Below are 57671 nucleotides of genomic sequence, written 5' to 3' on the forward strand. Positions count from 1 at the left end.
GGCCAGTCGTCATCGTCCAACTGACCAGAGCGCACCTTGGTCTGGTCGATGCGGCCCAGGGACGAGAGCATACGCATGATCAGCGATTCACCTGGCATCTCGAGGGAGAACACCAACACCGCCTTGTCGGTACGCAACACGGCGTTTTCAACCAGGTTCATGGCGAAGGTGGTCTTACCCATCGAAGGACGGCCGGCCACGATGACCAGGTCGGCAGGCTGCAGGCCGCTGGTTTTCTCGTCCAGGTCGGTGAAACCTGTGGAAACACCGGTGATATCGCTGTCGGAGTTGAACAGCGTGTCGATCCGGTCGATAGCCAGGGTCAACAGTTCGTTTACCCCAACCGGGCCGCCGGTTTTGGGGCGTGCCTCGGCGATCTGGAAGATCTGCCGTTCGGCATCGTCGAGGATTTCGGCGGCATTGCGCCCTTGCGGGTTGAAGGCGTTGTCGGCAATGTCGGTGCTGATGCTGATCAGCTGGCGCAACGTTGCCCGCTCGCGAATGATCGCGGCGTAGGCCTTGATGTTGGCAACCGACGGGGTGTTCTTGGCAAGCTCTGCCAGGTACGCCAGGCCGCCAACCTGGGTCGACAAGCCTTCCTTGTCCAGTTGCTCGTGCAGGGTAACGACGTCGAACGGCTGGTTGGCGTCGGCCAGCTTGTGCACGGCACGGAAGATCAGGCGGTGGTCATGCCGATAGAAATCGCCATCCGACACCTGATCCAGCACCCGCTCCCAGGCGTTGTTGTCCAGCATCAGGCCACCGAGCACGGCCTGTTCGGCCTCGATGGAATGCGGCGGCACCTTGAGGGCAGCGGTTTGCAGGTCTAGCTGTTCGGGATTGGTGATCTCGTTCATGGCCACGAAAAAATTCTGGAGGATGAAAAAGACAAAGGGCACGGCCTGTTCAGAAACAGGACGTGCCCGATGTTAACCGGGCAGCCCGCAAGGAGCTACCCAGTCAGCGCAGCTTAGGCTGCTACGACGACCACACGTACAGTGGCTTCAACGTCGCTGTGCAGGTGCACGGCTACGTCGTATTCGCCAACCTGACGGATGGTGCCGTTCGGCAGACGAACTTCAGCTTTGGCCACTTCAACGCCGGAGGCGGTCAGGGCGTCAGCGATGTCGTGGGTGCCGATCGAACCGAACAGCTTGCCTTCGTCGCCAGCGGTGGCAGTGATGGTCACTTCCAGCTCAGCCAGTTGGGCAGCGCGGCTTTCAGCCGACGATTTACGGTCAGCAGCTGCTTTTTCCAGCTCGGCGCGACGCTCTTCGAACGCAGCCAGGTTGGCGGCGTTGGCAACGGTGGCCTTGCCGAATGGCAGCAGGAAGTTACGGCCGTAACCAGCCTTAACCTTAACTTTGTCGCCCAGGTTGCCCAGGTTAGCGACTTTTTCCAGCAGGATCAGTTCCATTTGGTAAAACCTCTTAACTTTTAACCTTCACCGTTCGCGGAGTCATTTCCCTCAGGGGACTTGCGACCGCGAAAATCAATCAGGCTGTCGACAATGGCCAAAACCACGAGCAACGGATAAATCAGCTGCATTATCAGCGGCAGCGTCACATACATGCCGACCAGCCAGAAACCGGCCAGTCGACCCTGTGCCACCAGCCCATGCATCAAGGCGATGCCGGCCAGGACGAGCACCAGGCTGGACGCGGAAGCCAGGACGATGAACTGCGGGCCGATGAACGGACCCAACACCATCGCGGCAACCAGAGCCAGCATGACTGCCCGCGGCAACTTCAGGGCGCGAAACTCGCGACCGAAGCCTCCAGGGTTGTACAACGCTGCTTGCCAATAACGCGCCAGCATCAAAGCCAGCACACTGAACAACTGCAACATCACCGCTGTGGAAGCGACCAGCACAGGGCCGATCAGCTCACCGGGAATGACTGGCTTGCCTTCGACTTGCGGCAGCGCTTCGGAAAGCGCCTTGGCCAACACCTCGAAGGTTTCGCGCAGTACCGCGTCCAGGATGAGGCTGTAGACCAACCCCAACACAACACTGGACAACAACACCCGGCTCCAGGAATGCCCGGCACGCAACAATGCGGCCAGCCCCAGTGTTCCCACCAGCACCAGCAAGGTGCTTGGATCACCGAAGGCCCATATGGCCACCGCCGGCAAAAGGCCGAAAGCGATGACCGTTGAAGCGTCCTTGAACCCGCGCCGCAGCAGCACAAGGCTCCCGGCAGCGGCACTCAACCAGAACAGCAGCGGTAATACCGCACTCACGACCACCACCAAGGTGGCCTGCACACGACCGCGCATGATGAAATCAGCCAACGCTCGCATGCTTATCCCTTACTACTTGTCGACGACCCGGTCTCAGCGGCCGTGGCTGTCGGTGTAGGGCAGCAGGGCCAGGAAGCGGGCGCGCTTGATAGCGGTAGCCAGCTGACGCTGATAACGAGCTTTGGTACCGGTGATACGGCTTGGAACGATTTTGCCGGTTTCGGATACGTAAGCTTTCAGGGTGTTGAGATCTTTGAAGTCGATCTCTTTCACGTCTTCAGCAGTGAAGCGGCAGAATTTACGACGACGGAAGAAACGTGCCATGTAATAGGCTCCTCAAAAGGTCCGTGGATTACTCGTCAGCGTTATCGCTGGAGTCGCTGTCATTGCTGTCGTCGCCTTCGGCGGAGTCAGCATGCTCAGGACGCTCACGACGCTCACGGCGCTCGCTGCGGTTCTCTTCGGCCTTCAGCATCTCGGACTGACCGGTTACGGCTTCGTCGCGACGGATGACCAGGTTACGGATCACGGCATCGTTGTAGCGGAAGTTGTCTTCCAGCTCGGCCAGGGCCTTGCCGGTGCACTCAACGTTCAGCATCACGTAGTGAGCCTTGTGAACATTGTTGATTGCGTAGGCCAGTTGACGACGGCCCCAATCTTCCAGGCGGTGGATCTTGCCACCATCTTCTTCGATCAGCTTGGTGTAACGCTCAACCATGCCGCCGACTTGCTCGCTCTGGTCCGGGTGAACCAGGAAGATGATTTCGTAATGACGCATGAATGCTCCTTACGGGTTAGTAGTCTGCCAGCGTATCTGGTCAGACAAGGAGTGAATGACACTGTATGTCTTGCCATGGAGGGGAGGCACATGCGCACCTGCCAGCTCGGCAAGGGGCGCAATTGTAGAGAAGGCGGTGCGCACAAGCAAGGTGATTGGCGATTATTTGAACAGCCGGAAACACTTTAGACCTACACGCCCTTCATCGCCGGCCAGCCGGCTTCCACAGGGATCGCGCCAGCTATTAGACGTTGAGCACGACAGTTGCTGCCACCGGACCACCACAGGCATCGAACCTATGGCAGTACCCGTGGAGTGCCGGCTTGGCGGTGATGGCGCCTTACAGGCGCAAGATCAGCGTTTGGCCTGACGCTGGCGCACTGCCTCGAACAGGCAAACGCCCGTAGCCACCGAGACGTTCAGGCTGCTGACGCTGCCCGACATTGGCAACTTGACCAGAAAATCGCAGTGCTCACGGGTCAGGCGGCGCATGCCCTTGCCTTCGGCGCCCATGATCATCACCAGCGGGCCGGTCAGGTCCTGCTGATAGATCTCTTGCTCGGCCTCACCGGCCGTACCCACCACCCACAGGCCACGCTGCTGAAGTTTCTCCAGGGTGCGCGCCAGGTTGGTCACGGCCACCAGCGGAATCACTTCCGCTGCGCCGCAGGCCACTTTGCGCACCACCGGCGTCAGCGTCGCAGATTTGTCCTTGGGCACCACCACTGCCGTAGCCCCGGCAGCATCGGCGGTGCGCAGGCAGGCGCCAAGGTTGTGCGGATCGGTGACACCGTCCAGCACCAGGATCAGCGGTGGCGTTTCGGTGCGCTCGAGCAACTCCTCGAGCATCAACTCGCCCCACACCTGGCTTGGGCTGACCTCGGCAACCACGCCCTGGTGGACACCCTCGACCCAGGCATCCAGCTCACGGCGCTCGGCCTGGCCGACTTGCACACGGTTTTCTGCGGCCAATGCCAGCAACGCCTGGATGCGAGGCTCACTGCGCCCTTCCGACAGCCAGATCTGCTTGACCCGCTTCGGGTGGTGCTGCAGCAGCGCTTGCACGGCATGCACGCCGTAGATTTTTTCCAGCTGACTCATGACTTGTTCTTGCTCTTGCGCGGCGCACCGGACTTCGGTGGGCCTTTACGGTGCTTGGTGGGCTTGCCGGAGGGCTTGCCGCCTTTGTCCGACTTGCTGCCAGCGTGGCCGCCAGTGCGCGCGTCGGTCATCAGCGCCTTCTTCATTTCGCGGCTTTTGCGCACTTCGGCGTTACGCTGCACGGCGTCTTTCGGGAAATAAGCCTCGGCGGCCTCGCTCTTGCGGCTGCGCGGTTTCGGGGTAGCCCGGGCCTCCACCGCCGGCTGCTGCTCGGCTTTTTCTGCAGCGCCTGCAACCGGTGCAGCACCACGGTTCTTGCGGCCAATCGGCGCGGCGAGCTGCTGCTCGGACACTTCGAAGTCGATCTTGCGCTCATCAAGATCAACGCGCATGACCTTGACCTCGATGGTGTCGCCCAGACGGAAGCTGCGCCCGGTACGTTCACCCGACAAGCGGTGATGCACGGGGTCGAAGTGGTAGTAGTCACCCGGCAGCGCACTGACGTGCACCAGGCCTTCGACGTAGATATCGGTCAGTTCGACAAACAGCCCGAAACCGGTAACCGCGGTGATCACGCCTGGGAAGGTCTCGCCCACGCGGTCCTTCATGAATTCGCACTTGAGCCAGTTGACCACGTCACGGGTGGCTTCGTCGGCACGGCGCTCGGTCATGGAGCACTGCTCGCCGAGCTGGTCGAGCGTGTTCACGTCGTACGGATAGATACGCGCCTTGGGAATGCTCATGGCGCCGGCACGCTTGACGTGCGGAGTATCGACCTTGGAACGGATGACGCTGCGGATGGCGCGGTGCACCAGCAGGTCCGGGTAGCGACGGATCGGCGAGGTAAAGTGCGTGTACGCCTCGTAGTTCAACCCGAAGTGGCCGTTGTTGTCGGTGCTGTACACCGCCTGGCTCAGCGAACGCAGCATCACCGTCTGGATCAGGTGGAAATCCGGGCGCCCGGCGATGCTTGCAAGCAGTGCCTGGTAGTCCTTGGGCGAAGGGTCTTTGCCTTTGTGCAGGCTAAGGCCCAGCTCGCCCAGGAAGGCACGCAGCTTTTCAAGGCGCTCCGGTGGCGGGCCATCGTGCACGCGGTACAGCGCCGGCACGCCATGCTTGTTGAGGAACTCGGCCGTGGCGACGTTGGCCGCCAGCATGCATTCTTCGATCAGCTTGTGGGCATCGTTGCGCACGGTCGGGCGGATTTCCGCGATCTTGCGCTCCTCACCGAAGATGATGCGGGTTTCCTGAGTTTCGAAATCAATGGCGCCGCGGGCGTGACGGGCATCCAGCAGCACCTTGTACAGGTTGTACAGGTTCTTCAGGTCTGGCAGGACTTCCTTGTACTCCTCGCGCAGCGCCTTGCCCTCACGGGTGCGGGCATGCTCGAGCATGCTGCTGACCTTGTTGTAGGTCAGGCGGGCATGGGAGTGGATCACCCCTTCGTAGAACTGGTAGTCGACCATCTGGCCGGCCTTGTTCATGGTCATTTCGCAGACCATGGCCAGACGATCGACGTGCGGGTTCAGCGAGCACAATCCGTTGGACAGCTCCTCGGGAAGCATCGGTACAACGCGCTCAGGGAAGTACACCGAGTTGCCACGCTGCTGCGCCTCGACATCCAGGGCAGAGCCCAGACGCACGTAGCTGGACACGTCAGCGATGGCCACATAGAGGCGCCAGCCACCGGAGAACAGCCGCAGCTTGCCAAGCGGCTCACAATAAACAGCGTCGTCGAAGTCGCGGGCATCCTCGCCGTCGATGGTGACGAAGGGCAAGTGGCGCAGGTCGATGCGCTTTTCCTTGTCCTTCTCTTCGACTTCGGAGCGGAACTTGCGCGCCTCTTTGATCACATCCTGGGGCCAGACGTGCGGGATGTCATAGCTGCGCAGGGCGACATCGATTTCCATGCCCGGCGCCATGTAGTTGCCGATCACTTCGACCACATCGCCTTGGGGCTGGAACCGCGGGGTTGGCCAGTGGGTGATCTTGATTTCGACGAACTGGCCGATCTTGGCACCACCGTTACGGCCCGCGGTCACCAGCACTTCCTGCTGGATCTTGGGGTTGTCCGGCGTCACATAGCCGATACCGCCTTCTTCGAAATAGCGGCCGACCACGCTTTCGTGGCCGCGGGAAATGACCTCTACCAGCACACCTTCACGCCGACCACGACGGTCGAGCCCCGAGACACGCGCCAAGGCACGGTCGCCATCGAATACCAGGCGCATTTGCGACGGGCTGAGGAACAGGTCGTCGCTGCCATCGTCAGGGATGAGGAAACCGAAACCATCGCGGTGGCCGGAGATCCGGCCGCAGATCAGGTCCAGTTTGTCGACCGGGGCGTAGGTGCCGCGCCGGGTATAGATAAGTTGGCCGTCACGCTCCATGGCGCGCAGGCGGCGGCGCAGGGCTTCGATCTGGTCTTCTTCGTAAAGACCGAACTCGGCCGCCAGCTCCTCGCGCGCGGCCGGTTCGCCACGGTCGGCAAGGCGCTGCAGGATCAGCTCACGGCTGGGGATAGGGTTGTCGTATTTTTCCGCTTCGCGAGCGGCCTCGGGATCGAGGGATTGCCAATCGGCCATCAGAAGGGGTTCACCTTGGGGTATATAGATATGAATTCTGGCATAGGCCTATTGAAACCGGAAATGTCGGGCTTGGACAGCCCCAGCAGCATGTCCGCAGTGCGGCAATAGGCGTGTGGAATCAACAGGTTGAATTTTTGAAATTTTTTTTGATCAGGGGCTTTACAGCCCTTGGGAGCGTCCGTATAGTGCGCACCACAACGACGGACAACCCCGAAGTTGTAGTAGAGATGAACGGCGCTGTAAAGCATCTTTTTTATCTCGAATGTGTGCCCAGGTGGCGGAATTGGTAGACGCGCTGGTTTCAGGTATCAGTGACCGCAAGGTCGTGGAAGTTCGAGTCTTCTCCTGGGCACCAAGTATTTCAAGTAACAGATGACCAAGGATCTGTTACTACTGTGTGAAGCGAACGATAGTCGCCTTCATCAGATGATGTAAAGCTTTGCCCAGGTGGCGGAATTGGTAGACGCGCTGGTTTCAGGTATCAGTGACTTAACGGTCGTGGAAGTTCGAGTCTTCTCCTGGGCACCATACAAAAACCCACTAGCTTGCTAGTGGGTTTTTTCTTGCCTGCGATTTTGTTTCAGCCCTCCCCTGCATGGCGAACCATCCGACGATGGGCTGACCATGAATTTCTCGTCACACGGCCACTTGAGAAACGATTTCGTTTACCATTGTTTCCAAATATGTAGCCGTAAGCGAGGAAGTACCCGCATGACGATCCGTCCGCAACCGCTGATGCGCACCTTGGCCGCCGCTGTTCTTAGCCTGGTGGTGGGCGCCCCGGCCGCCATGGCAGACGAGCCGGTCACACTGACCATGTACAACGGTCAGCACAAGGAAATCGGCGAAGCTATCGCCAAGGCCTATGAGGCCAAGACCGGCATCCATATCAATATTCGCAAAGGCAGCAGCAACCAGCTCGCCAGCCAGATCATCGAGGAAGGCGACCGCTCGCCGGCCGACATCATCTATACCGAAGAATCGCCGCCGCTGAACAACCTGGGCGAGCTGGGTTTGCTGGCGAAGATCGATGACGCCACGCTGAACATGCTGCCCAAAGAATACGTTGCCGCCAACGGTTCCTGGATGGGCGTGACCGCGCGTACCCGCGTGGTGGTGTTCAACCCGAAGAAGATCGACGAGAAAGACCTGCCGACCACGGTAATGGATTTTGCCAACCCCGAGTGGGACGGCAAGGTCGGTTTCGTACCGACCAGCGGTGCCTTCCAGGAACAGGCTGTTGCCATCCTCAAGATGCACGGCCGTGAAGCCACCGAAGAATGGCTTACCGGCCTGAAAGCCTTCGGCAAGACCTACACCAACAATATGGTCGCCCTGAAAGCCGTGGAAAAAGGCGAAGTCGCCGCCGTGCTGGTGAACAACTACTACTGGTACGCCCTGGAGCGTGAGCGCGGCAAACTGGACTCCAAGCTGTACTACCTGGCCGACGGTGACGCCGGCAACCTGGTGACTATCTCCGGCGCCGCTGCGGTCAAGGCCAGCAAGCACCCGAAGGAAGCCCAGGCGCTGCTCAACTGGATGGCCAGCGAAGAAGGTCAGCGCGTGATCACTCAGACCACTGCTGAATACCCGCTGCACAAAGGCATGGTGTCCGACCGTGGCCTGAAGCCGTTCGAAGACCTGCGCCCGCCGAAAATCTCGCCGGCCGACCTGGGCAATGCCGAGGAAGCGCTGGAGCTTGAACGTGAGGTCGGCCTGCTCTGATGACCGCCGCCCTGTCCGAGCCGGTGCCGGTACGCTTCGTACCGCGCCGCAAGCGCCCCTCCATCTGGGTGGTGCTGCCTGTACTGTTTCTGGTTGCAATGAGCTTGCTGCCATTGCTGTACGTCGCGATGAAAGCCTGGGAAGCCGGCTGGCGCGAAGCCTTGCACCTGCTCTGGCGCCCATTCGTCTGGGGCCTGATGCGCAACACCCTGATGCTGATGGTCGGGGTGACGGTGGCGTGCATGGTGGTTGGCCTGGCGCTGGCGTGGCTGCTCGAACGCAGCAATCTGCCAGGCCGTCGCCTGTGGGGCGTAGTGCTGTGCCTGCCATTCGCCGTACCATCGTTCGTCAGCAGCTTTACCTGGGTGTCGCTGAGCTCGGACTTCGAGGGGCTGGGCGGGGCCATTCTGGTCATGGCCCTGTCCAAGTACCCACTTATATTCCTGCCGGTGGCTGCCACACTGCGCAACCTCGACACTTCGCTTGAAGAGTCGGCGCGCACGCTGGGCTGCAGCCGCTGGGGCGTGTTCACCAAGGTCACCCTGCCGCTGCTGTGGCCGTCGATGCTCGGCGGCGCATTGCTGATTGCCCTGCACATGCTGGTGGAGTTCGGCGCCTTGTCGATCCTGGGCCTGCAGACCTTCACCACGGCGATCTATCAACAGTTCGAACTGGAGTTCAGCAACGCAAACGCCGCCATGCTCTCGGCAGTGCTGCTGGCGCTGTGCCTGGCGATGCTCTGGCTGGAGCTGAAAGTGCGCGGCAAGGCGCGCCACGTGCGCATCGGCCAAGGTGTGGCACGCCGTGCGCAGCCGATGCGCCTGGGCCGATGGATGCCCCTGGCGCAGCTGTTCTGCGTGGCGCTGGCGATACTGGGTAGCGGGATTCCGCTGGCCATGCTCGGCTACTGGCTGAGCGTGGGTTCGTCGGCGGCGTTCCCGGTCGCGGCGATCAGCAAGGCGCTGCTCACCTCACTGTCAGTATCGCTGGGTGGCGCAGGTTTCTGTGTGCTGCTGGCGCTGCCGGTGAGTTTCCTGGTGGTGCGCTACAAAGGCCGCCTGGCGATCTGGGCTGAGCGTCTGCCCTACCTGCTGCACGCCCTGCCCGGCCTGGTGATTGCACTGACGCTGGTGGTGTTCGCCCTGCACTACGTGCCGGCGCTGTACCAGACCACTGCGCTTTTGCTGCTGGCTTATGCGTTGCTGTTCCTGCCACTGGCCCAAGCGCCGGTGCGCACCGCCCTGAACAAAGCCTCACCGACACTCGAAGAGGCGGCCCGCACCTTGGGTGCAAGCAGCTTCGCGGCGTTTTGCCGGGTGACCTTGCCGATCATCTTCCCAGCCTTGGCGGCCGCCTTCGCACTGGTATTCCTCGATGCCATGAAGGAACTGACCGCCACCCTGCTGCTCAGCCCCACTGGCATGACCACCCTGGCCACCGAGGTCTGGGCGCATACTGCCAACGTCGAGTTCGCGGCGGCGGCACCCTATGCGGCGCTGTTGATCTTGGTTTCGGGATTGCCGGTATATCTGCTCACGACGCGGATGTATTTGAACAAGGCGTGAGAACCTGTCCAGGCTGCCAAGCAGCCTGGACCGTGACTAGGCGCTGTACAAAAGAAGCTGTCATCAAGACAAGCGGCAAACGCTCACCGCGGCCTGCGCAAGTCACCTTCTGAACTCGCAGCGAACATGCTGGAAACGAAAGTATCAAAGGCCTAATCAGTACTCACTCATACAGACAAAAATTAAAAATGAGATGAGCATAAGATTCCATAGCACAACCAATATACACCGCATCGCCACCGGAAACCTATCTACCTCCCTTGAGTCAACCAGCCCTCTATTAATGAATATCTTTGGCATAGTCAGCACTATCGAGACCGTGCAGATCCGCATGACACGCCCGATCAAGCCCGCCCGCGAATACAGGTTTTTATTCCCCATCACAAAACTAGAGTTGGAAAGCATAGACTCTATAAACTCTAGATAACGATACGATAAATACACCAACACCAAGAGGGATAGTACCGCTAAAACAAAACAGCTCAATACAACTAGATCCACCACAGTGATTGCCATGGATTTACACTACGCCAAAATATGTCAGCAAAATATTCCCCGCCTTGTCCATCTTTGTCTCCACCAATCCTGGCACCTACAGTCCCACCCAATACAGCAAAGCTTATGCATTGCTCCCTCCAGTAGAAATACCCAAGACCGGCGTACACACCACTATAGCAATAGCACCTCCAAAGGCTCCCCCTACGGTGCTGCCGCCAATGCCATGCGCGACAGGTCGCGCAGGCTGGCGGCCAGTCCGTCCCGCCTTAGCGCGGCAGTTGCGTCGGGGTCGGCACCGGCATCACGCAGGGCCATGGCGCCGATTTCGACTCAGGTCCGCTGCGCCACTTCGCCCGCCTCATGGACACTGCCCTGCACTAGGTGTCAGCGCTCTAAAAAACTACCGCGCTGCTAATGCGGGCCTCCGCTGCTGTTCTTACCACTGGCTCAGGCGCCTGTGCGTACCGCACTAAACAAGGCCTCCCCGACCCTCGAAGAAGCAGCCCGTACCTTGGGCGCCAGCGGTTTCGCGACGTTCTGCCGAGTGACCTTGCCGACCATCGGCCAGACTCTAACGACGGCGTTCGCCAAGGTGTTTCTTGATGCCATGAAATAGCTTACCGCCACCCTGCTACTTAGCCCGACTGGCATGACCACCCTGGCCACCGAGCTCTGGGCGCATACCGCCAACGTCGAATTAGCGGCGGCGGCACCCTATGCGGCATTGCTGATTTTGGTTTCGGGCTTGCCGGTTTATCTGCTGACTACGCGATGTATTTGAATAAGGCTTCAGAACGACTCCAGGCTGGCGAGCAGCCTTGGTTTTCGAACGACACACAGGAGCCTCCCTAGTACTCTATCCAAACAAAAAACAGAACAATCAGTGCAATCAGCAATATTTGCATATTCCACAAGAGCACTAACAGCCTGTGCAAATCGACGGGAACCTTACTAACGTCATCGCTATCTAATAAACTCTTTCGGACGCTAAAATATTTCATAGATAGCATTGCAGAAATCGAACCTAACCGCATGACTTTCCCGAGCAACCCAGCATGAGAATAAATTTTTCTATTCACAGCCACCATTCGACTATTTGATAAGATTGATTCGATACGATCCAAATATCGATACACTAAAAAAACCCACACACCAAACATCAAAAACGGAGAAATGATCACAGCCACACCGAGCACCGCCAGGTGCAAGTTACTCATCGCACTGCCTCATACAACCCCCCTCCTCTTCTCCAGCGATATTTGCAATATTACGCATGCGGAATTTGCCATTCCATCGGTGGGAATACCTACAGCAACAAATGCTATTGCCTCCATACGCCCCGACATATCGACCAATCGCCCACTCCCAAGCCCGCAACTAGCGAACTCCTCTCGACGCACTCAGCCTTTCTACCAAGCGATTTGGGAAAACAGCCTGAGCACTTGAGGCTACATCATTGGCTCACGTCAAAACGCTTATTATCCAATTGAAAGCAAAGAACAAGATCGTCGACAATACGAGCCCCAGCCACGATGGTAGTAGGATTTTTTTAATAGGCTTTGGGAAGCTCTCTACATCCGAAACGTCTGCCATACCTTTTCGAATGAACAACCCCGGAATCATAAGCATGTTTGCCGCCAGGCAGGTCCGCATCACCTTGCCAACAAGTCCGGCCGATGAAAAGTTGTCCTTATTACTCTGAATATAACTGCATTTAGACAAGGCCGCTTCAATATCCTTTACATAACGACAAGCCAAATAAACCATCATGCACACGCTGCCCCCCATACAAGCTATTAGGATAGACGCGATCACTGTCATTGCTACGGAACTCACTCTCGCACACTCTCATAAATCACCTCCCCCAGACCGCCCATCCATTCACCACCGTAATCCCCTCCATACTTCCCACCCACGGCCGCCCCAATTACGACGCATGTTACCCCTCCAAATCCTGCTGAGGGAATTCCACCCCCCACACAGAGCTTAGCAACGCGCCTCCCACGAGCCCACCACCGGCACTACCAGAAATCCTACCGGCCAGGGCGCTGGTCTCGACATATCTGGCTTAATGAGCCACCACCCAAGTGGGACTCTATGCAGCTGATCAACCTCCACTAGCGTCTTTTTGACGGACTCCGGGTGTTTGCTCCGCAGGCTTGAGGAACTGCGCGGTCGCGGTGGGAGCCGGCTTGCCGGCGATGGGCTGCGCAGCAGCCCCCATAGCCGAGCTGTGATAGCCCGAGCGCGCTCGACGGGGCCAGCGAGCATCTGCGGCCGCTTTGCGGCCCATCGCCGGCAAGCCGGCTCCCACTTGGATTGCGGCAACTTTTAGAAGTTGAGCCAGACAGTTGCTCCCAGGGGGCGCACAGCCTTTCGAATTTTGAGCAAGACAGCTTCTCCTCAAGCCTTGATTCGCATGATCAGGCGCGGAATTGCCCCAGGCTCGCACGCAACTGCGCCGCCAAGTCATCCAGCACCTTGCTGCTCGCTGTGGTTTGCATCACCACTTCTGCCGAACGTTCTGCCTGAGCATGGATATTCTCAACCCGCCCACGCACCGCCTGCGCACCATGCGCTTGCTGCTCAGCGGCCCGCGTGGCCAGCCCGATTGCGGCATGCACCTGCTCCACTGCCGCCTGCACCGACTGCTGCCGGCGCTCGTTCTCGCGCAGCACCGACAGGCCTTCACTGGCCTTCAGACCTGCCTGGCCGATGGTTGCCACCGCCTCCTTGGCGCCCTTCTGCAGCGCTGCGATATGGGCCTGAATATCACCGGTCGAGCTTTGCGTCTTGCTCGCCAGTGCCCGCACCTCGTCGGCCACCACGGCGAAGCCGCGCCCGGTTTCGCCGGCACGCGCGGCCTCGATGGCGGCGTTGAGCGCCAAAAGGTTGGTCTGTTCGGCGATACCGTGAATCACGGTCAGCACCACCTCGATTTGCTCGCTCTGCCTGGCCAGCCGTTCGATCACCTGCGAGCCGGTTTCGACTTGGCCTGCCAGGTTCTCGATCATGCCGGCCAATTGGGTTGACGCGCGGCTGTTCTCATCGGTCGCTTGCCGGATGTCGACCACCTGCTGCAGCGCCGCCTGCATGGCGTGGCTTTCAGCCTGGGCCTCATCGGCCATGCTCGACAGGTCGCGCAGGCTGGCGGCCACTTCGTCGCGTTGCAGTGCTGCGGCAGCATCGGCGCCAGCATTGCGCTGGGTCATGCTGCCGATCTCGACCCCCGTACGCTGTGCCACCTCGCCGGCCTCGCGGACAATCGGCTGCAACTTGTCGACGAAGCGGTTGACCGCTGAGGCCATGTCACCAATCTCGTCGCGACTGTCGAGGTTGACGCGCTTGGTCAGGTCACCTTCACCTGCAGCCAAATCGTTGAGTGCGGTGATCAGCAGGCGCAGCTTGCTGAGCACCCGACGGCCTAGCACCAAGGCCACTACCAGCAAAACACCCACCCCTACCACCACAAGACCCAGCCCGATGCGCCAACGCAGCTCTGCGGCAGCGTGGCGCACGGTTTGTGCGGTATTGGCCTGCATCGCCGTAGCACTGCCCTGTGCGGTTTCCAGGCGCTCGCGCAGGGCCTTGCCGCTGTCCGCTGCGGCGGCACCGAGGCTGTCACCCACCAACTGCTCTCCACTGGTGATCAAGGCAGCGAAGCGCTGGTCCAGGGCTTTGAGCTCCTGATCGACACCGGCAGTGGATACCCCCATCAGTACCTTGCCGATTTCCGCGCCGTTGGGGCTGATCGAGGCTTCGACGAAGTACACCGAAGGGTCGCGGCGAGCGGCATCCAGTACCTTGTCCAAGGCCCGCTCACCCTGGCCCTTTTCCATCAAGGCCTGGTTGATCGGGTTCTGTCGATTCAGGTAGCGGGTCAGGTGCTGACCCTGGGCGTCGTCATAAATCACGAACAGGACGTTGGGGTTGCGCTGGGCCCGACGCGCGAAGTCTGAAAGCACCGGCACATCGTTGTCCCAGATAGCCCGCGGGGCGACCGATGCCAGCAGTTGGGCCATGTCGTTGGCCGAGTCCTTGAGGTTTTTTTCCAGTGTTGCGCGCAGTTGCTGCTGCTCGGTTTGCAGCCGCTCGGACAGCCCGGCACTCAGGCGCTGTCGCGTACTGCTGGAAAGGCTGTCGAGGCCGGCGCGTACGTCCTGCCCAGCTTGCTCAAGCTCGCTGGCAAGCTTACGGCTATCGCTGCCCAGGCGCTCGCCCAAGTCGGCCTCAAGGGCAGTGACAGTGCTTCGGGTCAGCGCAACGGCGACCAGCACCTGCACCAAAAGGGCGATACCAAGGGCAACAAACACAGGCCGCAAGAGGCGGCTTCGTAACAGTGAGAGGATGGCAGACACGGTAAAACCCTCGTGCTTTCTGGCGCCATTATTTTGATGGCATCTACAGCAACTTCTTACAGCAAGGGTTGTGCCGGGCACAGCAGGGATAAACGCCAAGGTTGAGCAGCGGTGCTATTAGCACCAAGCAGATGCAAAAACGCCGCGCTCTCTTTCAAGAGCGCGGCGTCAGATCAGCCTGTGGCAGATCAGGCGAACGGATGACGCAGCACGATGGTCTCGTTGCGGTCCGGGCCGGTGGAGATGATATCGATCGGCGCGCCAACCAGCTCCTCGATGCGCTTGATGTAAGCGCGAGCAGCTTCTGGCAGGGCTTCCAGAGACTTGGCGCCCACGGTCGACTCGCTCCAGCCTGGCATCGTTTCATACACCGGCTCCAGGCCGATGTAGCTGTCAGCGTCGGACGGGGCATCGTTAACGGCGCCGTTTGCGTCCTTGTAGCCAACACAGATGTTGATGGTTTCCATGCCGTCCAGTACGTCCAGCTTGGTCAGGCAGATACCCGAGATGCTGTTGACGTCGATGGCGCGACGCAGGATGACGGCATCGAACCAGCCGCAACGACGGGCACGGCCAGTGGTCGAGCCAAACTCGTGACCACGCTTGGCCAGGCCGGCACCGGTTTCGTCGAACAGTTCGGTCGGGAACGGACCGGAACCCACGCGCGTGGTGTAGGCCTTGGTGATACCCAGGATGTAGTCCAGGTACATCGGGCCAACGCCGGAACCGGTGGAGATACCGCCAGCAGTGGTGTTGGAGCTGGTGACGTACGGGTAGGTACCGTGGTCGATGTCCAGCAGCGAACCCTGGGCGCCTTCGAACATGATGTCCTTGCCGGCACGACGCAGGTTGTGCAGCTCGGCGGTCACGTCGAGCATCATCGGCTTGAGCAGCTCGGCGTATTCCATGCACTCGTCCAGCGTCTGCTGGAAGTCGATGGCCGGCTCTTTGTAGTAATTGACCAGCTGGAAGTTGTGGTAGTCCAGCAGCTCACCGAGCTTTGCAGCAAAACGCTCACGGTGGAACAGGTCGCCGACGCGCAGGCCGCGACGGGCGACCTTGTCTTCATAGGCTGGGCCGATACCGCGGCCGGTAGTGCCGATCTTGGCTTCGCCACGGGCTTTCTCGCGGGCCTGGTCCAAGGCTACGTGGTACGACAGGATCAGCGGAGCAGCCGGGCTGATGCGCAGGCGCTCACGCACCGGTACGCCCTTCTCTTCCAGCTTGGTGATTTCACGCATCAGGGCATCGGGCGCGACGACCACGCCGTTGCCGATCAGGCACTGCACGCCTTCGCGCAGGATGCCGGACGGGATCAGGTGCAGAACGGTTTTTTCACCGTTGATCACCAGCGTGTGGCCAGCGTTGTGGCCACCCTGGTAGCGCACTACGGCGGCAGCATGTTCGGTCAGCAGATCGACGATCTTGCCTTTGCCCTCATCACCCCACTGGGTGCCCAGGACGACGACATTCTTACCCATTACATTGGTCCTCATTCACGCAAACTTGGTTGCCGGCCTACTGCCGACGCAGAAACTCAATGGGTCAGCGGCAGAACCTGCCAGCGCCCGTCTTGCTGAATCAATTGCCGATCACAATCCGCCTCGAGAGCAGCACTCAACGGCTGGCCAGGCAGAGCCTGAACCACACGCTGGCCCTCGTTGCGCAACTGGCAGACCTGCTGCCAGAGGGCCGCGTCACCACTGTCGGGCATCCAGATGCCGCCAGTTGGCAATACGACCTCCGCTCGCCCCAGTGTGACCAGGGTCTTCAAATCCGTGGAGAAACCAGTGGCCGGGCGGGCCCGGCCGAAATCTGCGCCGATGTCGTCGTAGCGCCCGCCCTGGGCGATCGATTGACCTTCGCCAGGCACGAACACGGCGAACACCACACCGGTGTGGTAGTTGTAGCCACGCAGCTCGCCAAGATCGAAATACAGCGGCAGGTCCGGGTAGCGCGCGGCCAGGCGATCAGCTATCGCCAGCAGGTCATCCAGCGCCGCCAGCACGCTGGCTGGGGCGCGGCCCAGGCGCACACGGGCTTCGGCCAGCACTTCGCGGCCACCGCACAGCTCGACCAGCGCGCGCAGCATGTTGCTCAGGTCTTTCGGCAAGTCGGCAGTCAGTGCCTGCACTTCATCGACCGACTTGCGCTGCAGGGCATCGAACAGCTGCTGTTCGACTGCACCGGACAACCCGGCGGCGCGCGCCAGGCCACGGTAGATGCCGACATGGCCGAGATCCATGTGCACATCCGCGACGTCGGTCAGTTGCAGCGTGGCGAGCATCAGGCTGATGACTTCGACATCACTGGTAGGGCTGGCGTCGCCGTACAACTCGGCACCCAGCTGGATCGGGCTGCGCGAGGTGGACAGGGCACGCGGCTGGGCGTGCAGCACACTGCCGGCATAGCACAGCCGGCTCGGGCCTTCGCGGCGCAGGGTGTGGGCGTCGATGCGCGCCACCTGCGGGGTAAAGTCGGCACGGAAACCCATCAGGCGACCGGACTGCGGGTCGACCACCTTGAAGGTGCGCTGATCCAGGTCCTGGCCGGCGCCGGTAAGCAGCGACTCCAGGTACTCGATATGCGGGGTGACGACCAGTTCGTAGCCCCAACTCTGGAACAGGTCCAACACCTGACGACGCGCGATCTCGATACGCGCAGCCTCAGGTGGCAGTACTTCCTCGATGCCATCTGGCAGTAGCCAGCGGTCTACCGTTGCCATTACGCCATTTCCCCTCTGGTCCGGGCGGCTTGCCTGCAGGCGAGCCGTCAGTAAAGCAGGCATTGGCGCACAGCAGCAGGCAGCACTGATCCCAGCGCCGCCACCGTACCCAATACCCTCGAATTGCCTTGCGAACTGACCAAACCGTCAACTGGCGCTTTGCCAATCAACCTTGCAGACGCAAAAAAGCCGGGAAATTTCCCGGCTGCCTCATCATACACCCCTTTTTAATCAGGATGCACCCCGCCTGGTGTTTTAGCTGCCAGGCGGGGCACTTCCCGATCAGAGCATCAGGGCTTGCTCTTGTCCAGGAAGCGGAAGAACTCGTTCTTCGGATCCAGGACCAGCACATCGCTCTTGCTGGAGAAGCTGTCGCGGTATGCCTGAAGGCTACGGTAGAACGCATAGAAATCGGCGTCCTGGGTGTAGGCCTTGGCATAGATGGCGGCCGACTGGGCATCACCATCACCACGGGTTTCTTCCGCCTCACGATAGGCTTCGGCCAGCAGCACGCGGCGCTGACGGTCGGCATCGGCACGGATACCCTCTGCCAGCTCGTTACCCTTGGCACGATGCTCGCGGGCTTCCCGCTCACGCTCGGTGCTCATACGGTCGAACACGCTGCGGTTGACTTCCTTCGGCAGGTCGATGGCCTTGACGCGCACATCGACCACCTCGATACCCAGCTCCTTGCTGGCCATGCGGTTCAGCGATGCGGTGATATCAGCCATCAGCGCATCGCGCTCACCGGACACCACTTCGTGCAGGGTACGTTTACCGAACTGGTCACGCAGGCCGCTTTCCAGACGACGAGACAGACGCTCATCGGCGATCTGCTTGAGACCGGAAGTCGCGGTATAGAAACGCTCGGCATCCTGAACACGCCACTTGGCGTAGGCGTCGACCATCACCGCTTTCTTCTCCAGGGTCAGGAACCGCTGGGTCGGGGCGTCGAGGGTCATCAGGCGGGCGTCGAACCTGCGCACCTGGTTCACATAAGGAATCTTCACATGCAAGCCAGGCTGGACATCCGCCTGGACCACACGGCCGAATTGCAGCAGTACCGCACGTTCGGTCTGGGCCACGATGTAGAAGCTGTTCCAGGCCACGACAGCCAGCACCACAGCTGCGATCAGGGCGATCAGCGATTTATTGCTCATCAGCGGCTCTCCCTAGTGCGCATCTGCTGCTGTTGCTGTTGCAGGTCCTGCGCCGCACGTGCGGCCGCATCATTGGCCGATGGCGACACACTGGTAGCCGGCGCGGACTTGTTGCGACCGCTTTCGACCATCTTGTCCAGCGGCAGATAGAGCAGGTTGTTCTGCCCATCCTTGGTTGCCACCATGACTTTGCTCGTGTTGCTGTAGACCTCTTGCATGGTCTCCAGGTACAGACGCTGACGGGTTACGTCAGGTGCCTTGCGGTACTCGGCGAGCAGCTTGGTAAAGCGGTCAGCCTCACCCTTGGCGCGGGCGATGACTTCGTCGCGGTAACCGTTGGCGTCCTCGATGATGCGTTGCGCCTGACCACGGGCTTCCGGCACCACGCCATTGGCGTAGGATTCGGCCTGGTTACGGGCACGCTGTTCGTCTTCACGGGCACGGATCACGTCGTCGAAGGCTTCCTGCACTTCACGCGGGGCTGCCGCGCTCTGGACGTTGACCTGGGTGACGGTGATACCGGTACGGTAGTTGTCGAGGAAGCGCTGCAGGCGTTCGCGGATATCCACGGCCATCTGCTCACGACCCTCGGTCAACACCTGGTCCATCGAGGTGGAGCCCACCACGTGGCGCAGGGCGCTTTCGGTGGCATGCTGCAGGCTCACCTCGGGCTGGTCGACGTTGAGCACGAAGTCCTGCAGGTTGGTGATCTTGTACTGGACGGTCAGTGGCACCTCGACGATGTTCTCGTCTTCGGTGAGCATCTGGCCCTGCTTGGTGTAGGCACGCTCACGCGTGACGTTTTCCATGTACTTGCGATCGATCGGCGGGAAGTAGATGTTCAGGCCGGGACCGACCGTTTCATAGTACTTGCCGAAGCGCAGCACAACGGCCTGCTCCTGCTCGTCGACCACATACACGGCGCTGTACAGCCAGATGGCAGCCAGTACCGCCAGGCCGATGCCCAGCAGGCCGTAGCCGCCACCCTTGCCGACATTGCGGTCACCGCCGCCACGTTTCTTGCCGCTGCCGAACATGCCGTTAAGGCTGTCCTGCAGTTTGCGGAAGGCCTCGTCCAGATCCGGCGGGCCTTTTTTATCGCCACCGCCGCCACCACCACCGCGGCGACCGCCCCAGGGATCCTGATTGTTCGAGTTGCCACCCGGCTCGTTCCAAGCCATAGCGCTCTCCATCTGATAAAGCAAAGACGCGCCCACGGCGCGCCGTCCAATGCTACAGAATGCCTGCCACTGCTGCCCGACGACCTCGACGGGCATTTATTGCAAAGTGTGTTGCTCGACAAACACTTGCGGCTCCATGCCTTCGCGGCTGACCAGGCGATTCAACTCGACCCTGGGCAATCGCACACTCAGCAGGCTGCGCCCTTCTTCGTCATGCTCTTCACTCTGCACCGCACCCAAGGCAAAGAATTGCGCGCGCAAGCGGGCAAAACGCTGCTCCAGGCACAGGGTACCGACAAAAAGATCATCCCCCAGCAATTCGGCAATGGCCTGACCAACCAGGTCCAGGCCACGACCATCTCGAGCCGATACCCAGACCCGCTCCGGCTTGCCATCTGCATTGCGCTGGATCTGCGGCTCGACATCTTCAAGCAGGTCGAGTTTGTTATAGACCTCGAGTATCGGCAAGCCTTCGGCACCGATCTCGCCCAATACTGCCAGCACCTGCTCGATCTGCTCCATGCGCTCTGGCTCATGGGCATCGATCACATGCAGCAGCAAGTCGGAGTTGCTCGACTCTTCGAGCGTAGCCCGAAATGCCTCGACCAGCTTGTGCGGAAGGTGACGAATGAAGCCAACGGTGTCAGCCAGCACGATTGGCCCAAGGTCGTCGAGCTGGAGCCGGCGCAGGGTCGGGTCGAGGGTGGCGAACAATTGGTCGGCAGCGTACACATCGGATTCGGTCAGGGCGTTGAACAGCGTGGACTTGCCAGCGTTGGTGTAGCCCACCAGCGATACCGACGGAATATCCGCGCGCCGACGGCCCCGGCGAGCCTGCTCACGCTGGCTGCGAACCTTTTCCAGGCGTGACTTGATCTGGCGCAGGCGCACCCGCAGCAGACGCCGATCGGTTTCCAGCTGGGTTTCACCCGGGCCGCGCATACCGATACCACCCTTCTGACGCTCAAGGTGGGTCCAGCCGCGCACCAGCCGCGTGCTCATGTGCTCGAGCTGGGCCAGTTCGACCTGCAGCTTGCCTTCATGGGTACGCGCCCGTTGGGCGAAGATGTCGAGAATAAGCCCGGTACGGTCAAGCACGCGACACTCGAAGACGCGTTCGAGGTTACGTTCCTGGCTGGGCGTGAGGGTGTGATTGAAAATCACCAGATCTACCTGTTCGGCTTTGACCAGGTCGCGCAGTTCCTCGACCTTGCCGCTGCCAATCAGGTATTTGGCGGTAGGCTGATGCCTTGCCACTGTGACCAGCGAGACGATGTCGGCTCCGGCCGACAATGCCAGTTCCTGAAACTCCTGCGGGTCTTCGCGCGCCTCAGGGTTCTGACCTTCCAAGTGAACGAGCAGCGCCCGCTCACCACCACCGTGGCGCTCAAAGAACAATGCAGGCTCCTATCAGGCGTTGCCTGGTTCGCTGTCGCCGTGTTCGGAATCGGACGGGCTTGGCAGGCGAACCGGACGGGCTGGAACCACGGTCGAAATCGCGTGCTTGTAGACCATCTGGCTGACGGTGTTTTTCAACAGCACCACGAATTGGTCGAACGATTCGATCGAGCCCTGCAGCTTGATCCCATTGACCAGATAGATCGAAACCGGGACCTTTTCTTTTCTCAAGGTGTTCAAGTAAGGGTCTTGTAGCGAATGCCCTTTTGACATATGCCGCACTCCTGTAAGGATAAATAGTAGAAAATCAGAAAAATCGATAAGTTAGGCCGCCCCTTCGCAAGAATAGACGGCAATCAGCAGGGACTCAGCTCAATATGGAGATGGCCCCAAGGTATTTCAAGGTGCGGGACAGATTGTCGCAGGCCAGGCTGTCGAGCCAGTGCACGTCGGACCAACCGCGCAACCAGGTGAACTGCCGCTTGGCCAGCTGGCGAGTAGCAATGATACCGCGTTCTCGCATCTCATTCTCAGTCAGCTTGCCGTCGAGGTAGTCCCAGACCTGCCGATACCCCACTGCCCGTATAGACGGCAGCCCGGCGTGCAAGTCACTTCTGGCTCGCAGCGATCGGACCTCGTCGACGAAGCCCTGTTCCAGCATCTGCGAAAATCGTAACGCAATTCGCTGATGCAAAATGTGACGATCTGTGGGAGCAATCGCCAAACTCGCGACAGTATAGGGCAAATGCCCACCAGCGCATGCGTCTGCGCCGCTACTTTCCGCGAATTGACGCTGGCGATGGGCTGTCATGCTCTCGCCACTCACCTGGTAGACCTCCAGCGCACGGATCAGGCGCTGAGGGTCGTTGGGGTGGATGCGTGCGGCGGACTCAGGGTCCACTTCGGCGAGCTGGCGATGCAGCTCGGCCGAACCCAGCGCCTGCGCCTGGGCCTCAAGCGCGGCTCGCACCCCGGCATCGGCGGGCGGCATGTCCGCCAGGCCATCGATCAATGCCTTGTAATAGAGCATGGTGCCGCCTACCAACAGCGGGACCTTGCCTCGCGCGGTGATCTCGGCCATGGCCTGAAGGGCATCGGTGCGAAACTGCGCAGCCGAGTAACTCTCGGCAGGGTCGCGTATATCGATAAGACGATGTGGATGAGCAGCCAAAACCTCTTTTGAGGGTTTGGCGCTGCCGATGTCCATGCCGCGATAGACCAGCGCCGAGTCGACGCTGATCAGCTCGCAGGGCAAGACCTTGGTCAGCTCGATGGCAAGGTCGGTCTTGCCGGCCGCCGTCGGGCCCATGAGGAATATTGCTGGGGGCTTGCCGCTCATGTCATCGACCGCGCAGGAAAAGTTTGTCCAGGTCGTCCAGGCCCATTTGGGTCCAGGTCGGCCGGCCATGGTTGCACTGGCCGCTACGCTCGGTGTTTTCCATGTCACGCAGCAGGGCGTTCATCTCAGCAATCGCCAAGCGCCGGTTGGCACGCACGGCACCGTGGCAGGCCATGGTACCGAGCAGTTCGTTCAGGTGCGCCTGAATGCGGTCGCTGGTGCCGTACTCCATAAGGTCGGCAAGCACATCCTGCACCAGGCGGTTGGCCTCGGCCTGCTTGAGCAGCGCAGGAATCTGGCGGATCGCCAGTGTCTCGGGGCCCAGGCGCTGCAACTCGAAGCCCAGACGCTGGAACCACTGGGCATGCTCCTCGGCGCAATCGGCCTCGCGCTGGCTAAGCGCCAGCGACTCGGGCACCAGCAGCGGCTGGCCACTCAACCCCTCGCTGGCCATCGCCACCTTGAGCCGCTCGTACATGATCCGCTCGTGGGCTGCGTGCATGTCCACCAGGACCAGGCCGGCAGCGTTCTCGGCGAGGATGTAGATGCCTTTGAGCTGAGCCAGGGCATAGCCTAATGGCGGGATGTCGCCCTGGCTCTGCGGCAACGACGCAGGCGCAGCGGCGTCATCGTTCAGTGGCTTGTAGAACTCGCGGTAGACCGCCTGGGCCTCGGCAGCGGGCAACGGCTGCGATGGGCGGGGGCTGTACTGATACTGGTAACCGGCGCCACTGCCGCCGTTGGAAATCGAATGCTGGGGCACCTGGGGCTGCTCGAGCACAGGCGAGGCCAGGCGCATCTCGCCTTGCGGGCCGAATTCGCCCGCCTGTTGCCCCGTCGGGCGGACGACCTCGGCAGCGGCGGCCGGCGCCGAGGCCAGATGGTCTTCCGGGCGCACATCGGCCAAGGCACGGTGCAGCGTGCCATAGAGAAAGTCGTGAACCGAACGCCCCTCACGGAAACGCACTTCGTGCTTGGTTGGGTGCACGTTGACGTCGACGCCGTTGGGCTCAAGCTCAAGGAACAGCACGAACGTCGGGTGACGACCATTGAACAGGACGTCACGGTAAGCCTGACGCACCGCATGGGCTACCAGCTTGTCGCGCACCGCACGGCCGTTGACGAAGAAATACTGGAGGTCTGCCTGGCTGCGCGAGAACGTCGGCAGGCCGACCCAGCCCCACAGGCGCAGGCCGTTACGCTCGACATCGATCGGCAGCGCCTGCTCCATGAAGCCCCCGCCACAAATGGCGCCGACTCGCCGCGCACGGGCCGTTTCATCATGCGCTTCATGCAGGCTGAGGATGCTCTTGCCGTTGTGCCGCAGGTGGAAGGCCACATCGAAGCGGGCCAGGGCCAGGCGCCGGATGACTTCCTGCAGGTGGTCGAATTCGGTCTTCTCGGCCTTGAGAAACTTGCGACGGGCCGGGGTATTGAAGAACAGGTCTCGTACTTCCACCGAGGTGCCGACAGGATGCGCAGCAGGCTGCACTCGCGGGGTCATGTCGCGACCTTCGGTCTCGACCTGCCAGGCTTCGCTCGCATTGGCAGTGCGCGAGGTGAGCGTCAGGCGCGCCACCGAGCTGATCGAGGCCAGCGCCTCGCCACGGAAGCCCAGGCTCAGCACCCCTTCAAGGTCTTCCAGCTCGCGGATCTTGCTGGTGGCATGCCGGGCCAGGGCCAATGGCAGGTCGTCGGCAGAAATACCGCTGCCGTCGTCACGTACCCGCAACAGTTTGACGCCGCCCTGCTCCACCTCGACATCGATGCGTCGGGCGCCGGAATCGAGACTGTTCTCCAACAACTCCTTGGCCACAGAAGCCGGGCGCTCGACCACCTCACCTGCGGCAATCTGGTTGGCCAGCCGCGGGCTTAGCAGCTGGATGCGTGAACCGCCGCTCATTGCTGCGAAGCCAGGGTCGTTGAGGGAATATTGAGGTGCTGGCCGACCTTCAGCTCATCACTCTTGAGGCTATTGGTATTGCGCAGGCTAGCCACGCTGACCTGGTAGCGCACGGCGAGCATCGCCAGGGTCTCACCTGGGCGCACCGTGTGTTCACGCGGCCCTTGGGCGATCTTGCCGCTGTCGCGCATCCAGGCAATGTAAGTGCCAGGCGGCGGGTTCTGCTGGAAATACTGGCGCACACCGGTGTGGATCGACCGGGCCAACGCCTGCTGATGGCTACGCGTGGCCAGCTTGGCAGCTTCATTATTGTTGGAGATGAACCCGGTTTCGACCAGTATCGATGGAATATCCGGCGACTTCAGTACCATGAAGCCCGCTTGCTCCACACGCCGCTTGTGCAGCGAGGTGATACGCCCCATGTTGCCCAGCACTTTTTGCCCGACGTTGAGGCTGGAACTGAGCGTTGCGGTCATCGACAGGTCGAGCAGCACACCTGCGAGCATGCGATCTTTGTCGTCCAGGCTGACGTTACCCGCGCCACCGATGAGGTCGGAGCGGTTTTCTGTGTCGGCCAGCCAGCGGGCGGTCTCGGATGTGGCGCCACGGTCGGACAGGGCGAATACCGAGGCGCCGAAGGCGGCCCGCGACGGAGCAGCGTCGGCGTGGATCGAAATGAACAGGTCGGCGCCTTTCTTGCGGGCAATCTCGGTACGTTTGCGCAGCGGAATGAAGTAGTCACCAGTACGGGTCAGCTCGGCACGGTAGCCCTTCTCGGTATTGATCTGACGCTGCAGTTCCTTGGCGATCTGCAGCACGATGTCTTTCTCATGCTGACCACGCGACCCCGAAGCCCCCGGGTCCTCACCGCCATGACCCGCGTCGATGGCGATTACGATGTCACGCTTGCCGCTGGGTACAGGTGGCAGTTTGATCGCGGGCTGGGCCGGGCTTACCGGTACCGCTGGCGTGGTCGCCGGGGTTTGCACAGGCGCAGGCGGTGCCGCAGGCGCCGAGGCGGCGATGGCATCGGCTTCCTGGTCGTACAGGTCGACGACCAGGCGGTTGCCGTACTGGGCGTTGGGTGCCAGGGTGAAGCTTTTGGGCGTGACCGACTTTTTCAGGTCGACCACCACGCGCAGATCGTTAGGCGTACGTTGGGCGGAGCGCACGTTGCTGATGGGTGTATTGGAGGTGGACACGTTCAACGGCGCCGCCAGTGTCGCGCCATTGATATCGATGACCAGGCGATCGGGTGCGCTGAGGGTGAAGACGCTATGCTGCACGGGGCCAGACAGGTCGAAGACCAGCCGCGTGTTGTCCGGTGCGCGCCACAGGCGCATGCTCTTGACTTGAGTGACGGCCATAGCGTCGACGGTCACCGCTGTCAGCAGCAGCCCAACTACAGCGACCAGTGCGCGTATGCGCATACCTACCCCACTTACTGTTTATAGTGTTTGGCCAGCGCAGTGCACCAGGCCTCGCCGCGAGCCCCCTGCGGCGAAAGGATCAGCGAGCGTCCGCCCGCTTGGGGGCTTATGGTAATGGTCAGGTCAGGCTTTGGCAAAACGCCCGCACCCTTTTCTGGCCATTCGAACAGGCACAGCGGATCTCCCTCGAAGTAGTCGCGAATGCCCATGAACTCCAGCTCTTCCGGATCGGCCAGGCGATACAGGTCGAAATGGAAGGCCCGTACGTCACCAATCTCGTAAGGCTCGACCACGGTGAAGGTCGGGCTTTTCACTGCACCAGTATGGCCCAAGCCGCGAATAAGGCCACGGGACAGCGTCGTCTTGCCCGCACCCAGGTTCCCCTCGAGAAAGATGATGCCGCGACCGCCGGTCACCTGGGCCAGTGATGCACCGAATGTGACGGTGGCCTCTTCATCGGCCAGAAACAGGGTTATGCCAGACACGCAGAATGCTCCTCCAACAACTCACGAATGACCGGCGCCAGATCACTGGCCGCCAGGCCTCTACCTTTCACACCCAAACGCTCGCCGGCACAGGCGTGCAGCCACACCCCAAGACCTGCGGCGCACCAGGCATCCAGCCCTTGAGCCAACAACGCCGCCAGCACACCGGTGAGCACGTCACCCAAGCCTGCCCCCGCCATCGCCGGATGCCCGCGCTGGCACAGGGCCAACTGCCCCGATGGGTCCGCCACCAGTGTACCGGCGCCCTTGAGCACGCAAACACTGGCATAACGGCGCGCCAGCTTGCGCGCCGCGCCCGCCCGGTCGGCCTGCACCGCCTCGGTTGAAATGCCCAGCAGACGCGCAGCCTCCCCCGGGTGCGGGGTGAGGATGCTGCCACTGGGTAATGCCAGGGGCGTGCGCGCCAGCAAGTTGAGCGCATCGGCATCCCACACTTGCGGCCGCTCGGCATTGGCGACAGCCGACAGCAGGCTGCGCCCCCAGGCGGCCTGGCCCAGCCCCGGGCCGATCACCAGCACCGAAGCGCGCTCCAGCACGTCCATCAGCTGGTTAGCCGAGCTCACGCCCAGGCACATGGCTTCTGGTACACGGGCAAGGGCTGGGGCAACGTGCTCGGGCCGCGTTGCCACACTTACCAGCCCAGCGCCGCAGCGCAGTGAGGCTTCGGCGCTCAGCAGCACTGCGCCACCGGTACCGAGGTCGCCGCCCACCACCAGTACGTGGCCGAAGTCACCTTTATGGGCGTGCGGATGCCTGGCGGGCAGACGCGGGACGGTCACGCTGCTGAGCAGGAGTGGGGCATGGCTTGGGTGTTTGGTCTGCGGCATGGGGTCAAAGGCTCCAATGTCTGGCAGAATTATACGCACCTGAGCCCGTATTGCCTTGCCCATCCATGTCCGCTTGCACACTTGACCTCGCCGCCCTGGCCCAATCGATCAAAAATTGGGGCCGAGAACTCGGTTTTGCCCACGTCGGCATCGCCGGTGTGGACCTTGGCGAGCACGAACAGCACCTGCAGCGCTGGCTCGACGCAGGTTACCAGGGCGAGATGGAATACCTGGCCGCCCACGATGGCAAACGCGCCCACCCCGACCAGCTGATCCCTGGCACCGTACGGGTGGTTTCGCTGCGCATGGACTACCTGCCCGGCGATACACAGATGGCGCAACGCCTGGCCCAGCCGGAAAAAGCCTACGTCTCGCGCTATGCCCTTGGCCGCGACTACCACAAGCTGGTGCGCAAACGCGTGCAGCACCTGGCCGATCGCATCCAGGAAGACATCGGCCCGTTCGGCTACCGGGCATTCGTCGACAGTGCTCCGGTGCTGGAAAAGGCCATTGCCGAACAGGCGGGGCTGGGCTGGATCGGCAAGAACACCCTGCTGCTCAACCGCAAGGCAGGTAGCTACTTCTTCTTGGCCGAACTTTTCGTCGACCTGCCGCTGCCGGTAGACGAGGCGCATGCCAGCGAGCATTGCGGGCGCTGCCAGGCGTGCCTGGACATCTGCCCGACCAAGGCCTTTGTCGGGCCCTATGTGCTGGATGCCAGGCGCTGCATTTCCTACCTGACCATCGAATTGAAAGGCGCCATTCCTGTGGAGCTGCGCGCGATGATGGGCAATCGGGTGTTCGGTTGCGATGACTGCCAGATCGTCTGCCCGTGGAATCGTTTTGCACGCCCCACCCAGGAAAACGACTTCCAGCCCAGGCATGGCCTGGAGAATGCCGAGCTGGCCGAGATGTTCATGTGGGATGAAAAGACATTTTTACGCAAGACCGAAGGCGGGCCGCTGCGGCGCGCCGGGTATGAGCGCTGGCTACGCAACCTGGCAGTGGGGCTGGGCAATGCGCCTTCGACGATTCCGGTACTGGAAGCCTTGAAGGCCCGCCGGGAAGACCCTTCGCAACTGGTGCGTGAACATGTGGAGTGGGCGCTGGCGCGGCATGGCATTAGGTAGCCGGGGGCGCAAAGCAGCCTCAGGCGTTCACTGCTGGTCGTTGTAGTGAAACTTGGGCATTTCCCAATGGAAGCGGATCGCCAACAGCCGCACCAGGAACCCACCAAACAAGGTCAGCAGCATGGCCTGCTCTGCCGGCACCTTGAAATACACACAGCCCAGGTAGAACCACGCTGCGGCAAACGACACGCTGGCATACAGCTCGCGCCGGAACACCAGCGGGATATCGTTGCAGAAAATATCCCTGAGGATCCCGCCGAACACCCCTGTAATGACGCCACTGATCGACGCCACCAACATGCCCTGCCCCATCTCGAGCGCAGTCATGCAGCCAATCAGGGTGAAAGCCACCAACCCCAAGGCATCCAGCACCAGGAACAGCGACCGCAGGCGGCGCATCATCGGTGCGATGAAAATCGTCAGCAGCGCGGCGAAGCTGGTCAGCACCAGGTATTCCGGATGCTTCACCCAAGTCAGTGGATAGTGCCCGAGCAGCACATCACGCACCGAGCCACCACCCAGTGCAGTCACACAGGCGATCAGCACCACGCCAAACCAGTCCATACCGCGTCGCCCGGCGGACAGAGCGCCAGTCATGGCTTCGGCAGTGATGGCGATAAGGTAGAGCATCAACAACATGGCGCGGGTCCGTGCGGGAAAGGCGCGCAGTCTAACCAGTTGCCCAAGGCACCAAAAGAGGGCGCACGCACATTCTATGCGCCCGCTTTCACCTCACACCTTGATGAAGTGCGTGCGGTAGTGGCGCAGTTCGGCGATCGACTCGCGGATATCGTCCAGCGCCAGGTGGGTGCCGCCCTTCTTGAAGCTGTCCCGCACGTCCGGTGCCCAGCGCGCAGCCAGCTCCTTGACTGTGGAGACATCGAGGTTGCGATAGTGGAAGTAGTTTTCCAGGCTGCGCATATGGCGATAGAGGAAGCGGCGGTCCTGGCAGATGCTGTTGCCACAGATCGGCGACTTGCCTTTGGGGACCCATTGCTCCAGGAAGGCGATGGTCTGCGCTTCGGCCTCGGCCATGCTGACCTTGCTTTCGCGAACACGCTGGGTCAACCCCGAGCCGCCGTGGGTGCGGGTATTCCACTCATCCATGCGCGCCAGCACTTCGTCACTGTGGTGGATGGCGATCACCGGCCCTTCGGCCAGCGTGTTCAGCTCGCTGTCAGTGACGATGGTGGCCATCTCGATGATGACGTCGGTGTCCGGATCCAGGCCGGTCATTTCCAGATCGATCCAGATCAGGTTCTGTGGGTTCTGCATGAAGGGCTCCTCGTATAGGCCGTCATAGTAGCCTAGCGGCATGGGCCAGCGCATTCCCGGCGCAAAGGTAACCAGAATGGTCCGCCGCCCGTCGTGCTAAACTGCCTGCCGCTTTCAATGCCTCACCACGGCTCTCTCACGCAACTCGCACGGAACACTAATGGCCAAACGCCAGCTCAATCGCCGCCAGAACTGGCGTATCGAAAAGATCCAGAACGAACGCGCCGCTCGCGCTGCCAAACGCGAGCAGCATGCGCTGCAGGAGCTGGAAGGGGGTGACCTGGGGCCGGAGCAACTGGGCCTGGTGATCGCTCACTTTGGCGTGCAGGTCGAGGTGGAGGCTCAGGACGGCGAGGCTGAAGGCCAGGTCGTGCGCTGCCACCTGCGCGCAAACCTGCCGGCGCTGGTCACCGGTGACCGCGTGGTCTGGCGTGCCGGCAACCAGGGCATTGGCGTAATCGTCGCGCAGATGCCGCGCAGCACCGAGCTGTGCCGGCCGAACAACCACGGTCAGCTCAAGCCGGTTGCCGCCAACGTCGACCTCATCGTCATCGTCTTCGCGCCAGCGCCCGAGCCGCATCCGAACCTGATCGACCGTTATCTGGTCGCCGCCGAGCACGCGGGCATCCGCCCACTGTTGCTGCTGAACAAAGCCGACCTGATCAACGACGAGAACGGCCCCGCACTCCATGCCTTGCTCGAGGTGTACCGCGACCTGGGCTACCCGTTGCTGGAGGTCTCTGCCCACCACGGCGACGGCATGCAGCGCCTGCAGCAGATGCTGGACGGCCATATCAGCGTGTTCGTCGGCCAGTCGGGTGTGGGCAAGTCATCTCTGGTCAACAGCCTGCTGCCTGCTGCTGACACCCGGGTCGGCGACCTGTCCGAATGGTCGGGCCAAGGCACCCACACCACCACCACTGCGCGCCTTTACCACTTTCCCAATGGCGGCGACCTGATCGACTCGCCAGGCATCCGAGAGTTCGGCCTTGGCCATGTCAGCCGTGATGATGTGGAAGACGGCTTCATCGAGTTCCGCGACCTGTTCGGCACCTGCCGCTTTCGCGACTGCAAGCATGATCGCGAGCCAGGCTGTGCCCTGCTCAGGGCACTCGAAGATGGCCGTATCAAGCAGCAGCGCATGAACAGCTACCGCTCGATCATTGCCAGCCTGCCGGATGACAACTACTGATTCGTAGGAAATATTACCTACCCTCGTAGGGCTCTTCCGGTTTCGCCGTCATCTATTGCCCCGCCTGCTGCTTTCCCTGATGGTCATGACTTCCTATCAGGGAGGGCAACCGCGATGCCGGTTTTAATCACTTACCGCCACGAAGAGCGGCTTGACGCCTTTATCCTCAATGAACGCCTGCTGCTCGAAAGCATTCCGACGCAGCTGGTCCTGTTCGACTGCCAAGGGCAGACCCGCGAAGATCTGTATGGCAACTTCTGCCGATCCATGGGCGATGCAACCCACTGGATTGGCCTTTTGTCCGAATGGGCCGCCGCCGACTGGTGGACACCCTGGCTGCTGGGGGCTGCAGTCATGAGCAGCCGGCGTGTCAGCCTTTATCAAAGCAACGGCGGCGCGCTACCTGAGTGTTTTGGCAGGTGGCCGGTAATGCGCGAGCGCAAGCACATCGACCTGTTTGTGCGGGCCTATCACGATGAGTGCACGTTCACCCGTGCCATGACGTTACCCCCAGGACGCGGAAGCTGTGCCGACCGGGACAATGCAGATTTCTTTCATGCGGATCTGAAGGCCAAGATCCGGCGGGGGTTCTGATGCATTGGGGCCGCTGGGCGGCCCCTCCGTCACTGGCCCTTGGGCTCGTCCATCTTCAAGGTCCCTTCCTCGAAGATGTTCAGCTTCTGGCGCAGTTCACGCGGTTGCATGGGTGCATCCTGCGCAGCAGGTGCCACCGGCGCACCTGGCGCAGCGCCGGCAGGCGGCGCTGGCTGGCTAGGCTGTGCAGGCGCCGTCCCCTGCTCACCCTCAATGTTGCGCTGGGCCTTCTTGGTCAGGACGATGATGTCGATACGGCGGTTTACCGGGTTGAAAGGGTCTTTGCGATCGAACAGCGAAGACGACGCATAACCCACTACCCGCGCGACCTGGTCATCTGGATAGCCACCGGCAACCAGCGCCCGCCGTGCGGCATTGGCGCGATTGGCCGACAGCTCCCAGTTGCCGAACTCTCCGCTGCCCGAATAAGGCTTGGCATCGGTGTGGCCACTGACGCTGATCTTGTTCGGCACTGCCTTGATGGTGTCGGCCATGGCCAGCAGAATGTCTTCGAAATACGGCTGCAGTCGGGCACTGCCGATATCGAACATCGGCCGGTTCTCGGCATCCATGATCTGGATGCGCAAGCCGTCCTGAGTGATCTCGAAGAGAATCTGGTCCTTGAATTTCTGCAGCTGCGGGTTTTCCTCGACCTTGTTCTGCAGCTCCTGCAACAGCAGTTCGAGGCGTTCTCGCTCAACCTGATCAGCCATGGTCTCGACCTGATCCTGGTCCAACTGGATGCTGGTATCGGGCGTAGGCTCGGACTTTTCTTCCGGGTTGATGGTCTTTTCCGGCGCAAGCTGGGGCGAACCACCAAGATCGATCACATAAGGCGTTCCGCTCTCGGAGAAACCGATCGGGTCCTTGAAGTAACCGGCAATGGCGATCTTCTGCTCGGGCGTGGCAGTGGACAGCAGCCACAGCACCAGGAAGAACGCCATCATCGCCGTGGCGAAGTCAGCGAAAGCGATCTTCCAGGCGCCGCCATGGTGGCCACCACCGTAGCGCTTGACGCGCTTGATGATTATCGGCTGATTGTTTTCCATGACTCAGCGACCGCGAACTGCTTGTTCCAGCTCGGCAAAGCTCGGGCGATGCTTCGGATACAGCACCTTGCGCCCGAATTCAACGGCCAGCGAAGGTGGCATGCCAGAAGCAGACGCGACCAGCGAAGCCTTGATCGATTCATAGAGGTTGAGCTCTTCCTTGGCATCGTGCTCCAGGCACTTGGCCAGCGGGCCAAAGAAACCATAGGCTGCAAGGATACCGAAGAAGGTACCGACCAGCGCCGCGCCGACGTGCAGGCCGATCGAGGCCTGGTCGCCCTCGCCCAGAGACGCCATGGTCACCACGATGCCCAGTACAGCTGCGACGATACCGAAACCGGGCATGCCGTCGGCAATGCCGTTGACCGCATGCGACGGGTGCTCGAGCTCTTCTTTCATGCTCAGCAGCTCCATGTCGAACAAGCCTTCGAGTTCGTGGGGTGCCATGTTGCCGGTGGACATGATGCGCAGGTAGTCGCAGATGAAGGCGGTCATGCGTTCATCACCCAGCACCGCTGGGTATTTGGCAAAGATCGGGCTGGCTGCGGCGTCTTCGATGTCGCTCTCGATCGCCATCATGCCTTCGCGACGGCTCTTGTTGAGGATTTCGTACACCAGGCCCAGCACTTCCAGGTAGAAGGTGTGGGTGAAGCGCGTGCCGAACATCTTCAGCGACTTCTTGACTACATGCATGGTCATGTAACCAGGGTTGGCCTGCATGAAGGCGCCAAAGGCTGCACCGCCGATGATCAGCACTTCGAACGGCTGGATCAGTGCCGCAATCTTGCCGTGGGAGAGCACATATCCGCCGAGCACGCTCGCGAATACGACGATGATGCCGATAATTTTAGCCATAGGTTCAAAGCACTTGCTGTCGTGGTCAGGATGAGGGACGGGAGCTTTAAAACTCTTCTTCTACTTATCGGCAGAACTGCGCCAGACTATAGCCACTCAAAGCGAAAAGCCAGTTCGGACTGATGTCAAAATGCCAATGGAATCCAAGGTGCCCACTCAGAATCCGCGTACGCTAGAGGCCTGGGTAAAGCTGCTGGACGGTATTCGTGTACCGGTGCCGAAGCAGAGTTATGACCGGGTCATGAGCGCTATCAACGATAGCCGCCGTTCGCTTCGCGATATCGCCGAACTGATGCAGGACAGCCCGGCCCTGGTGCTGTCGGTGATGCGCGAGGCCAATCATCCCGCCAATGCCAGCCAGGCAGAGCCCGCCGAAAGCCTGGAAATCGCCCTGAACAGGCTGGGCCTGGCACGCACCAGGGAATTGCTTACCCGCCTGCCAGCGCTGCCGGACGAGGACATCCCGCCGGTGCTGCGCCAGTTCCTGCTGATCAGCCAACATGCTTCGCAGCAGGCCAGCGGCCTGTTCGCCAGCCGCCTTGCACGGCTGTGGCAGGAAATTCACTGGGGTAGCCTGCTGTTCCTCTCGCCACTATGGCCGTTGGCCTTGGCCTACCCCAAGCTGCTGGACGCGTGGGAACTGCGGGTTATCCACAAGGGCGAAGAGGCGCAAGAGGTCGAGCTCGAACTGTTTGGCGTGCGCATCCTGGCGCTATGCCAAGCCATGGCCGAACACTGGCGCCTGTCGCAATGGGTCACCCAGGGTTACCGCATGCTTCTTGAAGAGCGTGAGCAACTGGGGCAGATACTGAGCATCGCCCGCGACCAGGACCTGCTTAGCCAGCAGCACCGCCTGGATGAGGCGCCGGCACTGAGCCGCTGGTTCAACCAGCCGGCCAATACCGTGCTGCTGGCCAACAACCTGGCGCTGGCGGCACAGGTAGGCTGGGACAACCCGCACCTGCTGCGCTGGCAATTGCTTACCGCGCTGTACCTGCAGACCACACTGGAGGACGTGCAACAGCAAGTTCACCAACAGGCCGCCGCCAGTGCTCGCCGGCACGCCAGGCATGCCCTGTTCCACCCAGCCGAGGCCTTGATCTGGCCCTGGCAACAGCGTCGCCCGCACCCGGACATGCTAACGCCGCCACCACCTTCCAGCGAGGCGCTCGGGCATTGGCGCGCGCTGTGCCAAGCGCTGTTGGCACAGCCCAGCCCCTTCACCAATGCCGTGCACCTGGCTACCCACGCCCGCGAAGCACTGTTGGCCTGCGGCATGCAGCGCATCATGCTGCTGACCCTGGACAAGGCCAGTGACTACCTGCGTGTACAGCAAACGGCCGGTTTGCCCAAGGAGGCTGCAACCATCGCCCTGCCCGTCACGCAGAGCAAGCTGTTGCAGAAACTGGTCGGCCAGGCCGCGCAGCTGCGCCTGTCGCCAGACAACCATGCGCAGTTCGCGGCCCTGCTGCCCGCCCCATTGCGGGCATTCTTCCGTGGCGAACACCTGTTGCTGCGCTCGCTGGCCGTGAATAACCAGGTGCTGATGCTGGCAGTGGCCGACCAAGGCGGTAAACCGATGGCAGATGTCAGTGTTCAAGCATTCGGTAAAACCGCGCAATGTATCGAGCGCGCCCTTGCGGCGTTTGCCAACCGCAATGCCTGACCCTTGCGCTACAATCGCCCCCCTTTCCACACTGGAGACCGTGGATGACTGATTTTGCCGGACTACCGCTGGTGATCGAGCCTGCGGACCTGCTTTCGCGCCTGGCGTCCCCCCAGCTGATCCTGGTCGACCTGAGTAGCGCCAACCGCTATGTCAGCGGCCATATCCCCGGCGCCCGCTTCGTCGAAGGCAAGCGCACCCAGCTGGGCCTGCCGCCCGCGCCGGGGCTTTTGCCGGCCATTGGCGAGCTGGAAAAACTGTTCAGCGAACTTGGCCACCGGGACGATGCGGTCTACGTGGTGTACGACGATGAGGGCGGCGGCTGGGCCGGGCGCTTCATCTGGCTGCTCGACGTCATCGGCCACAAGGCCTGCCATTACCTCAATGGCGGCATCCAGGCCTGGCCGGCGGACAAGCTCTCGACCGAGGTGCCGCCGCCCGCCTCCGTACCGGTGCGCCTGCAGCTGCATGGCGAACCGACCGCCACCCGCGAATACCTGCAAAGCCGCCTGGGCGCCGATGATCTGGTTATCTGGGATGCTCGCGGCCCGCAAGAATTTTCCGGTGAAAAGGTCCTGGCAGCCAAAGGTGGCCATATACCCGGCGCGATCAACTTCGAGTGGACTGCAGGCATGGACCTCAACGACCACCTGCGCATCCGCAAGGACATCGCCCAAGTCCTCCAGCAACTGGGCATCACCCCTGACAAGGAAGTGATCACCCATTGCCAGTCCCACCGCCGCTCCGGCTTTACCTACCTGGTGGCCAAAGCCCTCGGCTACCCACGCGTCAAGGCCTACGCCGGCTCGTGGAGCGAATGGGGCAACCATCCGGACACGCCTGTAGAAGTTTAAGGAACCTGCATGAAATCCCGTCTGTTCATCATCAGCCAGTACCTGCTGCCGCACCATCTGCTGTCGCGGCTGGCCGGCTGCGTCGCCGAGTGCCGCGCACGCTGGTTCAAGAATGCCTTCACCGCCTGGTTCGCCAAGCGCTACCAGGTGAACATGAGCGAGGCACTGGTCGAAGACCTCACCGCCTACGAGCACTTCAATGCCTTCTTCACCCGGGCGCTCAAGCCGGGTGCACGTCCGCTGGACGAAACGCCGGGGGCCATCCTCTGCCCGGCCGATGGTGCTGTTAGCCAGCTGGGCCCGATCGAACACGGTCGCATCTTCCAGGCAAAGGGCCACAGCTTCAGCGCCCTGGAGCTGCTCGGCGGCGACCCGGCCCTGGCCGCCCCGTTCATGGGTGGTGAATTCGCAACCATCTACCTGTCGCCGAAGGACTACCACCGCGTGCACATGCCGCTGGCCGGTACCCTGCGCGAAATGGTCTATGTGCCGGGTCGCCTGTTCTCGGTGAACCAGACCACTGCAGAAAACGTCCCTGAGCTGTTTGCCCGCAATGAGCGTGTGGTGTGCCTGTTCGACACCGAGCGCGGGCCGATGGCCGTGGTGCTGGTGGGGGCGATGATCGTTGCCTCGATCGAAACCGTGTGGGCCGGCCTGGTCACCCCGCCCAAGCGCGAACTTAAAACCTTCCGTTATGACGAAGGCAGCCGTGCGCCGATCCATCTGGAGAAGGGTGCGGAACTGGGCCGCTTCAAGCTGGGCTCCACGGCTATCGTGCTGTTCGGGCCGGAGCAGGTGAAGTGGGCTGAAACCCTGGGTGCCGGTTCGGCAACGCGCATGGGTGAGTTGTTGGCGGTTCCCGCGCAGGCTTGATTCTGCCCAAAATGAAAAGGCCCTGCATGGCTGAAGCCATTGCAGGGCCTTTTTGTCAGCGAGGCTTGTGTCAGCCCCGCGCGTCGCGGTCGCGCAGCCCCAGCAGATAGAGCACGCCGTCCAACCCAAGGGTCGAGATGGCCTGTTTGGCCGATTGACGTACCAGCGGCTTGGCGCGGAAGGCGACGCCCAGACCGGCCAGCGACAGCATCGGCAGGTCGTTGGCACCGTCGCCTACGGCAATGGTCTGCTCCAGTTGCAGGCCCTCTTCGCTCGCCAACTGCTGCAGCAGCTCTGCCTTGCGCTGGGCATCGACGATGGGCTCGACCGCCACACCGGTCACCTTGCCATCAACCACTTCCAGTTCGTTGGCGAACACATAATCGATGCCCAGGCGCGCCTGCACCTGCTTGGCAAAGTAGGTGAAACCACCCGAGAGGATCGCAGTCTTGTAGCCCATGCGCTTGAGCTCGGCGAACAGGTTCTCGGCACCTTCGGTGAGGCGCAGTGAAGCGCCGATCTGGTCCAGCACACCAACGTCCAGGCCTTTGAGCAGCGCCATGCGCTCCTTGAAGCTGGCACGAAAGTCCAGTTCGCCGCGCATTGCCCGCTCGGTGATCGCTGCCACCTGCTCGCCGACGCCGGCAGCCTTGGCCAGTTCATCGATGACTTCGGCTTCGATCAGGGTCGAATCCATGTCGAACACCGCCAGGCGGCGGTTGCGACGGAACAGGTCGTCCTTCTGGAAGGCGATATCGATGTTCAACGCTTCGGACAAGGCAAAGAAGTCGGCACGCAGGGCCTGGGCATCGCTTGGCTCTCCGCGCACGGAAATTTCCAGGGCAGCTTTGCCATGCTCACTCTGCACGCCCAGCGCAACACGCGCAGACAACCGCTCGATACGCTCGATGGTCAGGCCGTACTGGCTGATGACTGCACTGACACCCTGCAGTTGCTGCGGGGTGATCTTGCGGCTGAGAACGGTAGCGATATAGCGGGCTTCGCCCTGGCCATCGGCCCAGTGCTGGTAATCAGACTCGGAAATCGGCGTGTAGCGGGCCTGCAGGTTCAGCTCATGGGCCTTGGACTGCACGCTCTGCAACAGGCTGGTGGCCACTTCGTTGTCCGGAATATCGACCAGAATGCCGAACGACAGGGTGCCATGCATGACAGCCAGGCCGATGTCGAGAATGTTCACACCGCCCTGGAGAAGGACGCCGGTGATGGCGGCAGTGAGACCCGGGCGGTCCTCACCGGTGATGTTGATCAGAACGATTTCGCGCACAACCTGGCTCCGACTTCGATGAAAAATGCGCATTCTACCGATTTTCCGTGACCATCGGGCGCCAACGATACTTTGCCGACAAAACTCGGGTCGCTATACTGCGCAGCACTTTCATGCCATTAAGAGCCGCGCTCTGTGAACCGGCCCACGCCCGTCAAACCAGACAACTTCTTCCTCATGATCTTCCGTGCCCTGCGCCAACGTCGCGTTCCCCTGGCACTGCGCATCGCCAGCACCAACATTTTCTTGGTGGCGCTGGCGCTGGTGATCTATGCCTGCGTGATGGGTCTGCAGTTCAAGCAGGCCATGCACGAGCAGGCGGACGCCCTTGGCCAGAGCCTGACCACCCAGACAGCCACATCGGCGACCGAGCTGTTGGTGTCCAACGACATCCTCAGCCTTAACGTGCTGTTGGGCAACCTGGTGAAGAACCCGCTGGTGGCCCACGCAGCGATATACAGCGTGGACAACCGCATCCTGGCAGAAGCCGGGCAGCGCCCACGCAACAGCCTGCTGGGTGAGGCCGAAGGCCTGTACCAGACCAAGATCACCTTCCAGGACGTGACGGCCGGGCAACTGCGCATCAGCCTGGACATGAGCCAGTTCCAGCAGCCGATGCTGATCAGCTTGCAGAGCATGGGCATCCTGGCCGCGATCCTGCTGGCCCTGGCACTGAGCCTGAGCCTGCGCCAAGGCCGCCACATCACCCTGCCGCTGCTGCAACTGCGTGTATGGCTGCGTGACCCGCACCCCTACACCCCGGCGATCGATCGTCAGGATGAGATCGGCGATATTGCCCGTCAGCTGCATGCGCGCCTGGCCCCGCCGCCCCCTCCAGAGCCTGAACCGGAGGAATATGAAGATGAAGACGACTTCGACGATCTGCACGATGCCCCTGCGCCGGTCAAAGCTGCGCCACGGGCCAAGGCTGCTGCTCAGGTAGGCGACGAAGACGATGATGAAGCCTTTGCCGGCCTGCTGGACCACGAAGAAAGCGCGCCGAAGGCCGCAGCAGTCGAGTCCGACGAGCCGCAGAGCACTGCTGTGCTGGCCGTTCAGCTAGGATCGCAGGAGCAACTGCGCCGGCTGCCGCGCACCCGCCTGACCGAGTTGCTGGAGCGCTACCGCGACTGCCTGGAGCAGGCCGCGTCGCTGTACGATGGCGAAACCCACACGCTCAACGACGGCAGCACGTTGGTGCTGTTCCACAGCCGCGACTGCGGCGAGGATTACCTGACCAATGCAATCTGCTGCGGCGAGCTGCTGCGCGCACTCGGCCACGCCCTGCAGATCGAGGTCGCCGACAGCGGCATCACCCTGCAACTGCAACTGGGCCTGGCCCTGGGCGATGATTTGCAGGGGCTGGAACAGGTAGATCTGCTGATGACCGAAAAAGCCCAGGACGCCCTGGCGCTCTCCCAACACAGCCGCAACCTACTGCTGGTGGAGCGGCAGATCAGTGACGACTCGCTGATTCGCCAGCGTGCGCGCATTCGGCCAATTGCCAGCCCTGAAGGGGCCTGCTGTGTCGAACGCTTGATGGAGCCCTACCCCTCGATGCTGGAGCGGCAGTTGGCGCGGATGCACGAACGCAGGGCGTGATACCGAGTGTCCTGATCTCACACCCATGAAAAAGCCCGCACATGTGCGGGCTTTTGTGTATCCGGGGTAAGCATCAGAACCGATAGACTTCCATATCGGTCCGAATAGGCGAAGCCATAGGGATCTTTGACTTCTCCGGTGCTTTCTTGACCTGAACCGGCGCTGCAGGTTTTTTGCGCGACTCTTCAGCGATCGCCGGCTGGTTGGCCAAAGGTTTGACCGCAGCGCTCAACTGTTCTGCCAGCTTCTGCAACAACTGCCCCTGGGCCTGTACCTGCGAAGACTCGCTGCCTTCGTGCGGCTGCTCGAGGTGAACGATCCGGTTGTCACGCACATTCCCGCGGCGGTCCAACAAACGCCATTGGGCGTCGAGGATAGCCGGCTGGTTCTTGCCCGAGTCCAGACGAGTGATCGACAGCAATACCTGTACGTCAGGCGAGAAGCCACTGCTGGCCGGTGCCAGGACCACCCGCTGGCTGTCCAGGCGCCAGGCCAGCTGACGCACCAACAGTTGGTCGATGTCTGCCGACAGGCTACCGGCCCAACGACCGTCCGTCGCCGAACTCAGGCTGCCATCCGGCTGGCGCTGCAAAAAGGTTTCACGCTGCAGGTAATCAGCGACCGACACCGGCCCGAGCACCACGGCCATGCCCGCACTCTGCGAAGGCTGGCCAGGGTCACCGCTGTCGAGCTGATACAGGGCAACCGGCTGATGCATGCTGCATCCGCTCAGCCCCAGCAGGCCCGTCATCAACAGCGCAAATGGAAGGCGCAGAAATTTCATTCATCCCATCCAGGCGGTCGCCACCAGGCTAACCGCATTGATACTGATATAGATTCAATCGGGCACACGGCCACGCCGGCACCACAGGTGCACTATCATCCGCGAAATGTCGGCCCGACTCCAGCATTTCTGCCTGGAACGGCGCTGAAATTGCCGCGCCAGACATTTCTGCTGATTTATGCCGGACTTTCCACCTGCAAACCGTCAACGCGCTGGAACCCGCGTGGCAGCTTGCTACCCCGCCGCCCGCGCTCGCCCTTGTAATGCTCGAGGTCGTCCGGTTTCAAAGACAGGGTACGCTTGCCAGCTTGCAATACAAGGGTGGCGCCCTCGGGGATCACCGCCAGATCTGTAACATATTCTTCACGGCTGGCGACCCGATCACCGGGCACACCGATAATCTTGTTGCCCTTGCCTTTGCCCAGTTGCGGCAGGTCGGCGACCTTGAATACCAGCAAGCGACCTTCGGTGGTCACGGCCGCCAACCAGTCCTGTTCACGGTTTGCCACAGGGCGCGGGCCGATGACCTTGGCCCCGTTAGGCAGGCTGAGCAACCCTTTGCCGGCCTTGTTCTTGGCCTGCAAATCCTCACCTTTGACCACAAAGCCGTAACCGGCATCCGATGCCACCACGTACAGCGCATCATCCTCCGGCAGCAGCACGCATTCGAAGGTAGCCCCCGGCGGCGGCGTCAGGCGACCGGTCAGCGGCTCACCCTGGCCACGCGCCGATGGCAAGGTATGCGCAGCCACCGAGTAGCTGCGCCCGGTGGAATCGATGAGCACGGCAAACTGGTTGGAACGCCCCGCTGCTGCAGCCTTGAAGCCATCGCCCGCTTTGTACGACAGGCCGGTTGCATCGATGTCGTGGCCTTTGGCGCAACGCACCCAGCCTTTTTCCGACAGCACGACGGTGACAGGCTCCGTCGGCATCAGCTCGTTTTCCGACAGTGCCTTGGCTTCGGCGCGCGCGACGATCGGCGACCGGCGGTCGTCGCCGTAAGTCTCCGCATCCTTGATCAGTTCGCTGCGTACCAGCTTGCGTAGCTTGGCATCGCTGCCGAGCAAGGCCAGCAGCTTGGCCTGCTCCTTGAGCAATTCGTCCTGCTCACCGCGGATTTTCATCTCCTCCAGACGCGCCAGCTGGCGCAGGCGGGTCTCAAGGATGTAGTCGGCCTGGATTTCGGTGAGGTCGAAACGAGCGATCAGTGCCTGCTTGGGATGCTCCTCGGTACGGATGATGTGGATGACTTCATCGAGATTGAGGAATGCAGTGAGCAAGCCTTCCAACAGGTGCAGGCGCCGCTCGACCTTCTCCAGGCGGTGCTGCAGGCGACGACGAACGGTACCGATACGGTACTGCAGCCACTCCAGAAGCAAGGCACGCAGGTTCTTGAGCTGTGGCCGCCCGTCCAGGCCGATGATGTTGACGTTGACCCGATAGCTGCTTTCCAGCTCGGTAGTGGCGAACAGGTGCTGCATCAGTTCGTCGGCATCCACGCGGTTGGAGCGTGGGATGATCACGATACGACAGGGGTTTTCATGGTCCGATTCGTCACGCAGGTCAGCGACCATGGGCAGCTTCTTCGCCTGCATCTGCGCGGCGATCTGCTCCAGCACCTTGGCCCCGGAGACCTGGTGCGGCAACGCAGTGACGACAATGTCGCCGTCCTCGACCCGGTATACGGCGCGCATGCGGATCGAACCGCGGCCGCTTTCGTAGATCTTGAGGATCTCGGCACGCGGCGTGATGATTTCAGCTTCGGTCGGGTAGTCCGGCCCCTGGATGTGTTCACACAGCTGCTCGAGGGTGGCCTTGGGCTCGTCGAGCAGGCGCACACAGGCACTGGCCACTTCGCGCAGGTTGTGTGGCGGCACGTCGGTGGCCATGCCAACGGCAATGCCGGTGGTGCCGTTGAGCAGGATGTTCGGTAACCGTGCCGGCAGTACCGCAGGTTCCTGCAGGGTACCGTCGAAGTTGGGCACCCAGTCCACGGTGCCCTGGCCCAGTTCGCTGAGCAGCACCTCGGAATAGCGCGACAGGCGCGCTTCGGTGTAACGCATCGCCGCGAACGACTTCGGATCGTCCGGCGCCCCCCAGTTACCCTGGCCATCGACCAGCGTGTAGCGGTAGCTGAACGGCTGCGCCATCAGCACCATGGCTTCGTAGCAGGCCGAATCGCCGTGGGGGTGGAATTTACCGAGCACGTCGCCGACGGTACGCGCCGACTTCTTGTGCTTGGCATCGGCATCGAGCCCCAACTCGCTCATGGCATAGACGATGCGTCGTTGCACAGGCTTGAGGCCGTCGCCGATGTGCGGCAAGGCCCGGTCCATGATCACGTACATGGAATAGTTGAGGTAGGCCTGTTCGGTGAAGTCAGCCAGCGAACGGCGTTCGACGCCGTCGAGGCTGAGTTCCAGTGAGTCGCTCATGCGGGCCTCGTCATTTCAGGTTCTGGCGCAGCAGCATGGTGCCGCCGCGCTGGGTAAATTCAAGTTGTTTCAGAGCGCTCATGCCGAGCAGCACCGTCTGCCCATCCAGCCCCGGCACCACCAGGGCGCGCACGCCCTGCAGGCGGATATCCCCAAGCTGCAGGCTGTCCAGTCGCGTGCGGTAACCTTCGGTGCGACCGTTGGCGGTGCTGAGGATGACCGGGCTGCCACGTTGCAGGCTCAGGTCACGGGCCAGCGCCTCGGGGATCGCCACGTCGGTGGCGCCGGTATCGAGCATGAAATGCACAGCTTTGCCGTTGATCGCGCCATCTGCCACGAAATGGCCCTGGCCATTGCCCAGCAGGCGCACCTCGATGAAGCCTTCGCCGTGCTCGGACTGCACCTGGGTATTGGGGTTACGCTCGCGCGCCTCCCACTCACCGAAAAACCGCGTAGCGAGGAACATCGCCGCCGCCCAGGCGACGATCATCAGTACCCTGCCCGCACGCTTGCCCGGTGGCTGGCTCATGGTGTGGCGCTCCACCCGCCCTGCGGGGCGGCGAAGCGCCAGACGACCGGGCGGTTTTCACCATCGGCGCGATCAGCGTTGTTGTTGTCCAGACCGATCCAGGCGCCCTTGGCATCGATCACCAACGCTTCGGCCAGGCCGAACGGCTGATCGTAGCGGCGCTCGGGCACCAGAGCATCGGCGGCGAATGACCAGCAGCGCTCGACCTCGCCGTTGTCGGCATGGCGCCGGCACACGCGGTATGCATTACGTTCGAGGGTGAACAACTTGCCCTCGAACCAGGCCAGGTCCGCAAAATCACGCGAAAGCGCACGGGCCTCAGGCATTTGTGGCGGTTGCATCTCGACCCCGGCTTCACTGAGCAGTACGCAACTGCGTCCGCACGTCCATACCGACTGCTGCCGTTCTATCTTGACCAAGCCCCGGCGCTCACGCTCGGCCGCAAGCCACAGGCGATCACCGGCCGGGTTGATCGCCAGGCCTTCGAACAGGGCATTGAAGTTCAGCAGCATGCCACTGGCCCGGGCCTGGCGAATCATCGCTGGGTCAACCCTGAGCCAGGCAGGTGCGCCTACGACCGGCAATTGCAGCACGGCCACATGCGCTTCGCTGACCAGGTAGATGTTACCAGCCTGATCGCAAGTGATGCCTTCGTAATCAAACTGCCCGCCACGAATGTACGACACCGCCCAGTTGCGCGACTTCAGCCCCCAAGGCAAACCGCTGTCCGGCACCGGGGGTGGGGAGAACGTCAAAGGCTGGGCGCGCCAGACCTGATTGTGCGGGTCGAAGCGGTAGATACGGTCATCATCGCGATCCGAAACGCCCCACAACGCACCCCGACAAAAAGCCAGCCCGGAGAGATTGCCGCCGCGCATGCCGTCGATCGGATGCTCGGATGTCAGCTTCAGCTCCGGCCAGTCGCCAGCCAGGCTTTGCAGCGCGACCAGCGTAAGGAAAACCGCGACAAACGAACGAATCAAACCAGAACCTCGGCCAGATTGCCTTTGGTCTCCAGCCAGTTCTTGCGATCGCCCGCACGTTTCTTGGCCAACAGCATATCCATGATTTCGGTCGTGCCCTGCAGGTCATCCAGGGTCAGCTGGACCAGGCGCCGGGTGTTAGGGTCCATGGTTGTTTCGCGCAACTGCGGTGGGTTCATTTCGCCCAGCCCTTTGAATCGGGTGACCTGTGGCTTGCCACGCTTTTTCTCGGCCACCAGACGGTCGAGAATGCCGTCGCGCTCAGCCTCATCGAGGGCGTAGTAGATTTCCTTGCCCAGGTCGATACGGTACAGCGGCGGCATGGCAACGTAGACGTGGCCTGCTTCGACCAACGGACGGAAGTGCTGAACGAACAGCGCGCACAGCAGGGTAGCGATGTGCAGGCCGTCGGAGTCGGCGTCGGCAAGGATGCAGATCTTGCCATAGCGCAGCTGCGACAGGTCGGCAGCGCCCGGGTCGACACCGATGGCCACGGCAATGTTGTGCACTTCCTGGCTGGCCAGCACCTCACCACCGTCCACTTCCCAGGTGTTGAGGATCTTGCCGCGCAGCGGCAGGATCGCCTGGAACTCCTTGTCACGCGCCTGTTTGGCAGAGCCACCGGCCGAATCACCCTCGACCAGGAACAGCTCGGCCCGCATTGGGTCCTGGCCTGCGCAATCGGCCAGCTTGCCCGGCAGCGCAGGGCCCTGAGTGACGCGCTTGCGTTCGACTTTCTTGCTGGCCTTGAGGCGGCGGCCGGCGTTGCTGATGGCCAGTTCCGCCAGCTGCATGCCCAGTTCGGGGTGTGCATTGAGCCACAGGCTGAAGGCGTCCTTGACCACGCCTGAGACGAATGCTGCAGCCTCGCGCGACGACAGACGCTCTTTGGTCTGCCCAGAGAACTGTGGCTCTTGCATCTTCATCGAGAGCACGAACGTGATGCGTTCCCAAACGTCTTCTGGCGCCAGCTTGACCCCGCGCGGCAACAGGTTGCGGAACTCGCAGAACTCGCGCATGGCATCGAGCAGGCCCTGACGCAGGCCGTTCACGTGGGTACCGCCCTGGGCGGTGGGGATCAGGTTGACGTAGCTTTCCTGAACACTGTCACCGCCTTCGGGCAGCCACAGCAAGGCCCAGTCCACGGCTTCCTTGTTGCCGGCCAGGCTGCCGCAAAAGGGCTCGTCCGGCAGGCGCTGGAACTCACTGACCGAGTCGACCAGGTAGGAACGCAGGCCATCCTCGTAATGCCATTCGACCTTCTCGCCGCTGGCCTTGTCCTCGAAGCTTACCAACAGGCCTGGGCACAGTACGGCCTTGGCCTTGAGCACGTGCTTGAGGCGGCTGATGGAAAACTTGGGTGAATCGAAGTACTTCGGGTCGGGGCTGAAGTACACACTGGTGCCGGTATTGCGCTTGCCGACAGTACCGACCACTTCCAGCTCGCTGGCTTTGAAGCCATCGGCAAAGGTCATCTGGTATTCGTTGCCGTCCCGCTTGACGCGCACGCGCACCTGGGTCGACAAGGCATTGACCACCGAGATGCCGACGCCGTGCAGGCCCCCGGAGAATTGGTAGTTCTTGTTGGAGAACTTGCCGCCGGCATGCAGCTTGGTGAGGATCAACTCGACCCCCGATACGCCCTCTTCGGGGTGGATATCCACCGGCATGCCGCGGCCGTCATCGCTGACTTCCAGCGAGTGGTCGGCATGAAGGATGACCTGCACCGAACGGGCGTGGCCAGCCAGGGCTTCGTCGACACTGTTGTCGATGACTTCCTGGGCCAGGTGGTTGGGCCGGCTGGTATCGGTGTACATGCCCGGCCGTTTACGGACCGGGTCAAGGCCCGAGAGGACTTCGATGGCGTCTGCGTTATAGGCGCTAGCGCTGGGGTTGGCCATGGGTTCTCGTCGTCAGTCTGGTGAATGCGAAAAAATCAAAATACAGAAAAATCGAGCGCCGCATACTGCCCCCGGGCAATTCCGGCGAAGGCCAGCAGGGCTGGTATCTGCTCGGCAAAGCCCTGGTAGCCGTGGTCACCACCGGCCTGGATACGCAACGCGCACGCCCGGTAATAATGCTGGGCGTGGCGATAGTCCAGGGTTTCATCGGCGGTCTGCAACCACACTTGATAGCGGCTGGCATCCGCGGGGGCCGGCACTTCCAGTTCAGCCAGGGCCTGGACATGATCGTGGGTCAGCTCCCAGGTTTCGCCGCTGTAGTGGTTGCGCTGGGTGCCCAGGTAGCCGTCGAACAGCTTGTGCGGGGTGACCGCAGGGTTGATCAGCAGGGCTTTAAGGCCCAGGCGCTCGGCCAGATGGGTGGCATAGTAGCCGCCGAGCGAACTGCCGACCAGCAGGGGCGCGCCCAGTTCGCCGATGGCCGCTTCGAGCTGTGCGATGGCCTGGCGCGGGTGATGGTGCAAGGCGGGTACGCGCAGCTGGCCGGACAGGCCTAGCTGCTGCATCACAGCGTCGAGCTGACGCGCCTTGGTGGAGAGCGGTGAGCTGTTCAAGCCATGGATATAGAGGATGGAACCCGACATGCTGCCCCCGGAATCTTTGGCTTCGCGCCCCATGGTGGAGGCGCAGGGATGCGCAGTGTAGCGTGTTCGCCGTGTTTTGGCGCAGCGGCGGGTTTTTCGCAACAATTTTTGCGATGCTGCTGGCCTGGTTTCAATAGCCCGGGCTATCGAAATCGAGCTTCACCTCGAAGTCCGTGGCCCGCTGCACCCCGGTCTCCAGCTGCCCGTCGGCATGCAGGCGCAACCAGCGGTAACCTGGCTGCTCCTCACTCACCTTGAAGTCTTCGCTACCCGCGGCGAACTGTATGCAGGTCGATGGCGTGGCCAGCAGGCGCAGCCCGCCACGCAGCTCATCCCACTCCTGATGGATATGCCCCCAAAGCAGCGCCCTCACCTGTGGATAACCCTCGAGCCGGCGCAGCAATTGATCCGCATTGCGTAACCCGATCGGTGCGATCCAGGCGCAGCCGATATCCACCGGTTGATGATGGCAGCAGACCAGGCAATGGCGCCCACCGGCCGACACGAGCGCATCATCGAGCAGCGCCAGCTGTGCCGGCTCAAGCAGCCCATGGGTCGCGCCCTGCACCGCAGAATTGAGCATGATGACACGCCAGGCGCCGATATCGGTCACTGCCTGCACCAGCTCCGGCGCCACCTCGGCCATGACCCTGGCTTCATCATGATTACCCGGCAACCAGCGCGCCGGCACGCCGATCTCGCCCGTAAGATCACGAAACGCCTGATACGAGGCAACACTGCCATCCTGCGAAAGGTCACCCGTGCACAACAGCAGATCGATACGCGGCTGTTCACGACGCACTTGAGCGATCACATGACGCAGGCTGTCGCGCGTGCGCAGCCCCAGCAGCGTGCCCGCAGGGTCAGCGAACAGGTGAGCGTCAGTCAATTGCACCACGCATACGGGTGCCTGAGAGGGGTCTGGGTGCGGCACCGGCCGTCTCCTCGGGGGAATTCAGCACGAATTATGGCGGGGGATCGGTTACGAGAAAACAGCCGAAACCGACCTGAGTCACATTTCAGCGCACACTTGCCAGCTCGTGACCACACGCCAGGCAGTGGCTCAGCCATTCGCCGAGAAACAGATTGAGCTGGGCCTTTTCATCCGGCTGGTGCATGGACTGGTTGGGATACGGGTAGATGCTGCGCAGGCGCCTGGTGTGTTCGGCGCTGACCACTTCGGCCATACGCGCATCGTGGTACACCTGCACCTCAAGGTGGGGCACCGGCAGCCAAGGCAGGCTGTGCTCCTGGCGCACCCGCAGGGTAGTGGTATACGGGCAGGCCAGCACTACATCGAGGACCAGCACGCCGAGCATCTGGTCGCCCTGGGTCATGCCGATGCGGCGCGAACTCTGAGTGGTACGCATGTCGGGCAGCAAGCGCATGAGCCGGGCGTAGTTGGCCTCACAGGCTGCCTGCAGCCCGGCCAGATCGACCCGATAACGCTCACGCAGCAGGTTCACTTCCACATACCTCGTACTTCATCTCTGTTGAGCGCCAGCCATTGCAGGCCGATGATCGTCGCCGCATTGCAGATACGCCCATCGCGCACAGCCTGCAAGGCATCTTCGAACGACCAGACCCGCACACGGATATCCTCGCCCTCTTCTTCCAGGCCGTGCAGCCCCCCGGCGCCTTCGCTGCTGCAGCGGCCAAGGAACAGGTGCACGTATTCATCACTGCCGCCCGGCGACGGGAAATACCGCGTCATCGGCCATAGGGCGCTGAAGGTCAGGCCGGCTTCCTCCTCGGCTTCACGATGAGCGACCTCTTCAGGCTGTTCGTCCTTGTCGATCAGGCCGGCGACCATCTCGATCAGCCACGGATTGTCGACTTTATCCAGCGCACCGACGCGAAACTGCTCGATCAATACCACTTCATCACGCAGCGGATCGTAAGGCAGCACGCAAACGGCATCATGGCGCACGAACAGTTCGCGGCTGATCTCACGGCCCATGCCCCCGGCGAACAGCTCATGGCGCAGGCGAAGCTTGTCGAGCCTGTAGAAGCCCTGGAAGCAATTGGCCCGTTCGATGATGTCGAAGCCCTTGGGCACTGAATTCAACGCGTCTGACATGGAAATCCTCATTACCTCAAATACCGCTTCGCGCCATCCTACTCTGCACGCCTGCCTGTTTCACCCCTTTCCGTTAACCATTCGCGCAGTCGGGACAGGGGCTGTTCTCTCTGTTAGCTTAGTGGCGAACTGAAGGCCGCGCAGGCGGTCAAAGGCCGACTTTTCCCTGTATTGCAAGGATCATCATGACACTTGTCAAACTGACTGCCGTGGCGGTGCTGGCCTTGGCCCTCGGTGCCTGCCAGAGCCTGTTCGCGCCGAATTACCGTGCCCCGCTGGAGGTGAAGCGCGACGCCTGGGAGCACGTAAAGCCAGGTTGCAGCGAGAGTGACTGCCCACTGGTGAATATTGACACCATTCACTTCCCGGACCTGCCCAAGCTCGACGCAATCGTCGAAAAGCGCCTGCTGCAACTGACCGAAGACAACCAGCATGGCACCGCACCAAGCACTTTGCAGGCGTATGAGCAGCAATACTTGGCAACTGCCGACAAACGCAACAGCAGCTACCTGCAGGCCAAGGTACGTGAACAGCATGACGGGCTGGTGATCATCGAGCTGTCCAGCTACCTCGATAGCGGCGGCGCTCATGGCATGCCAGGCCGGGGCTTCATCAACTATTCGCGCAAGCTGGACAAGGTACTGACCCTGCAGGACATGCTGGTCCCGGGCCAGGAAGACACCTTCTGGAAAACGGTAGAAGAATCGCACCGCGCCTGGCTGATCAGCGTGGGGATGGACAAGGATGCCGAGTTCGTCAAAACCTGGCCGTTCAAGAAGTCGCCGCACATCGCTCTGACGTACGGCGCAGTGGTTGTCAAATACGAGGTCTATACCATCGCGCCCTACTCCATGGGCCACGTGGAACTGAAGCTTCCCTACCCTCGCCTGAATGGCGTGCTCAAGCCCGAACTGTTCCCCGGCCGCGGCTGAGGCTCAGTAGCGCATGCAGCCCACCCGCCAGCAGTAATGCCGGCAGGGTAGCGCCGACCTCTGGCGCTTGCGCAGCGATACTGTGATAGGCCACCACGCCCACCGCCCAAGCCAGCAGCGCCTGCCAGTGCAAACCATCGATTTGTGCTGGCAGGCGGCGGCGGCGGATCACGAAGTGGTCCATCAGCACCACACCGAACAGCGGCGCGAACACCGAGCCAATCAGCAGCAGGAAGTTCTCGTACTGGGCCAGCGGCGCCAGCAGAGCAATCAGCGTACATAGCACACCGATGGCCAACGCCAGGTGCTCGACCTTCAGGCGTACCAGCAGGCCAGTCGATACCGCCGCCGAGTGGATATCGGCAAAGGCCTTCTCCGACTCGTCCAGCAAAATCAGCAGCAACGGAATACCCAGCCCGGCACCGGCCAGGGCCAGCAGCAGCGCATTGACCTCACCGCTCGGCGCAAAGGCAAGGGTGTAGGCCACGCCCAGGCTCATCAGCCAGGTATTGCCGATGAAGTAACCGAGCACGGTCCCGCCGAACACGCGCCTGGCGCTGCGGGCGAAGCGCGAGTAGTCGGCAATCAACGGCAACCAGGAAAGCGGCATGGCGATGACGATGTCGAAGCCCGTGGCCAGCGACATCGACCCATCTCCGCTGCGCTGCCACAGCTCGCTCAGGTCAGCCTTGGCGAAGAGGTTCCAGGTCAGCCACAGGCAAGCGCCCAACAACAGCCAGATCCCCCATTTACGCAGCACCTTGCGCACGAATGCCAGCGGCCCGCTGACCGCGAGCAGCGTGGCCAGGCCACCGAAGCAGAGGGTCCAGAACATTGGGCTGTTCCACAGGCTGCCTTCACCGAAGGTGCGCGCGCCCAGCAGGCTGGCGGCATCACGCATGACAATGATCTCGAACGCCCCCCAACCGATCAGTTGCAGCAGGTTGAGCAACGCCGGCAAGCGCGCGCCGTGGCTGCCCAGGCTCAGGCGCAGGGTGGCCATGGCGCACAGGCCCGTGTCGCTGCCAATCACGCCTGCCGCCCCAAGCAGCAGCACGCCCACGCCGGTACCCAAGATGATGGCCAGCACCGCGCCGGCCAGGCCCAGGCCGGGGGCGAGCATCGCGCCGACCTGCAGCACCATCAGGCCGATGCCGAGGGAAAACCAGAGCGAGAACAGGTCCCGGCCACCGAACGGGCGTTGGCTGGCGGGGACGGGGTGGTCGGGGGAAAAATGGCTGGTAGTTGTCATTGTTGTCACTCGACTAAGAAATCCAATCGACGCAGTCGTTGCAGGAGCGGCGTTGCCGGGGCGCTCCTGCAAACGATCACAGCGGCTTACACCTTGTGGTACAGCTGGCTGCCTTCCTGGCGGAACCGTTCGGCCTGCTCGCGCATACCCTCCTCAACCGACACATCCACGGCATCGATGCGCAGGTTGGCGGCGTACTCCCGGACCTCCTGGGTGATTTTCATCGAGCAGAACTTCGGCCCGCACATCGAGCAGAAGTGCGCGACCTTGGCCGACTCCTTCGGCAGGGTTTCGTCGTGGAAGGCACGCGCGGTGTCAGGGTCCAGGCCCAGGTTGAACTGGTCCTCCCAGCGGAACTCGAAACGCGCCTTGGACAGGGCATTGTCACGGATCTGTGCGCCTGGGTGCCCCTTGGCAAGGTCGGCAGCATGCGCGGCGATCTTGTAAGTGATGATGCCGGTCTTGACGTCATCCTTGTTCGGCAGGCCCAGGTGCTCCTTGGGCGTGACGTAGCACAGCATGGCGCAGCCGAACCAGCCGATCATGGCCGCGCCGATGCCCGAGGTGATGTGGTCGTAACCTGGCGCAATGTCAGTGGTCAGAGGGCCGAGGGTGTAGAACGGCGCCTCGTCGCAGCACTCCAGCTGCTTGTCCATGTTTTCCTTGATCAGCTGCATCGGCACATGGCCAGGGCCTTCGATCATGCACTGCACGTCGTGCTTCCAGGCGATCTTGGTCAGCTCGCCAAGGGTTTCCAGCTCACCGAACTGCGCCGCGTCGTTGGCATCGGCAATCGAGCCTGGGCGTAGTCCGTCACCGAGCGAGAAGCTCACGTCGTAAGCCTTCATGATTTCGCAGATCTCATCGAAATGCGTGTACAGGAAGTTCTCCTGGTGATGCGCCAGGCACCACTTGGCCATGATCGACCCGCCGCGGCTGACGATACCGGTGACTCGCTTGGCGGTCAGTGGCACGTAGCGCAGCAGCACGCCAGCATGGATCGTGAAGTAGTCAACGCCCTGCTCTGCCTGCTCGATCAGCGTGTCGCGGAACAGCTCCCAGGTCAGGTCTTCGGCAACTCCGCCGACCTTTTCCAGGGCCTGGTAGATCGGTACGGTACCGATGGGTACCGGCGAGTTGCGGATGATCCACTCGCGGGTTTCGTGGATGTGTTTGCCGGTCGACAGGTCCATGACCGTGTCCGAGCCCCAGCGAATACCCCAGGTCAGCTTGGCCACTTCTTCTTCGATCGAGGAGCCCAAGGCGCTGTTGCCGATGTTGCCGTTGATCTTCACCAGGAAGTTGCGGCCGATGATCATCGGCTCCAGCTCCGTGTGGTTGATATTGGCCGGGATGATCGCGCGGCCGCGGGCGATCTCCTCGCGCACGAACTCGGCAGTGATCTCTTTGGGGATGTTGGCGCCGAAGCTGTGGCCGGCGTGCTGCTGCGTGAGCAGCCCAGCAGCGCGTGCCTCCTGCAGCTTCATGTTCTCGCGGATGGCGACGTACTCCATCTCGGCGGTGATGATGCCCTGGCGCGCGTAGTGCATCTGCGAGACGTTGGCGCCAGCCTTGGCGCGGCGCGGGTTGCGCACATGGTTGAAGCGCAGCTTGGCCAGTTCGGCGTCGTTCAGGCGTTGCTGGCCGAAATTCGAGCTCAGCCCACCCAGGCGCTCGGTATCGCCACGGGCGTCAATCCAGGCCGAACGCACATCGGCCAGGCCTTTGCGTACATCGATGATGACGTCGGGATCGGTATAGGGGCCGGAAGTGTCGTAGACCAGTACCGGCGCGTTGGCTTCGCCGCCGAAGTCGGTGGGGGTATCGTGCAGACTGATTTCGCGCATCGGCACGCGGATGTCCGGGCGCGAGCCCTGGACATAGACCTTGCGCGAACGCGGGAAGGGTTGCACGGACTGCTGATCGACTTGCGCCGATTCGCTGAGGTTGATCGTTTTTTCTTGTTTGCTCATCACAGGCTCCAGACAGCTTCCTAGCGGTGGAATGTCGGGGAGAACCTGAAAGACGCGGACGCACCCCTTGGCGGGTATGCAGTGCCGGATACATGGAGTGCCTTGAGCTGCTTGCAGCTGCGACATTCCCGGACCTGGCACAAGAGGCTCCCCGGGAAGGCGAGCAATCTTGTTCCCTACGCAGGCGCTAACCTGATCAGGTTCAACGGGATCCGCACCTATGCGATCTCAGCCTTTGCTTCAAGGCACCCCGACAAGAACGTGCGCAGTCTAGACTGGAGTGGCCGGCAAAGCCAAGCGTGTAAAACGGGGGGATGATGAAAGGCACCGCCAACGATTGTTGCCAACTGCGCATGGCACTACACTGCCCCATCGCTCGATACTCAACAGTTCAGTAATTAAATTTCGTACAAGGATTGCCTCTATGCTGCGCAAACTCTCACTGGCGATTGCCGTGTCTTGTGCGTCCAACGGAGTGGCCTGGGCAGCGGATGTGCCCATGACGGTGAAGACTGATTTGGTCAGTGTCTACCAGGAAGCGGTCGACAACAACGCCGATCTTGCCGCCGCTCGCGCCGATTATGGCGCGCGCCGCGAAGTGGTGCCCCAGGCCCGCGCCGGCCTGCTGCCCAACCTGTCGGCAGGTGCCGAAATGATGAACACCCGCACCAAACTCGACGAACCCTCGATCACCTCGAACCGCAGCGGCAATTCCTGGAGCGCCACACTGGCGCAACCTGTCTTCCGCGCCGATCGCTGGTTCCAGTTGCAGGCCGCCGAGGCCGTCAACGAGCAGGCAGCGCTGGAGTTGTCTGCCACTGAGCAGAACCTGATCCTGCAGACCGCGCAAAGCTACTTTGCCGTGCTGCGGGCCCAGGACAACCTGGCAGCCACGAAAGCCGAAGAATCGGCCTTCAAGCGCCAGCTCGACCAGTCCAACGAACGTTTCGATGTCGGCCTGTCCGACAAGACCGACGTGCTGCAGTCCCAGGCCAGCTACGACACCGCCCGGGCCAACCGGATCATTGCCGAACGCCAGGTGCAGGATGCTTTCGAGGCATTGGTGACCCTCACCAACCGCGAATACACCTCGATCCAGGGCGTTGTTCACACCTTGCCGATACAGGTGCCCACCCCCAACGACGCCAAGGCCTGGGTCGAGACTGCGGGGCGGCAGAACCTCAACCTGCTGGCAACCAACTACGCAGTCGATGCCGCCGAAGAAACCCTACGCCAGCGCAAGGCCGGCCACGCCCCGACCCTTGATGCGGTAGCCAAATACCAGAAAGGCGACAATGACAGCCTGGGCTTCTCCAACCCTTCGCAACTGGGCGTGCGCTACAGCGGTGACGTGGAGCAGACCAGCATCGGCCTGCAGCTGAACATCCCAATCTACAGCGGCGGCCTGACCAGCTCGCAAGTACGCGAGGCATACCAGCGCCTGAGCCAGAGCGAACAACAACGCGAGAGCCTGCGCCGCCAGGTGGTGGAGAACACACGCAACCTGCACCGTGCCGTGAATACCGATGTGGAGCAGGTGCAAGCGCGCAAGCAGTCGATCATTTCCAACCAGAGCGCGCTGGAAGCCACCGAGATCGGTTACCAGGTCGGTACCCGCAATATCGTCGACGTGCTCGATGCCCAGCGCCAGCTGTACACCTCGGTTCGCGACTACAACAACAGCCGGTACGACTACATTCTCGACAACCTCAGCCTGAAGCAGGCGGCTGGTACTTTGAGCCCACAGGACTTGGTGGACCTCAAGCGGTACCTGAAGGCGGACTACAATCCGGACAAGGACTTCCTGCCACCGGACCTGGCGGCGGCAGCGGCGAAGAACTTCGAACGCAGGCCTTGAGGCAAGCGGTCACGGCAATCGTCGAAACAAAGCGTTCGAGGATGCATTTCCCGATCCCCCGGCAATCCGCGAGACACAAAAAAACCCAGGGCAAATGCCCTGGGTTTTTCGATAAAGCTGGACGTCTTACCGACCTGAGGTTGCTCAGAACGGAATATCGTCATCAAAGCTGTCAAAGTCAGCAGCCGGCTGCGGCGCAGGCTGTTGCGGCGCAGGGCGCTGCTGGGCCTGTTGCGGGCGTGGGGCCTGCTGACGTGGTGGCGCCTGGTTGTACTGTTGCTGCTGGCCACCCTGGTTGTAGTTGTTACCACCACCTTGGTTGTACTGGTCGCCGCCACCTTGCTGGTTCTGCGGACGGCCGCCGAGCAACTGCATGGTGCCCTGCATGTCGACGATGATTTCGGTGGTGTAACGCTTGATGCCGTCTTTTTCCCACTCGCGGGTCTGCAGCTTGCCCTCAATGTACACCTGCGAACCCTTGCGCAGGTATTCGCCAGCGATTTCGGCAACCTTGCCGAACATCGACACACGGTGCCACTCGGTGCGCTCGACCTTCTGGCCCGACTGCTTGTCGGTCCACTGCTCGCTGGTAGCCAGGCTCAGGTTGGTCACGGCGTTACCGTTGGGCAGGTAGCGGACTTCGGGATCCTGGCCACAGGTGCCGACCAGAATGACTTTGTTAACCCCACGGGCCATAACGTTCTCCTAGGCTTCGCACGCCGACGAGGCTGGGTTCACCAGACGCTCGAGGGTCGCACGGTCCAAAATTTTCGTATCCAGTTTGATATAGATGGCAGCTTCTTCTGCCACCACAACGGCGTCGGTCACACCCGGCACGGCCATCAGGCGCTCGGTCAGGCCGGCTTCCCGGACTGCCTCAGGCGTCAGCGGCATGCGCAGGCTGGTCACATACGGCGGCTCGTTCATGCGTAACGCAACCACCAGCCATACGGCACACAGCACCGCGCAACCGAGGAACACCGTGTTCAGCCCACCGTGCTGGAACAGCCAGCCGCCAAGGATTCCACCCAGCGCAGCACCAAGGAACTGGCTGGTGGAATACACCCCCATCGCCGTCCCCTTGCCGCCAGCAGGCGACACCTTGCTAACCAGCGACGGCAGCGATGCCTCCAGCAGGTTGAATGCAGTAAAGAATACCACGGTGCCAATCACCAGTCCGCGCAAGTTGTCAGCCCACTGCCAGAAGAACACCTCCACCAGCAGCAACACACTGACCGCTCCGGCCAATACGCGTTTCATCTTGCGCTTTTTTTCGCCGTAGATGATGAAAGGGACCATTGCAAAAAATGAGATGAACAGCGCAGTCAGGTACACCCACCAGTGCTCTTCCTTGGGCAAGCCACCGCGCTCGACGAAGGCCAGAGGCAGCGCAACGAAGCTCGCCATGAGGATCGCGTGGAGGATGAAGATGCCGGCGTCCAGGCGCAGAAGGTCCGGATGGCGCAGGGTTGGACCGAGTGCCTGGCGCGCCACACCCGATTCGCGGTGCTGCAAGGTGCTGTGGGTGTTGGGCACGATGAAGGCGATCAGCAAAATTCCCACCAGGGCAAGTCCTGCCGTGGCGAGGAACAATCCTGACAGGCCGAAGGCGCTGGTGAGAAGTGGGCCAACGACCATCGCCACAGCGAACGACAGGCCGATGCTCATGCCGATCATGGCCATGGCCTTGGTACGGTGCTGCTCGCGGGTCAGGTCGGACAGCAGCGCCATGACTGCGGCGGAAATCGCCCCGGCGCCCTGCAGAATTCGCCCGGCAATCACACCCCAGATGGAGTCGGCCTGAGCCGCCAGTACACTGCCCAAAGCGAAGATCACCAGGCCCAGATAGATCACCGGACGGCGGCCGATGCGATCGGAAATCATCCCGAAAGGGATTTGAAAAAACGCCTGGGTCAGGCCATAGGCACCGATGGCCAGGCCGATCAGCGCGGGCGTGGCACCGGCCAGGTCCATGCCGTAGGTGGCCAGCACCGGCAAGACCATGAACATGCCCAGCATACGAAAGGCAAAGACCAGGGCCAGGCCGCCAGCGGCGCGCGTTTCGCTGCCACTCATGCGCTCGTTGTGGGTGTCGTGCATGGATTAACCTCGTGTGAACCGGCGGCGATTCTATCAGTCCGACAGCTTGACGGCATCTACGTGACGCTTTGCCGCGTACTGGCAGCGCCCCGTATACTTCCTTGTTTATGCCCGCCAAGCGAGGCCGCAGTGGACAAGATCCTTATTCGTGGGGCACGTACCCACAACCTGAAGAACATCGACCTGACCCTGCCGCGGGACAAGCTGATCGTGATCACCGGCTTGTCCGGGTCCGGGAAGTCTTCCCTGGCATTCGATACCTTGTATGCCGAGGGTCAGCGCCGCTATGTGGAATCGCTGTCGGCCTACGCCCGGCAATTCCTGTCGATGATGGAAAAACCTGACGTCGACACGATCGAAGGCCTGTCGCCTGCCATCTCCATCGAGCAGAAGTCGACTTCGCACAACCCGCGCTCGACGGTAGGCACCATCACCGAAATCTACGACTACCTGCGCCTGCTTTATGCCCGCGTGGGTACTCCGCGCTGCCCGGACCACGACA

The 57671-nt window shown here is 61.7% G+C and carries 50 protein-coding genes, 2 tRNA genes, 2 pseudogenes and 1 riboswitch (2 of these 55 running past the window's edge); of the genes and pseudogenes, 15 read left to right on the forward strand and 39 right to left on the reverse strand.

The features are described from left to right. The 7 genes from dnaB to rnr all read right to left on the reverse strand — a co-directional run. A protein-coding gene (gene dnaB / locus ACIPZH_RS16395) for a replicative DNA helicase (RefSeq protein ID WP_241806235.1) crosses the window boundary here: on the reverse strand, positions 1–857 show its 5' portion. 541 nt of this gene lie to the left of the window's left edge; only the first 857 of its 1398 coding nucleotides appear in the window; its start codon is at positions 855–857; its stop codon lies off the left edge, out of view. Between the two features lie 113 nt (positions 858–970). Beyond that, on the reverse strand, positions 971–1417 hold the full coding sequence (rplI, locus tag ACIPZH_RS16400; RefSeq protein ID WP_012316464.1) for a 50S ribosomal protein L9: 447 nt from the start codon (positions 1415–1417) through the stop codon (positions 971–973). Between the two features lie 20 nt (positions 1418–1437). Further along, a complete protein-coding gene (locus ACIPZH_RS16405; RefSeq protein ID WP_241806236.1) occupies positions 1438–2301 on the reverse strand; it encodes a hypothetical protein in 864 nt (287 codons plus the stop codon). 33 nt (positions 2302–2334) lie between these two features. After that, positions 2335–2565, reverse strand: coding sequence for a 30S ribosomal protein S18 (gene rpsR, locus ACIPZH_RS16410; RefSeq protein WP_003249563.1), 231 nt, complete (start codon positions 2563–2565; stop codon positions 2335–2337). A 28-nt stretch (positions 2566–2593) separates the two neighbouring features. Continuing rightward, complete coding sequence (rpsF, locus tag ACIPZH_RS16415) at positions 2594–3019, reverse strand: 30S ribosomal protein S6 (RefSeq protein ID WP_003249557.1); 426 nt, start codon at positions 3017–3019, stop codon at positions 2594–2596. Between the two features lie 354 nt (positions 3020–3373). After that, a complete protein-coding gene (gene rlmB, locus ACIPZH_RS16420) occupies positions 3374–4120 on the reverse strand; it encodes a 23S rRNA (guanosine(2251)-2'-O)-methyltransferase RlmB (protein ID WP_012316466.1) in 747 nt (248 codons plus the stop codon). Further along, positions 4117–6705 (reverse strand): ribonuclease R, encoded by a 2589-nt coding sequence (gene rnr, locus ACIPZH_RS16425; protein ID WP_241806237.1) that lies wholly within the window; start codon positions 6703–6705, stop codon positions 4117–4119. The genes rlmB and rnr overlap by 4 nt, the downstream gene beginning before the upstream one ends. Before the next feature lie 271 nt (positions 6706–6976). Here rnr and ACIPZH_RS16430 point away from each other — a divergent pair. The 5 genes and pseudogenes from ACIPZH_RS16430 to ACIPZH_RS16450 all read left to right on the forward strand — a co-directional run. Beyond that, positions 6977–7063: transfer RNA gene (locus ACIPZH_RS16430), tRNA-Leu, on the forward strand. A gap of 86 nt (positions 7064–7149) precedes the next feature. Then, positions 7150–7236: transfer RNA gene (locus ACIPZH_RS16435), tRNA-Leu, on the forward strand. Between the two features lie 183 nt (positions 7237–7419). Further along, positions 7420–8433: an extracellular solute-binding protein gene (locus ACIPZH_RS16440; RefSeq protein WP_241806238.1), complete on the forward strand. Its 1014-nt coding sequence runs from the start codon at positions 7420–7422 to the stop codon at positions 8431–8433. Continuing rightward, on the forward strand, positions 8433–9998 hold the full coding sequence (locus ACIPZH_RS16445; protein WP_400636912.1) for an ABC transporter permease: 1566 nt from the start codon (positions 8433–8435) through the stop codon (positions 9996–9998). Before ACIPZH_RS16440 ends, ACIPZH_RS16445 begins: the two co-directional genes overlap by 1 nt. 925 nt (positions 9999–10923) lie before the next feature. After that, positions 10924–11277, forward strand: a pseudogene (locus tag ACIPZH_RS16450) (ABC transporter permease subunit); the annotation flags it as partial. Between the two features lie 67 nt (positions 11278–11344). Here the strand turns inward: ACIPZH_RS16450 and ACIPZH_RS16455 are convergent. The 14 genes and pseudogenes from ACIPZH_RS16455 to ACIPZH_RS16520 form a co-directional block, all read right to left on the reverse strand. Beyond that, positions 11345–11713 carry a hypothetical protein gene (locus tag ACIPZH_RS16455; RefSeq protein ID WP_400636914.1) on the reverse strand — a complete coding sequence of 123 codons (369 nt, stop codon included), beginning with the start codon at positions 11711–11713 and terminating at the stop codon, positions 11345–11347. A 1206-nt stretch (positions 11714–12919) separates the two neighbouring features. After that, positions 12920–13804 carry a methyl-accepting chemotaxis protein gene (locus tag ACIPZH_RS16460; protein ID WP_372490513.1) on the reverse strand — a complete coding sequence of 295 codons (885 nt, stop codon included), beginning with the start codon at positions 13802–13804 and terminating at the stop codon, positions 12920–12922. Between the two features lie 21 nt (positions 13805–13825). After that, positions 13826–14518 (reverse strand): annotated as a pseudogene (locus ACIPZH_RS16465) (methyl-accepting chemotaxis protein); the annotation flags it as partial. A 524-nt stretch (positions 14519–15042) separates the two neighbouring features. Beyond that, positions 15043–16335 (reverse strand): adenylosuccinate synthase, encoded by a 1293-nt coding sequence (locus ACIPZH_RS16470; RefSeq protein WP_241806242.1) that lies wholly within the window; start codon positions 16333–16335, stop codon positions 15043–15045. Between the two features lie 56 nt (positions 16336–16391). Next, a complete protein-coding gene (locus tag ACIPZH_RS16475; RefSeq protein ID WP_241806243.1) occupies positions 16392–17579 on the reverse strand; it encodes an ATP phosphoribosyltransferase regulatory subunit in 1188 nt (395 codons plus the stop codon). Positions 17580–17869: 290 nt separating this feature from the next. Beyond that, a complete protein-coding gene (gene hflC / locus ACIPZH_RS16480; protein ID WP_241806244.1) occupies positions 17870–18739 on the reverse strand; it encodes a protease modulator HflC in 870 nt (289 codons plus the stop codon). Then, positions 18739–19920 carry an FtsH protease activity modulator HflK gene (gene hflK / locus ACIPZH_RS16485; protein ID WP_267819101.1) on the reverse strand — a complete coding sequence of 394 codons (1182 nt, stop codon included), beginning with the start codon at positions 19918–19920 and terminating at the stop codon, positions 18739–18741. The genes hflC and hflK overlap by 1 nt, the downstream gene beginning before the upstream one ends. Before the next feature lie 96 nt (positions 19921–20016). Continuing rightward, positions 20017–21318 carry a ribosome rescue GTPase HflX gene (gene hflX / locus ACIPZH_RS16490; protein WP_267819103.1) on the reverse strand — a complete coding sequence of 434 codons (1302 nt, stop codon included), beginning with the start codon at positions 21316–21318 and terminating at the stop codon, positions 20017–20019. A gap of 12 nt (positions 21319–21330) precedes the next feature. After that, positions 21331–21591 (reverse strand): RNA chaperone Hfq, encoded by a 261-nt coding sequence (hfq, locus tag ACIPZH_RS16495; protein WP_003258160.1) that lies wholly within the window; start codon positions 21589–21591, stop codon positions 21331–21333. A 94-nt stretch (positions 21592–21685) separates the two neighbouring features. Then, a complete protein-coding gene (gene miaA, locus ACIPZH_RS16500; RefSeq protein WP_241806247.1) occupies positions 21686–22657 on the reverse strand; it encodes a tRNA (adenosine(37)-N6)-dimethylallyltransferase MiaA in 972 nt (323 codons plus the stop codon). A gap of 1 nt (position 22658) precedes the next feature. Next, positions 22659–24560, reverse strand: a complete 1902-nt coding sequence (mutL, locus tag ACIPZH_RS16505; protein ID WP_400629738.1) for a DNA mismatch repair endonuclease MutL — start codon at positions 24558–24560, stop codon at positions 22659–22661. Then, positions 24557–25990 (reverse strand): N-acetylmuramoyl-L-alanine amidase, encoded by a 1434-nt coding sequence (locus tag ACIPZH_RS16510; protein ID WP_400629736.1) that lies wholly within the window; start codon positions 25988–25990, stop codon positions 24557–24559. Before ACIPZH_RS16510 ends, mutL begins: the two co-directional genes overlap by 4 nt. Before the next feature lie 11 nt (positions 25991–26001). Next, positions 26002–26475: a tRNA (adenosine(37)-N6)-threonylcarbamoyltransferase complex ATPase subunit type 1 TsaE gene (gene tsaE, locus ACIPZH_RS16515; RefSeq protein WP_400636916.1), complete on the reverse strand. Its 474-nt coding sequence runs from the start codon at positions 26473–26475 to the stop codon at positions 26002–26004. Next, positions 26463–27323: an NAD(P)H-hydrate dehydratase gene (locus ACIPZH_RS16520; RefSeq protein ID WP_400629732.1), complete on the reverse strand. Its 861-nt coding sequence runs from the start codon at positions 27321–27323 to the stop codon at positions 26463–26465. The genes tsaE and ACIPZH_RS16520 overlap by 13 nt, the downstream gene beginning before the upstream one ends. Positions 27324–27388: 65 nt before the next feature. On the opposite strand from ACIPZH_RS16520, the gene queG reads away from it, so the two are divergent. Beyond that, on the forward strand, positions 27389–28453 hold the full coding sequence (gene queG / locus ACIPZH_RS16525; protein WP_400636918.1) for a tRNA epoxyqueuosine(34) reductase QueG: 1065 nt from the start codon (positions 27389–27391) through the stop codon (positions 28451–28453). A 27-nt stretch (positions 28454–28480) separates the two neighbouring features. On the opposite strand, the gene ACIPZH_RS16530 is transcribed toward queG, so the two are convergent. Together ACIPZH_RS16530 and orn are read right to left on the reverse strand one after the other, a co-directional pair. After that, positions 28481–29092 (reverse strand): trimeric intracellular cation channel family protein, encoded by a 612-nt coding sequence (locus tag ACIPZH_RS16530; protein WP_003249516.1) that lies wholly within the window; start codon positions 29090–29092, stop codon positions 28481–28483. A 93-nt stretch (positions 29093–29185) separates the two neighbouring features. After that, positions 29186–29728, reverse strand: a complete 543-nt coding sequence (gene orn / locus ACIPZH_RS16535; RefSeq protein ID WP_400636919.1) for an oligoribonuclease — start codon at positions 29726–29728, stop codon at positions 29186–29188. A gap of 160 nt (positions 29729–29888) precedes the next feature. Between orn and rsgA the strand changes: the two genes are divergently transcribed. Both rsgA and ACIPZH_RS16545 read left to right on the forward strand, forming a co-directional pair. Then, on the forward strand, positions 29889–30920 hold the full coding sequence (gene rsgA, locus ACIPZH_RS16540) for a small ribosomal subunit biogenesis GTPase RsgA (protein ID WP_400636920.1): 1032 nt from the start codon (positions 29889–29891) through the stop codon (positions 30918–30920). A gap of 114 nt (positions 30921–31034) precedes the next feature. Beyond that, positions 31035–31514, forward strand: a complete 480-nt coding sequence (locus ACIPZH_RS16545) for a molecular chaperone Tir (RefSeq protein WP_267819118.1) — start codon at positions 31035–31037, stop codon at positions 31512–31514. A 29-nt stretch (positions 31515–31543) separates the two neighbouring features. Here ACIPZH_RS16545 and motB read toward each other — a convergent pair whose 3' ends face one another. Beyond that, entirely contained in the window at positions 31544–32563 is a 1020-nt protein-coding gene (gene motB / locus ACIPZH_RS16550; RefSeq protein WP_400636922.1) for a flagellar motor protein MotB, read from the reverse strand. 3 nt (positions 32564–32566) lie between these two features. Further along, the gene (motA, locus tag ACIPZH_RS16555; RefSeq protein ID WP_267819122.1) at positions 32567–33418 is read right to left on the reverse strand and encodes a flagellar motor stator protein MotA; all 852 of its coding nucleotides are present in this window, start codon (positions 33416–33418) and stop codon (positions 32567–32569) included. A gap of 130 nt (positions 33419–33548) precedes the next feature. Here motA and ACIPZH_RS16560 point away from each other — a divergent pair, with 130 nt between their 5' ends. From ACIPZH_RS16560 to asd, 3 genes are read left to right on the forward strand one after another with little or no spacing between them, the layout of a single operon-like run. Further along, a complete protein-coding gene (locus tag ACIPZH_RS16560) occupies positions 33549–35084 on the forward strand; it encodes an HDOD domain-containing protein (protein WP_400636924.1) in 1536 nt (511 codons plus the stop codon). Between the two features lie 44 nt (positions 35085–35128). After that, positions 35129–35938: a rhodanese-like domain-containing protein gene (locus ACIPZH_RS16565; RefSeq protein ID WP_241806259.1), complete on the forward strand. Its 810-nt coding sequence runs from the start codon at positions 35129–35131 to the stop codon at positions 35936–35938. Positions 35939–35947: 9 nt separating this feature from the next. Beyond that, a complete protein-coding gene (gene asd, locus ACIPZH_RS16570; protein ID WP_267819128.1) occupies positions 35948–36811 on the forward strand; it encodes an archaetidylserine decarboxylase in 864 nt (287 codons plus the stop codon). 70 nt (positions 36812–36881) lie between these two features. Here the strand turns inward: asd and serB are convergent, their stop codons facing one another. Beyond that, positions 36882–38096 carry a phosphoserine phosphatase SerB gene (gene serB / locus ACIPZH_RS16575; protein ID WP_400636926.1) on the reverse strand — a complete coding sequence of 405 codons (1215 nt, stop codon included), beginning with the start codon at positions 38094–38096 and terminating at the stop codon, positions 36882–36884. Between the two features lie 135 nt (positions 38097–38231). Here serB and ACIPZH_RS16580 point away from each other — a divergent pair, with 135 nt between their 5' ends. Next, on the forward strand, positions 38232–39698 hold the full coding sequence (locus ACIPZH_RS16580) for an AhpA/YtjB family protein (RefSeq protein WP_241806262.1): 1467 nt from the start codon (positions 38232–38234) through the stop codon (positions 39696–39698). Positions 39699–39771: 73 nt separating this feature from the next. Here the strand turns inward: ACIPZH_RS16580 and ACIPZH_RS16585 are convergent, their stop codons facing one another. The 9 genes from ACIPZH_RS16585 to ACIPZH_RS16625 form a co-directional block, all read right to left on the reverse strand. Further along, complete coding sequence (locus ACIPZH_RS16585) at positions 39772–40482, reverse strand: membrane integrity-associated transporter subunit PqiC (protein WP_241806263.1); 711 nt, start codon at positions 40480–40482, stop codon at positions 39772–39774. A gap of 176 nt (positions 40483–40658) precedes the next feature. Continuing rightward, complete coding sequence (gene parC, locus ACIPZH_RS16590) at positions 40659–42917, reverse strand: DNA topoisomerase IV subunit A (RefSeq protein ID WP_241806264.1); 2259 nt, start codon at positions 42915–42917, stop codon at positions 40659–40661. 10 nt (positions 42918–42927) lie between these two features. Beyond that, the gene (locus ACIPZH_RS16595) at positions 42928–43446 is read right to left on the reverse strand and encodes a TIGR02281 family clan AA aspartic protease (protein ID WP_046788114.1); all 519 of its coding nucleotides are present in this window, start codon (positions 43444–43446) and stop codon (positions 42928–42930) included. After that, on the reverse strand, positions 43443–44429 hold the full coding sequence (locus ACIPZH_RS16600; protein WP_400636928.1) for an esterase-like activity of phytase family protein: 987 nt from the start codon (positions 44427–44429) through the stop codon (positions 43443–43445). Before ACIPZH_RS16600 ends, ACIPZH_RS16595 begins: the two co-directional genes overlap by 4 nt. Further along, positions 44426–46330 (reverse strand): DNA topoisomerase IV subunit B, encoded by a 1905-nt coding sequence (gene parE, locus ACIPZH_RS16605; protein WP_012316499.1) that lies wholly within the window; start codon positions 46328–46330, stop codon positions 44426–44428. Before parE ends, ACIPZH_RS16600 begins: the two co-directional genes overlap by 4 nt. Before the next feature lie 35 nt (positions 46331–46365). Beyond that, on the reverse strand, positions 46366–46974 hold the full coding sequence (locus tag ACIPZH_RS16610) for a YqiA/YcfP family alpha/beta fold hydrolase (protein WP_400636929.1): 609 nt from the start codon (positions 46972–46974) through the stop codon (positions 46366–46368). A gap of 130 nt (positions 46975–47104) precedes the next feature. After that, complete coding sequence (cpdA, locus tag ACIPZH_RS16615; protein WP_267819139.1) at positions 47105–47908, reverse strand: 3',5'-cyclic-AMP phosphodiesterase; 804 nt, start codon at positions 47906–47908, stop codon at positions 47105–47107. An 85-nt stretch (positions 47909–47993) separates the two neighbouring features. After that, the gene (locus tag ACIPZH_RS16620) at positions 47994–48446 is read right to left on the reverse strand and encodes a DUF1249 domain-containing protein (protein WP_042111790.1); all 453 of its coding nucleotides are present in this window, start codon (positions 48444–48446) and stop codon (positions 47994–47996) included. Continuing rightward, positions 48437–49054, reverse strand: a complete 618-nt coding sequence (locus tag ACIPZH_RS16625; protein ID WP_241806268.1) for an NUDIX domain-containing protein — start codon at positions 49052–49054, stop codon at positions 48437–48439. Before ACIPZH_RS16625 ends, ACIPZH_RS16620 begins: the two co-directional genes overlap by 10 nt. Before the next feature lie 185 nt (positions 49055–49239). Here ACIPZH_RS16625 and ACIPZH_RS16630 point away from each other — a divergent pair, with 185 nt between their 5' ends. Then, entirely contained in the window at positions 49240–49986 is a 747-nt protein-coding gene (locus ACIPZH_RS16630) for an RsiV family protein (protein ID WP_241806269.1), read from the forward strand. Here the strand turns inward: ACIPZH_RS16630 and cytX are convergent. Both cytX and thiC read right to left on the reverse strand, forming a co-directional pair. Further along, the gene (gene cytX / locus ACIPZH_RS16635) at positions 49955–51238 is read right to left on the reverse strand and encodes a putative hydroxymethylpyrimidine transporter CytX (protein WP_241806270.1); all 1284 of its coding nucleotides are present in this window, start codon (positions 51236–51238) and stop codon (positions 49955–49957) included. The genes ACIPZH_RS16630 and cytX overlap by 32 nt on opposite strands. Positions 51239–51324: 86 nt before the next feature. Continuing rightward, on the reverse strand, positions 51325–53211 hold the full coding sequence (gene thiC / locus ACIPZH_RS16640; RefSeq protein ID WP_241806271.1) for a phosphomethylpyrimidine synthase ThiC: 1887 nt from the start codon (positions 53209–53211) through the stop codon (positions 51325–51327). Between the two features lie 156 nt (positions 53212–53367). After that, a riboswitch (TPP riboswitch) is annotated at positions 53368–53474 on the reverse strand. Between the two features lie 161 nt (positions 53475–53635). Between thiC and ACIPZH_RS16645 the strand changes: the two genes are divergently transcribed. Continuing rightward, positions 53636–55069, forward strand: a complete 1434-nt coding sequence (locus tag ACIPZH_RS16645; RefSeq protein WP_241806272.1) for a TolC family outer membrane protein — start codon at positions 53636–53638, stop codon at positions 55067–55069. A gap of 144 nt (positions 55070–55213) precedes the next feature. Here the strand turns inward: ACIPZH_RS16645 and ACIPZH_RS16650 are convergent, their stop codons facing one another. Together ACIPZH_RS16650 and ACIPZH_RS16655 are read right to left on the reverse strand one after the other, a co-directional pair. Beyond that, positions 55214–55765 carry a single-stranded DNA-binding protein gene (locus ACIPZH_RS16650; RefSeq protein ID WP_012316509.1) on the reverse strand — a complete coding sequence of 184 codons (552 nt, stop codon included), beginning with the start codon at positions 55763–55765 and terminating at the stop codon, positions 55214–55216. 9 nt (positions 55766–55774) lie between these two features. Then, positions 55775–57169, reverse strand: a complete 1395-nt coding sequence (locus ACIPZH_RS16655; protein ID WP_241806273.1) for an MFS transporter — start codon at positions 57167–57169, stop codon at positions 55775–55777. 129 nt (positions 57170–57298) lie between these two features. On the opposite strand from ACIPZH_RS16655, the gene uvrA reads away from it, so the two are divergent. Continuing rightward, on the forward strand, positions 57299–57671 hold the 5' portion of the coding sequence (gene uvrA / locus ACIPZH_RS16660) for an excinuclease ABC subunit UvrA (protein WP_241806274.1). Its footprint extends 2462 nt past the window's final position; the window shows 373 of its 2835 coding nt (coding positions 1–373); the start codon lies at positions 57299–57301; the stop codon falls past the right edge of the window.

Source organism: Pseudomonas sp. NPDC089758 (assembly GCF_044748705.1).
GTDB classification, from domain to species: Bacteria; Pseudomonadota; Gammaproteobacteria; order Pseudomonadales; family Pseudomonadaceae; genus Aquipseudomonas; species Aquipseudomonas putida_X.

Coding starts and splice junctions, on each gene's coding strand:
- rplI (WP_012316464.1), bottom strand. CDS start 1,417: ATGGAACTGATCCTGCTGGAAAAAGTCGCTAACCTGGGCAACCTGGGC.
- ACIPZH_RS16405 (WP_241806236.1), bottom strand. CDS start 2,301: ATGCGAGCGTTGGCTGATTTCATCATGCGCGGTCGTGTGCAGGCCACC.
- rpsR (WP_003249563.1), bottom strand. CDS start 2,565: ATGGCACGTTTCTTCCGTCGTCGTAAATTCTGCCGCTTCACTGCTGAA.
- rpsF (WP_003249557.1), bottom strand. CDS start 3,019: ATGCGTCATTACGAAATCATCTTCCTGGTTCACCCGGACCAGAGCGAG.
- rlmB (WP_012316466.1), bottom strand. CDS start 4,120: ATGAGTCAGCTGGAAAAAATCTACGGCGTGCATGCCGTGCAAGCGCTG.
- rnr (WP_241806237.1), bottom strand. CDS start 6,705: ATGGCCGATTGGCAATCCCTCGATCCCGAGGCCGCTCGCGAAGCGGAA.
- ACIPZH_RS16440 (WP_241806238.1), top strand. CDS start 7,420: ATGACGATCCGTCCGCAACCGCTGATGCGCACCTTGGCCGCCGCTGTT.
- ACIPZH_RS16445 (WP_400636912.1), top strand. CDS start 8,433: ATGACCGCCGCCCTGTCCGAGCCGGTGCCGGTACGCTTCGTACCGCGC.
- ACIPZH_RS16455 (WP_400636914.1), bottom strand. CDS start 11,713: ATGAGTAACTTGCACCTGGCGGTGCTCGGTGTGGCTGTGATCATTTCT.
- ACIPZH_RS16460 (WP_372490513.1), bottom strand. CDS start 13,804: ATGGCCTCAGCGGTCAACCGCTTCGTCGACAAGTTGCAGCCGATTGTC.
- ACIPZH_RS16470 (WP_241806242.1), bottom strand. CDS start 16,335: ATGGGTAAGAATGTCGTCGTCCTGGGCACCCAGTGGGGTGATGAGGGC.
- ACIPZH_RS16475 (WP_241806243.1), bottom strand. CDS start 17,579: ATGGCAACGGTAGACCGCTGGCTACTGCCAGATGGCATCGAGGAAGTA.
- hflC (WP_241806244.1), bottom strand. CDS start 18,739: ATGAGCAATAAATCGCTGATCGCCCTGATCGCAGCTGTGGTGCTGGCT.
- hflK (WP_267819101.1), bottom strand. CDS start 19,920: ATGGCTTGGAACGAGCCGGGTGGCAACTCGAACAATCAGGATCCCTGG.
- hfq (WP_003258160.1), bottom strand. CDS start 21,591: ATGTCAAAAGGGCATTCGCTACAAGACCCTTACTTGAACACCTTGAGA.
- miaA (WP_241806247.1), bottom strand. CDS start 22,657: ATGAGCGGCAAGCCCCCAGCAATATTCCTCATGGGCCCGACGGCGGCC.
- mutL (WP_400629738.1), bottom strand. CDS start 24,560: ATGAGCGGCGGTTCACGCATCCAGCTGCTAAGCCCGCGGCTGGCCAAC.
- ACIPZH_RS16510 (WP_400629736.1), bottom strand. CDS start 25,990: ATGCGCATACGCGCACTGGTCGCTGTAGTTGGGCTGCTGCTGACAGCG.
- ACIPZH_RS16520 (WP_400629732.1), bottom strand. CDS start 27,323: ATGCCGCAGACCAAACACCCAAGCCATGCCCCACTCCTGCTCAGCAGC.
- queG (WP_400636918.1), top strand. CDS start 27,389: ATGTCCGCTTGCACACTTGACCTCGCCGCCCTGGCCCAATCGATCAAA.
- ACIPZH_RS16530 (WP_003249516.1), bottom strand. CDS start 29,092: ATGTTGTTGATGCTCTACCTTATCGCCATCACTGCCGAAGCCATGACT.
- orn (WP_400636919.1), bottom strand. CDS start 29,728: ATGCAGAACCCACAGAACCTGATCTGGATCGATCTGGAAATGACCGGC.
- rsgA (WP_400636920.1), top strand. CDS start 29,889: ATGGCCAAACGCCAGCTCAATCGCCGCCAGAACTGGCGTATCGAAAAG.
- ACIPZH_RS16545 (WP_267819118.1), top strand. CDS start 31,035: ATGCCGGTTTTAATCACTTACCGCCACGAAGAGCGGCTTGACGCCTTT.
- motB (WP_400636922.1), bottom strand. CDS start 32,563: ATGGAAAACAATCAGCCGATAATCATCAAGCGCGTCAAGCGCTACGGT.
- motA (WP_267819122.1), bottom strand. CDS start 33,418: ATGGCTAAAATTATCGGCATCATCGTCGTATTCGCGAGCGTGCTCGGC.
- ACIPZH_RS16560 (WP_400636924.1), top strand. CDS start 33,549: ATGCCAATGGAATCCAAGGTGCCCACTCAGAATCCGCGTACGCTAGAG.
- ACIPZH_RS16565 (WP_241806259.1), top strand. CDS start 35,129: ATGACTGATTTTGCCGGACTACCGCTGGTGATCGAGCCTGCGGACCTG.
- asd (WP_267819128.1), top strand. CDS start 35,948: ATGAAATCCCGTCTGTTCATCATCAGCCAGTACCTGCTGCCGCACCAT.
- ACIPZH_RS16585 (WP_241806263.1), bottom strand. CDS start 40,482: ATGAAATTTCTGCGCCTTCCATTTGCGCTGTTGATGACGGGCCTGCTG.
- parC (WP_241806264.1), bottom strand. CDS start 42,917: ATGAGCGACTCACTGGAACTCAGCCTCGACGGCGTCGAACGCCGTTCG.
- ACIPZH_RS16595 (WP_046788114.1), bottom strand. CDS start 43,446: ATGAGCCAGCCACCGGGCAAGCGTGCGGGCAGGGTACTGATGATCGTC.
- parE (WP_012316499.1), bottom strand. CDS start 46,330: ATGGCCAACCCCAGCGCTAGCGCCTATAACGCAGACGCCATCGAAGTC.
- ACIPZH_RS16610 (WP_400636929.1), bottom strand. CDS start 46,974: ATGTCGGGTTCCATCCTCTATATCCATGGCTTGAACAGCTCACCGCTC.
- ACIPZH_RS16625 (WP_241806268.1), bottom strand. CDS start 49,054: ATGTCAGACGCGTTGAATTCAGTGCCCAAGGGCTTCGACATCATCGAA.
- ACIPZH_RS16630 (WP_241806269.1), top strand. CDS start 49,240: ATGACACTTGTCAAACTGACTGCCGTGGCGGTGCTGGCCTTGGCCCTC.
- cytX (WP_241806270.1), bottom strand. CDS start 51,238: ATGACAACTACCAGCCATTTTTCCCCCGACCACCCCGTCCCCGCCAGC.
- thiC (WP_241806271.1), bottom strand. CDS start 53,211: ATGAGCAAACAAGAAAAAACGATCAACCTCAGCGAATCGGCGCAAGTC.
- ACIPZH_RS16645 (WP_241806272.1), top strand. CDS start 53,636: ATGCTGCGCAAACTCTCACTGGCGATTGCCGTGTCTTGTGCGTCCAAC.
- ACIPZH_RS16650 (WP_012316509.1), bottom strand. CDS start 55,765: ATGGCCCGTGGGGTTAACAAAGTCATTCTGGTCGGCACCTGTGGCCAG.
- ACIPZH_RS16655 (WP_241806273.1), bottom strand. CDS start 57,169: ATGCACGACACCCACAACGAGCGCATGAGTGGCAGCGAAACGCGCGCC.